The organism is Micromonospora sp. NPDC000207 (assembly GCF_040300925.1).
In the GTDB taxonomy this organism is placed as follows: Bacteria; Actinomycetota; Actinomycetes; order Mycobacteriales; family Micromonosporaceae; genus Micromonospora.
Genome location: NZ_JBEPEQ010000046.1, coordinates 1 through 43,083 on the forward strand (window position 1 = coordinate 1; position 43,083 = coordinate 43,083).

The window sequence follows — 43,083 nt, forward strand, 5'->3', positions numbered from 1 at the left end:
ACCCATCCACCTCAGTGCGCCTACCGCGACGACGAGGACGCCCGGGCGGGCGGCCGGGGACGTCCTCGGCCGGGTGAGCGCCGACGGGACGCAGCTGACCAGCGCCTGGCCGTCCTGGCTGTCCCCGCTGGGCTGGGGCACCCAGATCCGCCCCTACGGGGACGTCCGCTGGTGGGTGCTGCTGCTCCCGCTGGGGTTGCTGCTGGTGGCGGTCGCCCTCGCGTACCGGCTCACCGACCGGCGGGACCTCGGTGCCGGACTGTTCGCCGCCCGGCCCGGTCCGGCGTCGGCGTCGCCCCGGATGCTCAGCCCGTTCGGGCTGGCCTGGCGTCTGCAACGCGGCACGCTGGTCGGCTGGACGGTGGGGGTCGCCCTGCTGGCGGTCGCGATGGGTGTGGTCGGCGACGAGATCGACGCCATGGTGGCCGACAACGACGCCGCCGCCGAGCTGGTCACCCGCTTCGGCGGCGGTCCGGCCCTGGTCGACGCGTACCTGTCGGCGCTGCTGGGGATCTTCGCGCTGGTCGTCGGCGCGTACGTGGTGCAGGCGCTGCTGCGGGTCCGCACCGAGGAGACCGACGGCATCCTGGAGGCGGTCCTGGCCACCTCCGTCGACAGGCGTACCTGGCTCGGCGGGCACCTGCTCGCCACGGTGCTCGGCGTCACCGTGCTGATCCTGGTCGCCGGGGCCGGCACCGGATTCGGGTACGGCCTGGCCGTCGGTGACGTCGCGGGTCGGACCCTGGAGGTGACAGGTGCCGCACTGGTCCGGCTGCCCGCCCTGCTGGTCCTGGCCGGGGTGGTGCTGGCCCTGGTCGGGCTGGCCCCCCGCTGGTCGGTCCCGCTGTCCTGGTCGGCGCTGCTGGTGTTCCTGCTGATCGGGCAGCTCGGGGCGGTGCTGGACCTGCCGCAGCCGGTGCTCGACCTGTCCCCGTTCACCCACGTGCCGGCGGCCCCCGCCGTGGACGTGACGGCACCGCCCCTGGTGGCGCTGACAGCGCTCGCGGTGCTGCTGGTCGGGGCCGGTCTGGTCGGCTACCGCCGTCGGGACCTGCACACCTGAGTCAACGCGGGCGTACGGGCTGGTCGAGGATCGCGCTGAACCGCTCCTCGGCCAGGTCGAGCTGGTCGAAGATGTGCTGCTTCACCGGGGCGGAGAGCGGGGTGTCCGGCCGGGCCACCAGTTCCCGCAGGATCGGCACCAGCGGGCGGTACTTCGCCGCCCACCCGGCGACCCGGGGACCCACCGCGTGGATCACCCCGACCCCGTTGTCGGTGAAGTCGGACACCTTGATCACCCGGGCCCACGGTTCGTCGTCAAGGCTCGTCGCGACGTGCTCGCGGTACTGGCTGTCGCGGTCGCGGTCCGGGTCGTACAACGGGTTGGTCACCGCCGCGACCAGCCGGGCGACCCGGGCCCCGAACCGCCCGGCCAACACCTCGATGGCGGCGGCGCGGGCCTGGGCCTCGGCGGCGACCAGGGGATCCGCCGGAACCCCCGCGTCACCACCGGCCCCGACTGCGGTGGCACCGGCACCACCGGCCGGGTCGGTGCAGACCCGGTGGTCACCTGCCAACTCCGCCGGATGGTCCTCCACCGCGTCGTGCAGCAGCCCGGCGACGATCACGTCGACGTCCCGGACCTGGTAGTGGTGCATCAGCCGGATGCTCACCCGCAACAGGTGGTTCAGGTACGGCTCGCGGACCCGCCGGTCGTCGCGGTGCAGGTCGGCCGCGAGATCCAGCGCCTCGGTCAGCCGCCGACGGGCCGACGCGTCGAACGCCTCCACCTCCAACCCGAACCTCGCCCGGAGGCCGGGCTCACCGTGGATCTCGGTGATCGCGTGCATCGGCATGGAGGCCAGATACGGCGGGAAGTCCATGCGTCACTTATAGCGGATCTTCCCCCGGCCCGGGGGGACCCGTCGGCCAACCGACGTCGGCGGACTCACCGCTGCACCGGATAGTCGGAGACGGTCAGCGGCCCTGTCGACAGGGACCCGTCGGCCCGGGGCACCCCCAGTCGGCGGCTGTCGTGCAGGAACGACACCAGGTCCACGTCGGTCCGGGCGGTCAGGGTGCAGACGATCTGACCGAAGGCGAGCATCTCGTCGGTACGCCCGGTGCCGACCTGTCCGTTCGACACGTCCACCAGCGCCTCCCGACCGGTCACCCGTATCCCGGTGATCCGACTCACCCCGACCAGCGCGGTGGTCAGACCCGCCTCCCGGTCGGTGCTCGTCGGGCCGGCCTCCAGCAGCCGCAGCTGCTCGTCGGGAGTCGACGGGGCAGTCACCCGTCGGTCCACCCGGATCAGCGCGTCGTCGCGGACGAAGCAGAGCGCCACGGTGAGCTGACCGGAGGGCTCGACCGCCGGGGTGGTCACCACCGGATGCGGGCCCCCCGGCGGCTCGATGGCCCGGGGGCTGTCCTCGGCGGAGACCCCGCACCCGGCGACCGCGCAGAGGACGACCGCCACCAACCGGACTCGGCGCTGCGGGACGAACCGACCGCCTCGGCGGCGGCGAGGTGCCGGGCTCGGGCGGTCGACGCCGCCGGGGACGCTCACTGCGGGCTCGCCGGCAGGTGGATCTGGAACCGGGCCCCGCCGCCGGGCCGGTCGGTGACGTCGACCCGTCCGCCGTGGGCGGCGGCGTGCTGAGCGACGAGGGCCAGTCCCAGGCCGGTGCCGTCGCCTGCGCCCCGGACGTGGGCGGCCCGGCCCCGGACGAACCTGTCGAAGATCACCTCGCGGTCCTCCGCCCGGATGCCCGGCCCCTCGTCCTCGACTGTCAGCAGGTGCCCGTCCGGTTCGCTGCCGACCCGGACGGCACACGGCCCGCCGCCGTGCCGCAGGGCGTTCTCCACCAGGTTGGACAGCAGCTGGGTGACCCGCCGCCGGTCCACCTCCCAGACCCGCGCGGCACCCTCCTCGGCGACCACCACCTCCGGGGAGACCTGGTGGGTCCGGCACACCTGCCGGGCCAGGTCCACCATGTCCACCGGGGAGCGTTCCGCCGGCTGGTCACTGCGGGCCAGCTCGATCAGATCGTTTACCAGCGCCTGGAACCGGGCCACCTCGGCGTTGACCAGGTCCACAGCGACCGCCGTCCGCTGGTCGAGCCGGTCCCGGCGGCGGGCCAGGACACTCGCCGCCGCCTCCAGGGTCTGCAACGGCGAACGCAGCTCGTGACTGACGTCGGCGGCGAACCGCCGGTCCCGCTGCATCCGGGCGGAGAGCTGGTCGACCATGCCGTTGAAGCTGGTGGTGAGCCGGGCCAGGTCCGGCTCGTCGGTCGGGTCGAGCCGAGCCGTCAGGTTGCCGTCGGTGATCTCCTGGGCGGCGTCGGTGACGCGCCGCAGTGGTCGCAGCACGTACCCGGTGGCGTGCCGGCCCAGCGAGGCGGCGGCGACGGCGGTGCTCAGCGCCACCAGGGTCAGCACGATCGCCAGCACCCGCAGGGTGTTCTGCAACTCGACCAGGGAGTCCACCTCGTAGAAGGTGGTGCCGGGGGCGAGGGGGACCCCGACGACCAGGGCCGGCTGCCCGCCGGCCCTGACCCGCTGCACCACCGGCTGACCGGACTGGGCGAGCTGCTGCAACGCCGCCGGGATCGAGTCGGTGATCCCGGCGTCCAGGTTGCGGGCGTACCACTCGCCGTCGAGGTGCAGCATCGCCCGCCGGTTCCCCCCGGTGTCCAGGGACCGGAGGATCTCCAGGATGTCCGGCCGGTCGGCCGCGAGACCCGCCTGGACCACAGTCGCGTCCAGGTACGCCGCCCGCACCGCAGTCCGCTCCCGCTCGGCCAGCAGCGAACTCCGGGTCACCTGGTAGCTGACCAGGGCGATCGCCGTGGACAGGGCCAACGCCCCGGCGGTGAACCCGGCCGTCACCCGGGTACGCAGCCCGGCCCGGCGCATCGCCGCCCGACGGACCACGGCGCCCCGGCTCATCGCTGCAACTTGTAGCCGAGACCCCGGACGGTCAGCAGGTACCGGGGTCGGGCCGTGTCGTGCTCGATCTTCTGCCGCAGCCGCCCCACGTGGACGTCGACCAGCCGCTCGTCGCCGACAGTGTGGTCCCAGACCCGTTGCAGCAACTGCTGCCGGGACAGGATCCGTCCCGGATGCTGGGCCAGTTCGCAGAGCAGCCGGAACTCGGTACGGGTCAGGGCCACCGGCTCCCCGTGCAGCCGTACCTCCCCACCGTCGGGGACGATCTCCAACGCGCCGAAGACCAGGGTCGCCATGGTGACCTCCGGGTCGAGGGTCCGGCCCCGGCGGCGCAGCGCCCGCAGCCGGGCCGACAGCTCCTTGATCGCCACCGGTTTGACCAGGTAGTCGTCGGCTCCGGCCTCCAGCGCGGCGACGATGTCGTGGGTGTCGTCACGGGCGCTGACCACGACGATCGGCACCCCGTCGTGTCGGCGTAGCTGCCGGATGCACTCGAACCCGTCCACACCGGGCAGCATCAGGTCGACGAGCACGGTGTCCGCCGGGCGGCTGCGCTGTTCCACCAGCCCCTCCTCGGCGGTGGCGACCCCCCGTGCCTCGTACCCCTCGTCCTCCAGGGCGAGGACCAACGACAGGCGGATCCGGTCATCGTCCTCGATCACCAGCACTCCGGTCATGCAGGCCATCATCCAAGTTGCCGATGGCCAGGCCAAATCCACCCCCGTACCGTACGAATGGGGTGGTTGTCATGGAACCGTCACATTGTCGCGTGACCGTTGCCACATGCCTGCCGCAAGCTCGGCGCAGCCGACGAGGGAGTCCAACGTGGGAGGTGGCGATGAACGGCAGGGTGGAGACCAGCGCCCTCCGTCCGGCCCAGCCTCCCGCCACCGAGTTGGTCGAGGTGGCGCTCACCGAGCCACTGGACCGGGTCGCGGTCGCCGAACTCGGCGACGTGCTCGACCGGGTGCTCGCCCTCCGGCCGGCCCGACTGGTCATCGACCTGACCGACTGTGCCCACGTCGACGCGGCCGGGATCTCCCTGCTGCTCGACGCGCACCGGCGGATGTGGTCGCTGAGCGGTCGGCTGATCCTGCGTGGTCCGTCCCCACGGCTGCGCCGACTGTTCCACGTCGCCCGGGTGGACCAGGTCCTGCACGTCGTCGCGGCCCCGCCGAGGGCCGGGACGCGCGCCGTCGCGGACCCCGGGGCGGCGGGTTCCCCAGCGGAGCGCCAGGGTTGACAACGACCGGCGGTGCTGCGCGACACGTGTTCGTCGGGGGCGGTACCGACGTGGACCGCTCCCGCCCGGCATCGACAGTCCACCCCTGCCGGTGGACGCCAGGCATCACGGGAGGTGCCAGATGACCGTCGTCCCCGGCCTACGGCCGGGCACCGTGCAGCTCATCTGTGACGGCTGCGGTGACACCCGGACCGAGTTCACCAGTCAACTGCGGGAGCCCGACCTGGTCTGGCCGGTGATCGCCGAGCACGCGTGGAGCGGCTCGGCGTTCGCCATCGGGCCGCACCGGTGCCCGCGCTGCCCCACCGGGCCGCTCGACGTACCCTCCGGTCTCGCACCACCCGGGCCCGCCGAACCCGGCACCACCGCCCGGGACGCCTGGCACGCGACGGTCGACCGACTCCCCGACGCGGTGCTGGTCCGCCCCAGCGGCGACATCGACCTGGCGGTGGCCGAGCCGCTGCGTCGGGCGCTGGCCGAGGCGGTGACGCTCGGCGCGCCGATAGTGCTCGACCTGTCCCACGTCGAGCTGATCGACTCCACCGGTCTCGGCATCCTGGTCCGGGCGCACAACGACGCCCGCCAGCACGGCCTCACGCTCTGCCTGGTCGCACCGTCGCGTTTCGTGCTGACGGTCCTGCACACCATGCGGCTGGCCGGTGTCTTCCTCACCTTCGACGAGCGACACCAGGCGTTGACCTGCCTGGCCGCCGCCCGCGCGGACTGACCCACGCACCGACGGCGGGACCGCACCGTCCCGCATCGGTGCGGTGGCGACCGGCGCCGCGACGTACCGCCCCACCCGGGAACGCACCGTCCCGGGTGTCCCGGCGCGTCGCCCGGCCCCCGGTCCGCCGCCACCGGCGCACCGGGCCGACCCCTGCGGGTCGGCCCGGTGCGCCACGCACCCCCACCGGTCACGGCGACGGCGCGCCGGAGCGTGGTCGGTAAATCAGAACGGCAACCTGTCCGCCCCGGCCAGCGCCGGAACCGTCGACGCCACCAGCGGGGCGGGCAGGACCGGCCCGGCGCGCAGCGTCGGCGTCCAGCCGGCGTCCGGGTTCAGGTCCGGGTCGAAGCGATCGTTGTACGCCCCCACCAGGTCCACCGGCCGGGGCAGGGAACCGCTCTCCCGGACCCAGTTGCCCCGGGTGGTGACGGCGGTGCCGCCCCAGTCGTAGAGCAGGTCGGCGGCGGTGATCCCGGCGCCGAGGACGAAGTAGTTGTCCTGCGCGTACACCGCCGACTGGACCCCGACGCCGATCGCGTACTCGAAACCGTCACCGGAGAGCCGGTAGTGGTTGTTGTAGAGGTCGACCTGTCCGAACCGGACCCTGGGCAGCCGCTGGAACACCCCGTCGAAGACGTTGTGGTGCAACGTCACCTTCAACCTGCCGACGTCCGGGCCGACGGTGTTGGAGGAGCCGATCAGCATGACCTTGTCCCGGCCGACGAAGCGGTTGTACGAGGCGGTCACCAGGCTGGCGGTGTGGGTGATGTCGAGCGACCCGTCGTGCACCTGGTACGGCCGTCCGAAGTGGATCGGTTGACCGCTGTCCGGGTTGTCGCCGTCGGTGAAGGTGTTCCGGTCGATCCACACGTTCTCGCTACGGCGTACCGAGACCTGGTCGTACTGGGAGTTCCAGTTGCCTGCCTCGCCGTCGGTGGGGGACCAGGCGGGGAAGCAGTCCCGGGCGTCGTCGAAGGTGACGTTGCGGACGATGACGTTGTCAGCCGAGTCGATCATCAGGGTGAGCCCGGTGAGGGTCGCCCCCCGCAGGCCGACGATCGTGGTGTTCGGGCCGACGTTGATCTGGGTGTGTCGGGTCTGGTTGGTCACCGACCTGACCCGGGCCGCCTCCAGGGGGCCACTGGGTGCCACCCGCCCCCACACCGCCGGGTCGTACGCGGCCAGGTACCCGGCGAGGGTGTACCCCGGGTCGGCCAGGTCGGCGCAGTCGAGCAGGGTCCCGTCCGGGCCCTCGAACCCGTCGACCACCCCGTCGACGTAGATCAGCTTCGGGGTGTCGTCGGTGCGGTTGGTGGCGTTGTCACCCCCCAGGGCGGCGACGAGGTCGGCCCGGCTGCGGACCACGTGCACCTGATCGGCTGCGGCGGTCGAACCGCCGGTGGTGCCCGGTCCGGCGGCTGCCCAGCCGTCGGTGGCGGCGAGGGACTGACGGCCGACGAGCCGGGCGGCGAGGGGCAGACCCCGCTCTGCCGGGGCGGTGGCCCGCAGGTCAACGGTGGCCGCCTCCGGGGCGTCGTCGGCGGCCTGCGGTCGGGCGGCCGCGGCCGGTGCGGAACTGGACAGGAGAAGGACGGCGGCCACGGCCGCGCTGGTGATGGTTCGACGCATGGGCACTCTCCGAGCCGAGACGGACAAGGGGTGGTGGTCGGGGATCAACAGGGCGGGCGCTCCTCCTCTCCCTGGTCCAGGCGCACCACGTGCGGGGTGCCCGCCCACGGCACCGCCAGTTCCGACAGCAGCCGCCCGCCCTCGGCCGCCGCCCGCAACACCGCGTTGACCCCCCGGATGGTCACCACCCGTTCGGCGTCGGCCCCGGTGACGACCAGCCGTTCCCCGTCGACGAGGGTCGGCTCCGGGGCGGCGGTGACCACCTCCAGCACCGTGGTGAACGGCGCGGTACGCGCCAGCGGGGCGATCAGCGGGACCCGGGGGTCGGCGCGGTGGTCGAGCAGGTTCGCCAGCAGTCCCCGCCGACCCGGCACCGTGCGCGGGGCCGGGTCGCCGGGCAACAGCAACTGGTCGGTCGGGTACTCCAGGACCGCCCGCCCGGCGGTCCCGGTGACGATCACCTCACCCCGGACGAGGTCCTCCCCGGCCAACGTCACCGCCGCCACGATCGGCGGGCCGACGGTCGGCACCACCCGGAGGGTGGCGGTGTCGTCCACCTCGATCGGGCGGACCCGGTAGCGCTCCACCTCGATCCGGGCCGGGACGACCGGGCTCCCGGTGACCCCCTCGGTTACCGCCAGGCACTGCATCACCGCGTGGGCGAGGGGGTTGGCCAGGGCGCCGTCGAGCACCGGCCGCCCGTCGAGGGTGCGCCGTCCGGCCCACGGGGCCCTGGCGTAGTAGCCGTCGGAACGCTGCCAGCAGGCCACGGTGGCGACCCCGGTGACAGTACCCACCCGGCCGCCGACCACCGCCTCGGTCAGCTCGGCCAGGGCGGCCGACCCCAGCGCCTGGAACCCCACCTGACAGGCCCGGCCGGACCGCTGCACCGCCTCGGCCAGCACCCGGTGCTCGGCCAGCGAGAGCACCGGGGGCTTCTCCAACAGCAGGTCGGCGCCGGTGGCCAGCACGTCCAGGGCGATCGGCAGATGGGTGTGCGGCGGGGTGCAGACCACCACCACCTCCGGGCGTACCCGGTCCAGCATCTCCCGGTGGTCGGTGGTGGTCAGAGCGTCGTCGGGCACCGCCGCGTCCGGCTCGTCCTCGATCGGGTGCAGGTCCACCAGGCCCACCAACCGGACCCGGCCCTCGGCCTGCAATCCGGCCACGACCCGCCGGTGCCACCGGCCGTGCCCGTTCGCCCCGACCAGCGCCACCCGGACCGTCACGTCGTACCCGCCACGGTCGCTGCGACACCGTGCCGACCCAGGGCGGTCAGCCAGTCGGCGACGTCGGCCCGGAACTCGTCGTCGGCGGCCACCTCGGCCGGGAAGACCTCGTCCAGGGCGAACACCGCGTCCACGGTGGCCGTCGGGGTGCCCGCCCCGCCCAGGGCGGCCCGGATCCGGTCGGCGAGCGGGTCGTCCAGCGGCAGGGCCGTACCGTCGTCGGCCCGACCTGCGGCGAACCGCAGCCAGGCCGCCACGACCAGCGCCGTCAACCGCGCCGACCGGCCTGCGGCCCGCAGATCCACCACCGTGTGCAGTATCCGCTGCGGCAGCTTCTGCGAGCCGTCCATGGCGACCTGGAGCGTACGGTGCCGGATCGCCGGGTTGGCGAACCGGGAGAGCACCTCGTCGCCGTACCCGGCGACCGAGACCCCGTCCGGCGGGGTGAAGCTGACAGCGATCTCCTCGGCGACCAGCCGACGCAGCACCGTCGTCAGGTGCGGCATGGCCAGCGCGTCGGCGATGGTGGCGTAACCGGCCAGCGCACCGAGGTAGGCGATGGCCGAGTGCACCCCGTTGAGGGACCGCAGCTTCAACCGTTCCCACGCCCCGGCGTCGGTGGTGAGCACCGCCCCGGCCCGCTCCCAGGCCGGTCTCCCACCGGGGAAGTCGTCCTCGACCACCCACTGCCGGTACGGCTCGGCGCAGACCGCCGCCAGGTCCCCGACCCCGAGGGTCCGCTGCGCGGTGGCCAGGGTCTCCGGGGTGCTCGCCGGGACGATCCGGTCGACCATCGTGCCGGGGAAGGTGACACCCGTCGACACCCAGTCCAGGACGTCGTCGGGCATCCGTGCCTGCCGCAGCGCCTGCTCCACGAGGCCGCGCAACCGGGCCCCGTTGGCAGGCAGGTTGTCGCAGCTGACCAGGGCCACCGGACCGGCGTCGGCCTTCGCCCGGGCGGCCAGCCCGCGCAGGAGCAGCCCCGGGACGGTCCGGGGTGGCCGGTCGGTGGACAGATCGGCGGCGACCTCCGGGTCGGCCCGCAGCCTCCCGGTCACCGGGTCGAGTTGGTACGCCTTCTCCGTCACCGTCAGGGTGACCACCCGTACGGCCGGGTCGGCGAGCAGGCCGACCACCGCCTGCGGTTCACCGGCGGCGTGCCGTACCCCGGCCAGCGCCCCGACCACCCGGGTGGTGCTGCCCTCCCCGGAGAGGGTGGTCACACTGAACAGGCAGTCCTGCTCGGCGAGGGGGTCGATGACGCTGCGGCTGCGCGGGGCGACCCCGACGATGCCCCAGTCCCCACCGGCGACCCCGATCGCCTCCTCGGTGTAGACCGCCTGGTGGGCCCGGTGGAACGCGCCGAGCCCCAGGTGGACGATGCCGACCCCGACGGAGCCCGGACGGACCAGCGGTCGGCTCTCCGCCGGCACCCGGTGCAGCGTGTCCAGGCCGAGACGGGACACTGAGTCGCTCACCGCCATACCGGGCCGTCCGGGAACCGGTACTGGGCGATCGACTCCGGCTTCATCGTGGTGCTGTAACCGGGTCGGGTGGGCACCAGGTACCGCCCATCCCGGGTCCGGACCGGGTCGACGAAGTGCTCGTGGAGGTGGTCGACGTACTCGACCATCCGGCCGTCCAGGCTGGTGCCCACCCGCAGGTAGTCGAAGATCGCCAGGTGCTGGACGTACTCGCAGAGCCCGACGCCGCCGGAGTGCGGGCAGATCGGCACCCCGAACTTGGCCGCCATCACGATCTCCGACAGCACCTCGTTGACCCCGCCGACCCGGCAGGCGTCGATCTGCATCACCCCGATCGCCTCGGCCTGGAGCAGCTGCTTGAAGATGACCCGGTTGGCCGCCACCTCACCGGTGGCCACCCGGCACCGTCCCCCGGTCAGCTCGGTGACGGCGCGGGCGATGCGGGCGTGCCCGAGGATGTCGTCGGCGTGCGTCGGCTCCTCGATCCAGTACGGGTCCGCCTCGGCCAGGGCCGCCATGTTCGAGATCGCCTCGTCGACGTCCCACACCTGGTTGGCGTCCATCATCAGCAGGGCGTCCGGGCCGATCTCGTCCCGGATGATCCGGGCCCGGCGTACGTCGTCGTCGAGCGGGCCGCCGACCTTCATCTTCATCGCCCGCCACCCCTGGGCGTACGCCTCGCGGGTCAACGCCCGGACCTTGTCGTCGGGGTAGCCGAGCCACCCCACCGAGGTGGTGTACGACGGGAACCCGTCGCGTTCCAGCAGGGCCAGCCGGTCGGCCAGCCCGTCACGGCCCTTGTCCAGGATCGCGGCGGCCTCGTCGGGGGTGAGGGCGTCGGTGATGTGGTGGAAGTCGATGCTGGCGACCAGCTCCTCGGTGGGGGCCTCGGCGAGGAACCGCCACAGCGGCTTGTCGGCCAGCTTGGCCCGCAGGTCCCACACGGCGTTGACGATCGCGCCGGTGGCCATGTGGATGACCCCCTTCTCCGGGCCCAGCCAGCGCAGCTGCACGTCCGCGCTGAGCGACCGCCAGAACGCCACCGGCTCGGCGGCGATCTCCTCGACGGTGCGGCCCCGGACGTGGTGGGCCAGCGCCTCCACGGCGGCGCAGGTGATCTCGTTGCCCCGGCCGTTGGTGAAGGTGAACCCGGCCCCGGTCGGCCCGGCGTCGGTGGTCAGCTCCACGTAGGTCGCCGAGTAGTCGCCCTTGTTGACGGCGTCGGAGCCGTCGCCGGCCGCCGCGGTGGGGAACCGGACGTCGTGGACGTCGACGGAGGTGATGGTGACTGTCACAGGGGGGACTCTCCGATCTTGAAGACCTTCCGGGGCAGCCGGTACGCCAGGTCGACGATGGTCTCGGCCGCCTCGTCCTCGCCGAGGCGGTGCTCGGCGACGAGCCGGGCGAGGAACCCCGCGTCGACGCGGCGGGCCACGTCGTGGCGGACCGGGATGGAGCAGAACGCGCGGGTGTCGTCGACGAACCCGGCGGTGTTGTAGAACCCTGCGGTCTCGGTGACCGACTCCCGGAACCGGCGCAGCACCTCCGGGGAGTCCAGGAACCACCAGGGCGCCCCGAGGTAGAGCGCGGCGTACCCGCCGGCCAGGGGAGCCAGTTCCCGGGTGAAGGTGTACTCGTCGAGGGTGTAGACCACCACCCGGAGCCGGGAGTCGTTGCCGTAGGCGTCGAGCAGCGGGGTGAGCGCGTGCAGGTACTCGGTGGCCTGCGGGATGTCCCCGCCGACGTCCCGGCCGTGGCGGGCGTACAGCCACCGGTTGTGGTTGCGGACCGAGCCGGGGTGCAGCTGCATCACCAGCCCGTCGTCCAGCGACATCCGGGCGAACTCCACGAGCATGTGCGCCCGGAACGCCTCGGCGTCGGCGGCGTCGGCCTCGCCCCGGCGACCCCTGTCGTACAGCTGCGTCGCCTCGGCCTCGCTCAGGGCCAGCGTGCGGGCGGTCGGGTGGCCGTGGTCCGAGGAGGTGGCCCCGGCGGCTACGAACGCCTCCCGGCGTCGGCGCAGCGCCAGCAGGAACCCCTGGTAGGTGCCGGTGTCCTCGCCGGAGACCTCGGCGAGCCGGTCCACGTTGGCGGCCCACCCGTCGAACTCCATGTCGACAACGTTGTCCGGCCGGAAGGTGGTGATCACCCGTCCGCCCGGCCCGCCCCAGCCGTCGGCGGCGAGCTTGGCGTGTCGGCCCAGGTCGTCGAGGGGCGACTCGGTGGTGGCCAGTACCTCGATGCCGAACCGCTCGAACAGCGCCCGGGGTCGGAACTCCGGTTCGCCCAGGCGGGCGGCGAGGGCGTCGTACACCTCGTCGGCGGTGGCCGGGGAGAGCGGGGTGTGCACCCCGAAGACGTCCCGGAAGGTCTGCTCCAGCCACAGCCGGGAGGGGGTGCCCCGGAACAGGTGCCAGTGCTGGGCGAAGAGCCGCCAGATCGTCCGGCCGTCGGTCTCCGCCGGGCTGCCGTCGACTGTCGGCACGCCGAGGCGCGACGGTGGCACGCCCTGGCTGAGCAGCATCCGGGTGAGGTAGTGGTCGGGGACGATGAGCAGCTGCGCCGGGTCCGGGAACGGCCGGTCCTCGGCCAGCAGGGCCGGGTCGACGTGGCCGTGCGGGGAGATGATCGGCTGCTCGGCCGCGAGGGCGTGCAACCGCCGGGCCAGCGTACGGAGGCCGGGGTCGGCGGGGAGCAGCAGATCTGATCGGGGGTCGGGCACGGGTGGGGCTCCTTGACGTGAATCAGCGGAGGGTGAGCAGGTCGGCGACCCGGACGGCCTGACCGGTCTCGAAGGACCGGTTGGCGGCCAGGCCGGTGAGCAGGGCGAGGGCACCGTCGCGGGCGGTGGCGGCCCGGCCCAGCGGGTCGGTCTCCCCACCGAAGAGCACCGCCGTCATCCGGGCGTCGGCACCGCCGTGTCCCTCCCGGGTGTAGCCGGCGACCTCGATCGACCGGGGTGGTTCCCAGTACGGACGCAGGGTCAACGTCGCCGACCCGCCCTCGGCGGCGGCCTCGGTGCCGTGCAGGGCGGCGCCCTTGAGCGCCCCGGCGGCGGCCGGGCTGACGAACTCGCTCTCCACCACCTCCAGTTCCAGCCGGCCCCGGCTGCCGTTGACCATGACCCGGTAGCCCTCCCAGGGGGCGTACGCGGTCAGGTGGTAGGTCATCGTGGCACCGGTGGAGTACGTGGCCAGCACCGCCATGTCGTCCTCGATGGTCACCCCGGGGGCGAAGACGTTGCGGTCGCGGTGGTAGCCGTCCTCGCCCTCGGCGTCGAGGTAGAGCTCGCGCAGCCGGGGATGGTCGGCCATCCGCAGGGCGAACGGGTCGTCGGTGGCGGCGGGGGAGCCGTGGACCCGCTCGTAGTCGCGGGCGTAGCCGTGGCGTCGACCGTGTTCGCCGTAGAAGAACAGCCGGCCCGACGCGTACACCTGGACCGGGGTGGCCGCCAGCCACCAGTTGACCAGGTCGAAGTGGTGGCTGGCCTTGTGGACCATCAGCCCGCCGGAGTTGGCCTTGTCCCGGTGCCAGCGCCGGAAGTAGTCAGCGCCGTGCCGGATGTCGAGCAGCCACTCGAAGTGCACCGAGCCGACCTCGCCGACCGCGCCGTCGGCGATCAGCCGCCGGACCTGCTCGTGCAAAGGGTTGTACCGGTAGTTGAAGGCCACCGAGACCTTCCGGCCGGTCTCCGCCACCGCGTCCAGGATCCGCTGGCAGCGGGGGGCGTCGACGGTCATCGGCTTCTCGGTGACCACGTCGCACCCGGCGCGCAGGGCGGCGGTGATGTACTCGTCGTGGGTGACGTCGGTGGTGGTCACCAGCACCACGTCGACCCGTTCCCGCCGCAGCATGACGGCGAAGTCGGCGGCGGGGTACGTGGGCACGGCCGGATGGCCCAGCTCGCCGAGCCACCTGTTGTGTGCGTCCATCCTCGCCTGGTTGACGTCGGCGAACGCGACCAGCTCAGTGGTGGCGGCGTGCGTGCCGACCAGGGCTCGGACGAACATCTCGGCACGGGCACCGGTGCCGACCACCGCGTACCGCACCCGCCCCTGGTTGATCGTTGACATCCCGACGGCCTCCCAGTGGTCCTGCAAAGGTTTGCAGTGAAGTAATCATGTTCGATTGGTTGGCGTCAACGATGTGGCCGAATCCTGCAACCTTTGCCCGCTTTTAGCGGCTTAAGTGGTCATGGTGGGAGCGTCACCGAAATCTATCTGTAACCATCCACCGTTGACACTGGAGCAACCGTTTGCATTAATTGGCGGCACTTGAGTGACCGCAACCACACCGGACGGAAGGAGTCACCGTGCCAGTCACCATCCGCGACGTCGCACGCGCCTCCGGTGTCCACATCTCCACTGTGTCCCGGACCTTCTCCGCCCCGCACCTGGTCAACCCGGAGACCCGGGTCCGGGTGCTGGCCTGCGCGGAGGACCTGGGCTACCGCCCCAACCGGGCGGCCCGCGCCCTGATCACCGGGCGGACCCACAACATCGGGCTGATCATCGCCGACATCGCCAACCCGTTCTTCCCACCCTTGATCAAGGCGGCCGAGAGCCAGGCGCGCAGCCGGGACTACCACGTCTTCGTCGCCGACACCAACGAGGACCCGTCGGCCGAGGAGGAGTTGGTCCACGCCCTGGCCAAGCAGGTCGACGGCGTGCTGCTGTGCAGCCCCCGGATGAGCAACAGCCTCATCGAGCAACTCAGCCGAGAAGTGCCCCTGGTGGTGATAAACCGCCAGGTCGCCGGCCTGCCCTGCGTGATGATGGACGTGGGACAGGGTGCCCGGTCGGCAGTGGAGCACCTGGTCGGCCTCGGCCACCGGCGGATCGGCCTGCTCGGCGGGCCCCGGGGGTCCTGGACCAACCGGGAGATCCGCCGTACCGCCGGGGCGGCGGCCCGCTCCGGCGGCGCGGAGCTGACCCTGATCGGCCCCAACCCGCCCACCGTCGCCGGTGGCGGCGCCCAGGCCGAACACGTCCGGCGCAGCGGCGTCACCGCCGTACTCGCCTACAACGACCTGATGGCGATCGGACTCATCGAGGGGCTCGACGCCCTCGGGGTCCGGGTCCCGCAGGACGTCAGCGTCGTCGGTATCGACGACATCGCCCTCAGCCGGCTCACCCGGCCCAAGTTGACGACGGTGGCCACCCCGACGGGAGCCGCCGGCCGTTCGGCCGTCGACATGTTGCTGCAACAGGACCCCGAGGCCCCGCGACGGGGCAACGGACGGAGTACGGCAACCGGCGACCGACGTACCACCGCCCAGTTAATGCTCCAGACCGAACTGGTCATCCGCGACTCGACCGGGCCGGTACTGCGGTCCGGCCGCCCCCGAACCGGTGCCGCGACCGACGGCCCGGGCCCGCATGGCCCTGCGGACCCGGGCTACCCGGCCGCGACCCCCGGTGAGGTAGTCGCCTCCTCAGCCAAGGAGTGAGCGCTCATGCACCCCGCAACGTCCCCCACCTCCGGTGTCTCCGCCGAGCAGGCACACCGTACCCCCCTTCCCCGACGTCGACTCCTGCGCCGCTTCGTCGCCGCCGCGGTGGCCGTACCACTGCTGCTCGGCGGTGCGGTCGCCTGCGGCAGCGACGACGAGGCCGGCTCCGACGGCAAGGTCGAACTCTCCATCTTCTGGTGGGGTGGCGACGCCCGTAACCAGCTCACCCAGCAGGCCCTGGAGCTGTACACCAAGAAGAACCCGGACGTCACCTTCAAGACGACCTGGCAGGCCAACCAGGGCTACTTCGACAAGCTGGCCACCCTGACCGCCGGGGGCAACCCGCCGGACATCTTCCAGATCGACGACAACTTCCTCGCCGAGTACGCCTCCCGTAACACCACCCTCGACCTCAACGAGTACAAGGACGGCGGCAAGCTCGACGTCTCCAAGTTCCCGGAGAGCCTCTGGCAGTACGGCGTCGTCGACGGCAAGCTCGCCGGTCTCGCGGCCGGGGAGAACACCCAGGGTCTGGTCTACAACAGGACCCTGCTGACCGAGAACGGCCTGCCCGAGCCGACCACCGGGCAGAGCTGGGAGGAGCACGTCGCCTGGGCCGAGCAGGTCAGCAAGAAGACCAAGGTCCCCGGCACCATGGACCCCAGCGCCGACTACAAGGCGTTCTGGGTGTGGCTGCGTCAGCAGGGCAAGGACCTGTACTCCGGCAACGACCTCGGCTTCACCGCCGAGGACGTCACCAGGTGGTTCGAGCTGTGGAAGGGCGCCCGGGACCGGGGGGCCACCCCGACCGCCGACGTGATCCACGAGGGCAACGCCACCGACATCACCAAGCAGCTCGTGGTCACCGGTAAGGCCGGCACCTCCTGGGTCTGGGTCAACCAGATGCCGGAGCTGAAGAAGAACACCAACGACGAACTCGGGGTGGTCGCCTACCCCGGTGACCCGAGCGCCCAGTGGGCCCGGGCCTCCATGTACTGGTCGGTCTTCCGGGGCGGCAAGCACAAGGACGTGGCTGTGGACGTGCTGAACTTCCTGGTCAACGATCCGGAGGCGGTCAAGCTCCTGGGCACCGACCGGGGTCTGCCCTCCAACCTCGACCTGCGTCGGGCGGTCAGCGCGGAGATCGACGACCCGGCGATGAAGCAGTCCATCGAGGTGGAGACCAAGCTAGCCGAGACCTTCGGCGCCTCCCCGCAGGTGCCGATCAAGGGCCACAGCAAGGTACGCGCCGAACTGATCAAGGCCGCCGAGGAGGCCCAGTACGGCCGACTCACCCCGGCCCAGGCGGCCGAGCAGTTCTTCACCGCCTGCAAGTCCGCGATCGCCTGACCTGAGTTCGGAGAGGAGCCGGCTCGTGGCCCTGACCACGGCGCCCGGTCCGACCCGACGTGGCGACGGTTCCGTCCGGCCCCCCGCTGCGCGCGGGGCCGGACGGAACCGGCACGGCGAAGGTCTGGCCGGATACGTTTTCCTGTCGCCCTGGCTGCTCGGCCTGATGGCCGTCACGGCGATCCCCATGCTGCTGTCGCTGTACCTCAGCTTCACCAACTACGACATCCTGACCCCACTGTCCGAGGTCGAGTGGGTGGGGCTGGCCAACTACGAGCGGATGTTCACCAGCGATCCGGCGTACTGGCACGCGGTGCAGGTGACGCTGAGGTTCGCGTTGATCGCCGTACCGCTGAAGTTGGCCGCCGCCCTCGGCGTGGCGCTGCTGCTCAACCGGGCCTGGCGCGGGGTGGGGCTGTTCCGCAGCCTGTTCTACCTGCCCTCGCTGCTCGGTGGCAGCGTGGCGTTGGCCATCGTCTGGGTCAACATGTTCAACCGGGACGGGGCCTTCAACTCCTTCCTCGCCCTCTTCGGCATCGAGGGCAAGCCCTGGGTCAACGACCCGGACTGGGCGTTGGAGACCCTGATGGTCCTGGCCATCTGGCAGTTCGGTGCCCCCATGGTCATCTTCCTGGCCGGGCTGAAGCAGGTCCCCGTCGAGCTGTACGAGGCCGCGTCGGTCGACGGGGCCAGCAGGGTCAGCCAGTTCTGGCACGTGACCCTGCCGATGCTCTCCCCAGTGATCTTCTTCAACCTGGTGCTGGAGACGATCAACGGATTCCAGGGCTTCACCGCCGCCTTCGTCCTCAGCAACGGCACCGGCGGCCCGGTCGACTCCACCCTGATGTACACCCTCAACCTCTACATCTCCGGCTTCACCGACCTGGAGATGGGCTACGCCTCGGCGATGGCCTGGGTCTTCCTGCTCGCGATCGCGCTGATCACGGCGATCTTCTTCAGCACCGGACGGTTCTGGGTGCACTATTCGGACGGGGAGCGGTGATGGTGGCGACAACCCCCACGGCGGCCCGCAGTACGCGGCGCAGGCCGGGCAGCGGCCGACAGCTCCTGCGCCTGGCCATCCTCGTCGGCATCGTCGGGGTGGTGCTGTACCCGTTGATCTGGATGGTCGGCACCTCCTTCAAGTCGCAGGCGGAGATCGTCAACAACATCGGCCTGCTGCCGGAGGTCTTCACCCCCGGCAACTACACCAGCGGGTGGACGAACTTCGACTTCAGCTTCGGCCGGTTCTTCCTCAACAGCGCGATGGTCAGCCTGCTGACAGTCGTCGGCAACGCGGTCTCCTGCCTGCTGGCCGCGTACGCCTTCGCCCGGCTGAGGTTCCGGCTGCGCGGGATGTGGTTCACCCTGATGATCGGCACCCTGCTGCTGCCCGGACACGTGCTGATCATCCCGCAGTACATCCTGTTCCGCAGTCTGGGTCTGGTCGGCGGGGACTGGCCGTACCTGCCGTTGCTGATCCCGCAGTTCCTGGCCACCGAGGCGTTCTTCATCTTCCTGATGGTGCAGTTCATGCGGGGCATCCCGCGTGAACTCGACGAGGCCGCCAAGATCGACGGGGCCACCGCGTTCGGCATCTTCCGGCACGTCATCCTGCCGCTGAGCCGTCCGGCGCTGGTCACCACAGCGATCTTCTCGTTCATCTGGACCTGGAACGACTTCTTCCGTCAGCTGGTGTTCCTCTCCGAGTTGCAGGACTACACCGTGCCGGTGGCGTTGACCCTGTTCATCGACTCCACCAGCGCCAGCGCCGTCGGACCGATGTTCGCCATGTCGGTGCTGTCGCTACTGCCCGTCTTCCTGTTCTTCCTGGCCTTCCAACGGCTGCTCGTCGAGGGCATCAACACCAGCGGGCTCAAGGGGTGAGCGGGGTGGGCGCGACAGCGACAGGGGTCGACGGCCTGGACATCGAACCGGCAGTGGCGACCCGTGACTGGCGCGACGTCCTCCGGGACGCCACCGACCTCGCTCTGGTCGGGGCCGCTGTGGTGCTGGCCTCGCTGCCGGTGTTCACCGCCGGGGCGGCTGTCGGCACGGCCAGCGCCGCCGTCCACGACTGGGCCGAGACCGGCAGCTGGCCGTCCGCGCGGCGCACACTGGGCCGCTTCGGTCGGGCGGCGCTGCCCGGGGCGGCGGTCATCGCGCTCACCCTCCTGGTCGTCGGGATCCTCGTCGCCGACCTGCTGGCCCTGGCGGCCGGCCGGGTCCCCGGCGGGACCCCCGCCCTGCTGGTCACCGTCGCCGCGACGCTGGCCCTGGCCGGTCACGCCGCACTCGTCGTGGTCGAGGTGGGCCGCAGCGGGGGTGTCGGATGGCGCTCGGCGGCCCGCAGCGCCGCCCGGACCTGCCTGGCCCGGCCCGGCACCTGGGCGGCGTTGGCCGGGGTCGCCCTCCTCACCGGCCTGTTGACCCTGATGATCCACCCGGTGGCTGTCGTCCTGCTGGCCGGATACGCGATCGCCGCCCTGCACGCGGTGGCCCGCCGGACGGCGGGCCGGAAGGAGACCACGTGACCGAGGACCCCCGTCTGCTCGTCGACGACGTACCGGTGGCCACGTACGTCCTCGCCCCGGACCTGGACGCCCGGCACGGCCCCCGGCCGTACCTGCACCCGGTCCGGACCCTCGCCGGTACGCCGGTCACCGACGTGCTCCCCGCCGACCACGTCTGGCACCTCGGCGCCTCCCTGGCCGTGCAGGACGTCGACGGGACCAACCTCTGGGGCGGGCGGACCTACGTCAGGGACACCGGCTACACCTGGCGGGACGACCACGGCAGGATCGTCCACACCGACTGGATGGACCGGACCCCCGACCGGTTGGCACACCGACTCCGGTGGTGCGACAGGGACGGCGGGGTGCTGCTGACCGAGGAACGTCGGCTCGCCGCGACGCGGGTCGACGGGGACCCGGCGGCGTGGCGGCTGGAGCTCGACTACACCCTCACCGCCCCGGCCGCCCGGGACGTGCACCTGGGCAGCCCGGCGACGAACGGTCGCCCCGGCGGGGCCGGGTACGGCGGGTTCTTCTGGCGTGCCGCCCCGACCGGCGACGCGGTGACCTTCACCGCCGAGGCCGAGGGGGAGGAGACAGTCAACGGCAGCGACGCCCCCTGGTTGGCCTTCGGCGGCACCGGGCCGGGTGGTGGCGCGTACACACTGGTCTTCACCGGCCTGGGGGAGGGCGACAGGTGGTTCGTCCGGACCGCCATGTACCCGGGGGTCTGCGTGGCCTTCGCCTTCGACAGCCCGGCGACGGTGCCGGCGGAGACCCACCGGACCGGTCGACACCGGGTCACCGTCGTCGACGGACTGATCGACAGGGACCGGGCGGCGGCCCTGGCCGCCCGGGACCGGTGACCCGTGTCCCCGACCCCGCCGCCGTCCCGCCCGGCGCTCCGACACCTGCCGCCGTCCCGCCCGGGGGTTCCGACCCTGGTGACGCCGTGATCGGCGGACCCGGGGCCGGTGGCGGTCGTCCGGCCCTGCGGACCGGACCCGAGGTGGTGACCGTCGGGGAGACCATGGTGGTGCTCGCCCCCGACCCGGTGGGTCCCCTGGACGCGGCCGACCGGGTGTCGCTCGGCGTCGGGGGAGCCGAGTCCAACGTCGCGATGGGGTTGTCCCGGCTCGGGCACCGCGCCGCGTGGCTGAGCCGGGTCGGCGACGACCCGTTCGGTCGGATGGTCGTCGGACGGATCGCCGCCGCCGGAGTCGACGTCGACCTGGTCGCCGTCGACCCGACGGCCCCGACCGGCCTGTACGCCAAGGATCCCGGTCGCGACGCGACAGCTGTCCACTACTACCGTCGCGGCTCGGCTGCCACCCGGCTCGACCCGGCGGTGCTCGACGACCCCCGGCTGGCCGGGGTCCGGCTGGTGCACCTGTCCGGGATCACCGCGGCGCTCTCGTCGAGCTGTCTCGCCCTCGTCGAGCGGGCCGTCGACGACCGCCCGGTGCCCGGCGCGACGGTCAGCTTCGACGTCAACCACCGACCCCGGCTCTGGTCGGCCGGGCGGGCCGCCGAGGTGTTACGCCGCCTCGCCGACGCCGCCGACGTCGTCCTGGTCGGACTGGACGAGGCGCGGACCCTGTGGGGGGTGACCGACCCCGAGGCGGTCCGGGCCCTCCTGCCCGGCCCGACGACAGTCGTCGTCAAGGACGCTGCGGTGGGGGCCACCGCGCTGCCCCGCGCCGGGGCGGCGACCTTCGTCCCGGCGCTGCGGGTGCCGGTGGTGGAACCGGTCGGGGCCGGGGACGCCTTCGCCGCCGGTTACCTCGGTGGGGTGCTCCGTGGCCTGGAGCCCCGGGCGGCGTTGCGCCTGGGACACCTCTGCGCCGCCCGGACCCTGATGGTGGCCGGGGACACCGCGCCACCGCCGCCGTGGGACCGGTGCGCCGAACTCGTCGGCCTCGCCGATCCGCTCTGGTCGTCGCTGGACCCGGCCGCTGTCGGCCCGCCGCGCGCGGTCGGAGTGCGGGCACCGGGCTCGCCGGGCTGAGACCGGGGGTGGGTGATGGTCCGGGTCGGATCAGGGGGAGGGGTCGGATCAGGGGGAGGGGGCGGCACCCACGCTGTCCCGGAGCACGAGCGTGGCCGGGAGGACCTCCACCCTGGGCTGGGCGCAGGCCGGGCCGAGGGCCAGGGTCATCGCCCGGGCACCCAGGTCGACCAGGGGAAGCCGGACGGTGGTCAGCGCCGGGGTGACGTCGGCGGCGATCGGCATGTCGTCGAAGCCGGCCAGGGAGATCCGCTCGGGCACTGCCACCCCCCGCCGGCGCAGGACCGACAGCGCGCCGACGGCCATCGAGTCGTTCAACGCGACGATGGCCGTCAGGTCCGGTACCGCGTCGAGCAGCTGCTCGGCCGCCCGGGCCCCGCCGTCGCGGTCGAACCCCTCGTAGCGGATCCGGTCGTCGTGCAACGGGCAGCCGTGCTCGGCCAGGGCCCGACGCAGGCCGCCCAACCGGTCGGTGGTGGTGGTCAGGACCCGGGGACCGGCGATCACCCCTACCCGGCGGTGCCCCAACCGGACCAGCTCCTCGCCGAGCAGCCGGGCACCGGTCTCGTTGGCCGGCATCACCGCGTCACCGGCGTGGTCGTGTCGCCCGATGACCGCCACCCGCCCACCGGTCGCCTCGTACGCCGCGAGTTTCTCGTTGAGCCGTTCGGTGAAGGTGTCGTCGTGGTATCCGGAGCCCGCCAGGATCAGCGCGGCGACCTGCTGGGCGCGCAGGAGTTCGACGTACTCCAACTCCCGGTCCGGGTCCCGGTAGCTGTTGCAGATGATCAGCAGCCGTCCGCGTTCGGTGGCCACCCGTTGCAGGCCCCGGGTCACCTCGGCGAAGTACGGGTCGGAGACGTCGTGGACGATCACCCCGACGACGCTGCGGTGCGGCCGGGCCAGCAGCTGGGCGTGGGCGTTCGGCACGTACCGGAGGTCGGCGACGGCGCGCAGGACCCGTTCGCGCAGCTCCTCGGCGACCGGTTTGCTGCTGCCGTTGATGACCCGCGACGCGGTGGCGGGGGAGACCCCTGCGCGGCGGGCGACGTCGGCGAGCGTCGCCATGGTGACCCCCGAAACCTGATCCCGGTCGCGCCGCCCGCGACCGAGGAGCAGGTTACCGCAGAGCGGTCCGTCCGATCACACCCCGCGATCGGCCCGGTGCCGGGTGGCCCCTTGCCGGGCGGCGGGGCGGCATCTAGTCTCGCCAGGAAAGCGCTTACCTGAGGTGGTGGTCAGCCGCCGACCTCGACTGTCAGACGAAAGGGAAGACCATGACCCGAAGGCCGATCGGCATCATCGTCAACGGCGTCACCGGCCGGATGGGCTACCGCCAGCACCTCGTCCGTTCGCTGCTGGCCATCAGGGAGCAGGGCGGCGTGCCCCTGCCCGACGGCACCCGGATCTGGCCGGAGCCGATCCTGGTCGGCCGCAACGAGGCCAAGCTCCGGGAGATCGGCGAGCGACACGGCCTGACCGAGTGGACCACCGACCTCAGCGCCGCACTGGCCCGCGACGACGTGGAGATCTACTTCGACGCCCAGGTCACCCAACAGCGGGAGAAGGCGATCCGGCAGGCCATCGAGGCCGGCAAGCACGTCTACACCGAGAAGCCGCTTGCCGAGGAGACCGCGGCGGCGCTGGAACTGGCCCGGGTCGCCGACACCGCAGGCATCCGTACCGGCGTCGTCCAGGACAAGCTCTTCCTGCCCGGCCTGCGCAAGCTCAAGCGGCTCATCGACGGGGGCTTCTTCGGCCGGATCCTCTCCGTACGCGGCGAGTTCGGCTACTGGGTCTTCGAGGGCGACTGGCAGCCCGCCCAGCGTCCGTCGTGGAACTACCGGTCCGCCGACGGCGGCGGGATCGTGGTCGACATGTTCCCGCACTGGCACTACGTCCTCGAGGAGCTGTTCGGCCCGGTCGAGACGGTCAGCGCGCACATCGCCACGCACATCCCGGAACGGGTCGACGAGTTTGGGCACACCTACCCGGCCACCGCCGACGACGCCGCCTACGGCACCTTCGAACTCGCCGGGGGCGTCGTCGCCCAACTCAACTCCTCCTGGTGCGTCCGGGTCAACCGGGACGAACTCGTCGAGTTCCAGGTCGACGGCGTGGAGGGCAGCGCCGTCGCCGGGCTGCGCAACTGCCGGATCCAGCACCGGGCGGCCACCCCGAAGCCGGTCTGGAACCCCGACCTGCCGGCCACCGAGAACTTCCGGGCGCAGTGGAGCGAGGTGCCCGACAACGAGGAGTTCGACAACGGGTTCAAGGTCCAGTGGGAGGCCTTCCTGCGGCACGTGGTGGCCGACGAGCCCTTCCGCTGGGACTTCCTCGCCGGTGCCCGGGGTGTCCAACTCGCCGAGCTGGGCCTGCGCTCGGCCCGGGAGGGCCGCCGCATCGAGATCCCGGAGCTGCACCGATGAGCACCGAGGTCCGCCTCCCCGACGGCACCCGGTACCGGCTGCGCGGCGGCACCGGCTTCCCGCACCCCACCGCCCCGGCCACCTCCCGGACCGCGTACGCCGCCGCCCACGTGGTGGCCGATCCGACCGCCGAGAACGTGCCGGGCGTCCCGGCCGCCGTGGACTGGGACCGCACCCTGGCCTTCCGGCACCACCTCTGGTCCTACGGCCTGGGGGTCGCCGAGGCGATGGACACCGCCCAGCGCGGCATGGGGCTCGACTACCCGGCCGTACGGGAACTGGTGGCCCGCAGTGCCGCCGAGGCGCGTACCGTCGGCGGTCGGATCGTCGCCGGGGTGGCCACCGACCAGCTCCCGGTGGGGCCGGCGTCGCTCGCTGACATCTCCCGGGCCTACCACGAGCAGCTCGCCGACACCCTCACCGCCGGGGCCCGGCCGGTCCTGATGTGCAGCCGCCACCTCGCCGCGGCGGCCACCGGCCCCGACGACTACCTGCGGGTCTACGCCGACCTGCTGGCCGCCACCGACGAGCCCGTGGTGCTGCACTGGCTCGGAGACATGTTCGACCCGGCGCTGACCGGCTACTGGGGGTCGACCGACCTGGACCAGGCCACCGAGACGGTCCTGACGCTGGTCAAGGAGCACGCCGACGCGATCGACGGGATCAAGGTCTCCCTCCTCGACGCCGACCGGGAGGTCGCCCTGCGCCGCGCCCTCCCCGCCGGGGTGCGCCTCTACACCGGCGACGACTTCAACTACCCGGAGTTGATCCGCGGCGACGAGGTGGGCCACTCCGACGCCCTGCTCGGGGTCTTCGCCGCCATCGCCCCGGCCGCCTCGGCGGCCCTGGCCGCCCTCGACCGGGGTGACCTCGCCACCTACGACGAGGTCTTCGCCACGACCCTGCCGCTGGCCCGGCACCTGTTCGCCGCGCCGACCTGGTACTACAAGACCGGGATCGTCTTCCTCGCCTGGCTGGCCGGGCACCAGGACCACTTCGTGATGGTGGGTGGCCAGCAGTCCGGCCGTTCCCCGGCGCACCTGTCCCGGCTGCTCGTCCTGGCCGACGAGGCGGGCCTGCTGCCCGACGCCGAGCGGGCCGCCGCCCGGGCGCGGGCGTACCTCACCGTCGCCGGGGTGCCCCGGTGACCGGCGGTACGGCCCGCGCCGACCTGGCCCGGTTCTCGTTCAACCAGGCGACAGCGAAGCACTGGCCGCTGGCCGACGTGGTCGCCGGGTGTGTCGAGGCCGGGGTTCCCGGGATCGGGCTGTGGCGCGAACCGGTCCAGGAGTACGGCCTGGCGCAGGCGGCCAAGCTGGTCCGCGACGCCGGACTGACTGTGACCTCGCTGTGCCGGGGCGGGTTCTTCACCTCCCCCGGGTGGCGGGAGGAGAACCGGCGGGCCATCGAGGAGGCCGCCACCCTCGGCACCACCGAACTCGTCCTGGTCTCCGGCGGGCTGCCCGAGGGCAGTCGGGACATCGACGGGGCCCGCCGGATGGTCGCCGACGCCATCGCCGACCTCGCCCCGGAGGCCGCCGCCGCCGGGGTGCGGTTGGCCATCGAGCCCCTGCACCCGATGTTCTGCTCCGACCGGTGCGTCGTGGCGACCCTCGGCCAGGCCCTCGACGTCGCCGAGCGGTTCGACCCCGGCACTGTCGGGGTGGTCGTCGACACGTACCACGTGTGGTGGGACGACACCGTCCACCAGCAGATCGCCCGGGCCCGGGACCGGATCGCCGCCTTCCAGGTGGCCGACTGGATCACCCCGCTGCCGGAGGGGGTCCTGCTCGGGCGGGGGCTGCCCGGCGACGGCTGCGTGGACATGCGCCGGTTCCGTCAGTCCGTCGACGCCGCCGGCTACACCGGTCCGATCGAGGTCGAGGTCTTCAACGCCGAGGTCTGGGCCCGACCCGGTCGGGTGGTGCTGGACGCCGCCGTCGCGGGATACCTGCGGCACGTCGTCTGAAGGACCCGCGTGGACGACCCCGGGCCTGTCGTCGTCCACGCGTACGCGCCGGGTCGGCCGGTGTCGTCCGACCCGGCGTCCCGGCCTGTCCGGTCCGGCGCCGTCCCTGCCGTCGTCGTCACACTTGTCCGCCCTGGCCACCCCGGTCGATCGACCAGGGAGCACGATGGAGGGCCGGAACCCACAACGGTGTGGGGCGGACGAGGGAGACGGCGTGGCGATGCCCCGGTGGAGTTGGTTCCGGGAGGCCGCCGAGCGGGTGTGGCGGGGCTGGCCGCAGGTGCTGGAGAGCACCCTGGCCGCGACGGTGGCCTGGATCCTGGCGACGGTCCTGGTCGGCCACCCGCAGCCGTTCTTCGCCCCCGCCGCCGCCCTGATCGTCCTGGGTCAGGCCCGGGGGCAGCGGACCCGCCGGGCGGTGGAGGTGCTGATCGGGGTCGCCGCCGGAGTGCTCGTCGCCGACGTGGTGATCCAGGCGCTCGGCGCCCGCCACACCCTGACCATCTTCACCGTCATCCTGCTCACCATCGTCGGGGCGGTGGCCGTCGGGGCTACGGGTGTCTCGGTGGTGCAGGCCGCCGTCTCCGCCCTCTACCTGGTGGTGATCGACCCGCCGGGGGAGAACCTGATCCCGTTCCGCTTCGTCGACGCGCTGATCGGTGGGGCGGTGGCGCTCGTCGTCAGTCAGCTCGCCGCCGTACGGCACCCGCTCGACCCGCTGGTGGCCGAGTTCCGGCAGACCTTCGCCGACCTCTCCTCGGTCCTGCACGAGGCGGCCGACGCCCTCGACGACCACGATCCGGTCGCGGCGAAGGCAGCCCTGGAGCGCGCCCGGGGGATGGACTCGGCGGTGGAGCGGCTGCGGACCGGGGTCCTCGCCGCCGGTGAGGCGGTCGCCCTGCACCTGCGGCGGCGTCGGCACCGGGGCCGGCTGCGGGTCGTGGACGCCTCCATCGGGCAGATCGACTACGCCGTACGCAACGCCCGGGTCCTGGCCCGTGCCGGGGTGACCCTCACCCGGACGCCGGCCCCGGTCCCGGCGGACCTCGGCGCGGCCGTCCGGCTGCTCGCCGAGGCGGTCCACGAGGCCGGGGAGGCGATCGCTGCCGACCTGGAGGGTCGGGAGACCGTCGCCGACGAGTGCTGCGCCAGGGCGGAGACCGCCGCCCTGGAGGCGGTCCGGATCGCCGGGCGGCTCTTCCTCCCCGGCCATCCCCTGCCGCTGGCGATGATCATCGGTCAGGTCCGGTCCACCGCGATCGACCTGCTGCGCAGCGTGGGACCCGACGACGACGCGGCCCTCCTCGCCCGCATCGACGAGGCGCTCGGGCTGCCGGCGGTGTGACCTGCGCCGCCCGCCGTCCAGGGGACTCCCATCCGGCTCGCAGAAAGCTGACAGGTGGCTGTGCTGGACTGGGTGGTCAGGCGCAGGAGAGGAGTCGGCGATGGCGTGGTGGAATCGACGGTCCCGTTCCGACGGGACGATCCCGACCAAGCTCGACCGTGAGGGGACCCGGGAGGACCTGACCGCGCTGGAGGAGTTCGTGGCCAGTCGGCAGGGGGTGGAGTTCTACCTGGAGCCGGAGACGACCGCCACCGACACCACAGTCATGGCGATCGCCCACGACGGGGAGTGGATCCGTCGGCGGACCGGGAACCCCCGGGTGGCGGCGAAGCTCGCGCACCGGCACGCGGTGCCGCTGTACGAGGCGGCCCGGACCGGCTATCCGGACCGGATGCGGGCCTGGAACCGGGCCCACCCCGAACGCCGGATGCGCTGAGGCGGCCGGGCCCCGGCCCCGCCCGTCACGCCGTGGCGGCGGTGTGGCGGCGGTCGCCGGGGCGGACCCGGTCGGGCCGTCTCCCGTCACGCCGTGGCGGCGGTCGCCGGGGCGGACTCGGTCGGGCCGTCTCCCGTCGGGTCGGGGCGAGGCTGCCGGGGTGGGACCGGCCGGGCGGCCAGACCGCCGAGGGCGGCCCCGAAGACGGCGGTGAGGGTGACGATCCCGGTGGTCACCTCGGGGGTCCACCGGATCCCGTCGGCCACCGCCAGCCCGCTGAGGTGACCGGCCCAGACCAGGGCGGCGAAGACCGCACCGGCCAGGGGCAGCCGCAGGGCCGCCGCCGGGCCCCGGACCGCGTCGAGCCGGTGCAGGACGACGTCGGCGAGGCCCGCCCCGACGACCGCGCCCGCCGCGCCTGCCGTGGCGGCGGCCGGGAACTCGTGCATACCCAGGGCGAACAGGGCGACCCCGGCGACCACCGCCGCCCCGGCCCCGAGGGTGCACCGGCGTCGGTGCAACAGCAGGAACGGCACCACCAGCAGGATCGTGGTGACCAGGTAGGCGTCCACCCCGAGCAGCGCCGACACCGGACCGTTCGGTGCGTCGATCGGGCGGGTCGGCGCCGTGGTCAGGAACGCCGAGGAGTGGGTGAGCAGGATCGTCGGGTTCATCGCGGTGAGGACCATCGACCCGACCCCGGTCAGGGTCCGCAGTCCGGCCCCGCCCTGCGCCCACCACGACCGCAGCGGGCTGCTGACCATCAGCAGGGCCGCACAGACCAACATCAGGTGACTCGGGCTGAACGAGGCGTCCAGGCCGACCTCCACCCCCAGGGTCTCGTGCCAGACCATGTCGGCGAGCGCGGCGAGCCCGAACGCGACGACACCGATCGCGCCCACCCGATAGCCGACCGGCCACCCGTCGCGCCACCACCGGGGGGCGTGCGCCCGCCGACGGTAGGCCAGGAAGAAGGTCCACCCGGCGGTCGCGGCGAAACCGGCGTAGAGCAGGCCGTGCCACGGGGTGAAGAACCCCTCGATGGTCTCGATCACGTTGGTGTGCGCCCACCCGTCGGCGAGCGCGCCGGCCACCAGGCAGGCCGCCAGGACCACTGTGACCGCATCCTCCCGGCGGGTCGCCGCCGGCACCGGCCGGTCGAGGGTTGCCGGTGACCGCCGGGGTGTCGGCACCGTCGGGCCCGTTGCATTCGCCACCGGTCGTCCCCTTTCCACACCATCACGTCATGACTGTGGGTCATTGTGCGGTTTCCTGCCGTGACGGGGTGGGCGACGCGCGGGCGGACCTCTCGACGGCGGGGCGTACCGTACCCGGGACGGTCCGACGTGCAGGGGTCACGCCGGGGAGGGACGACCGGTGGATGGCAACAGGGCGGACCAGCGGGCACCGGCGTCGCCCGCACCCCGCGACGACGCGGGGTCGACGGCCCGGACGGCGGCACACGACATGTTCGACGCCGACCCGGCGTCACGAGGGCTGGGCATCGAGGTCGTCGAGGCCGCCGACGGGGTGGCGGTGGCCCGGATGCGGGTCACCCCGGCGATGGTCAACGGCCACGCCATCGCCCACGGCGGTTTCGTGTTCCTGCTCGCCGACACCGCGTTCGCGCTGGCCTGCAACAGTCGGGGGCCGGTCACCGTGGCGGCCGGGGCGGAGATCACCTTCGTCCGACCCGCGTACGCCGGAGACCTCCTGCTCGCCCGGGCGGTCGAGCGGACCCGGTACGGCCGCAGCGGCATCTACGACGTCACGGTGACCCGCGACGGTGAGGTGGTCGCCGAGTTCCGGGGGCGCAGCCGGGTCCTCGCCGACCGACCGGAGGACCTCCGGACCGCGACGGGCACCCCCGGGCACGCCGACCCGACGGCCTGAACCCGGCCACCGGGTGCGGTGTCGGTCCCGTCGGGGTCGGCTCAGGCAGCCCGGGGTGGCGTCGCCGTCGACCGGGCCCCCGACGACGACGGGGTGGGCGGGAACCGACGCAGGACACCCGCACCGGCCGGGACACCCACCACCGCACCGGCCGGTGCGCCCACTGTCGCCGCAGCGGTCGGGGCCACCTGTCGACGGGGGACGGTCGGCACCCCGGCGGGCACCACGAGCGGCGTCGACCAGGTGGCCGACGGGCCCGCCTCGTCGCACCCGGGCGCGGCCTCGCCCGCCGCCGCCCGTCCCGCGAACTCGGCGCGTACCGCCCGGGGCAGCCGGTCGAGCGCGACCCGGCGCAGCACCGGCTCGACGAAGGCGTACCCGCCCTGGGGCAGCCGACCCAGCAGACCCCGGTCGGCCAGCGCGGCCAGCACCGGTCCACTGTGCCCGGCGGGCCAGGCCAGCACCCGGTCCACCGCCGCCGCCGTGAACCTGACCCCGAGCGTCGCACCGGCCATCAGGACCCCCCGGTGTACGCCGTCGAGGACGTCGATGCGGGCGGTCAGCGTACGCCGTACCTCGTCGGGCACCGGCAGCTCCGCCGGGTCACCGGCCCCCCGCTCGACGGCCAGCCTGACGTACGCCGCGGCGTACCCGGGATTGCCGGCGACCAACGGCAGGAGCCGGTCGACGGGCTGGTCGGGCCGACCGGCGCGGACCAGCAGCCGACGCAGCAACCGTCCGGTGTCCACGGTGCCCAGCGAGGCCAACCCGATCTGCTCCGCCCGGCCGGGTGTCCCGGGCCGCAGGTCGTCGCGGGTGGGCTGGTGGGTGACCACCACCGCCAGCGCCAGCCCCCGGGCGGTGGCGGTGGTGACCAGCTGCCGCAGGAAGGCGAGGACCCGGGGATCGGCCCGGTCCACGTCGTCGACCGCCACCACCACCGGCTGACGGGCCGCCAGGCCCAGCAGGACCTGCTGCCAGGCGGCGACCCCGTCGGCGGCCTCGGCGGAGGTGTCCGGCGCGGCGAGCAGGTTCGCCGACGCCCGGACCGCCGACGGGAGCCGGCGGGCCGGCACCAGACCGGTGAGGACGGCGGTCAGGCGTTGCCTGACCTGGGCGGGCGACTCGGTGCCGACCAGCCCGGCGAACCGGCGGACCAGGTCGGCGACCGGGGCCAGCGCCGCCCCGGTGTGCGGCGGGCAGTGCGCCACGCACCAGGTGACCGGTGCCGCGCCGACGGTGGGCAGCGCCGCGACGAGTTCGTGCAGGAGTCGGCTCCGGCCGCTGCCGCTGCTGCCGACCAGCGACAGCCAGCGGGGAGCCCGGTCCCGCAGCGCCCGTCGGATCCGGTCGGTGGCGGTCGCGACCTCCCGACGTCTCCCCACCAGGGGACCCCGGTGCGTCGCCGGGGCCACGGTGACTGTGTCCTCGGCCCGCCAGATCTCCAGGGGGGTCGCCCTACCGGCCACAGTTACCGCAGGCAGGGCCGCCTGTCCGAGCAGCCCGTCGGTGGCCCGGTGGGTGGCGGCGCAGAGGACCACGGCACCCGGTGCCGCGTACGCCTGGAGCCGGGCGGCGGTGGTGATCACCGCGCCGCTGGCGGTGCCGTGTCGACCGTCCCGGCTTCCCGGTACGTCCACCATGACCTCTCCGGTGGCCACCCCGACCCGGAGCCGGACCGGGGTACCCACCCCCAGGGACTGCCCGTCGACGGTCCGTTGGATCTCCAGACCCGCCCGGACCGCCCGGTACGCGTCGAACCCGTCGGAGCGGCGGGCACCGAACAGCGCCATCACCGCATCACCGACGTACTTCTCGACAACGCCGTGGTATCTGTGCAGGACCCGGGCCACCGCGTCGAAGTAGGCCCGTTGCAGGGACCGGACGTCCTCCGGGTCCAGCCTGTCGACGAGCGCGGTCGAGCCGACGATGTCGGCGAAGAGGACCGAGACCGTCCGTCGTTCCTCGGGTATCGGCCACCCCGACACCATCGGCCGGGTCTCCGTGATGATCGTTGACATCGACATCACCACCACCTCTTCCCCGCGTGGTTCCACACGACGTCAGGAGATTCCCATCCCTCGACCGACGGGGGATCGGCAGAACGACGTATGTCGGCTCCGCGCAACCATCGGTCGTGAAGTCGACGCGAGAGGTACCACAAGGGGGACAAGGCCGTAGTGGGTCGACCCCGGGTGTGACTAGGCTGCGTGCCATGGCCCGCGATGTGGAGTCCGCACCGCTCGTCGGCCGCGCTGACCAGGTGAGCAAGCTGCGTTCGGCGCTCCTCGACGATGTCGCCCAGGGGCACACCGCCGCGGTGTTCGTCACCGGGGAGAGCGGGGTCGGCAAGACCCGGCTGCTGCGTGAGGTGGGCGCGGCCCTGCGTGACAGGGGCGCCGTGGTGCTCACCGGGGCATGCCTGGACATCGGGGACGCCTCCCCGCTGCACCCCCTGTTGCAGGCGCTGCGTCGGCTGGAGGCCGAGGCGGTGGCCCCCGCCCGGACCTCCTCCGCGGTCCGCAGCCTGCTGCGGATGTTCGCCGAGGAGCAGGGAGGCCCGGACGGCGCGGGTGCACTGCTGGAGCGCGTCTCCCAGGGGCTGCACCTGATCGCCGAGGGACGTCCGCTGCTGCTGGTCCTCGACGACCTCCAGTGGGTGGACCGGACCACCCGCCAGTTGTTGCTGTACCTGCTGGCGGGCCTGGGTGACCTGCAACTGTCGGTGCTGGCGGCGGTGCGGGCGGAGTCGTTGCAGGGGGCGCATCCGCTGCGCCGGGTGCTGACCGAGTTGCGCAGACTGCGGTCGGTACGGGTGGTCGACCTGGCCCCGTTGGACCGGGCGGCGACCGAGAAACTGGCCACGGCGGTGGTGGGACACCCGTTGGGCCCGGACGCGGCCGAGCAGGTGTGGCAGCGCAGCGGCGGCAACCCGTTCGTGGTGGAGGAACTCGCCCGGGACCTGCGCGACGGCCGGGACGGGTTGTCGGACACCCTGCGGGAGATCTTCCTGGCCCGGGTGGACGCCCTGCCGCAGGCGGCCCACCAGGTGGTGCACGCCGTGGCGGCCGGTGTGGAGCCGGTGGAGCACTGGCTGCTGGCGCGGGTCGTGCGGCTGCCGGAGGAGGAGCTGATCGAGGCGATCCGGGCGGCGGTGGCGCACCGGCTGCTCGACAGCTCCGACGACGGCTACCGGCTGCGGCACCGGCTGGTCGCCGAGGTCCTCGCCCACGAGTTGCTCCCGGCCGAACGCCAGGTCCTGCACCGACGTTACGCCGAGGCGGTGACCACCGCCCCGGCCGAGTTGCACCAGGCCCGGCTGGCGCACCACTGGCGGTTGGCGGGAGAGCCGACGCGGGCGTTGCCAGCGGCCGTGGCGGCGGCCCAGGAGGCCGAGCGGTTGCACGGGTACGCCGAGGCGCACCGGCACTGGTCGCTGGCGTTGCAGCTCTCCGACGGGGCCACCGAGCCGGCCCCCGGGATGGCTGTCGACCGGGTGACCCTGCTCGGTCACGCCGCCGAGTCGGCCCACCAGTGCGGTGAACACGCCCGGGCGTTGGCCCTGCTGGAGGAGTTGGCCGCCACCGGGGGCGGGACGCTGTCGTGTTCGCTGCGGATCCGGCGCGCCCGTTACCTCGCCTCCGCCGGTCGGTCCGCCCCGGCCGAGCAGGAGTACCGGCTGGTCCTGGAGGACCCGGCGTGTACGGCGCGGGAGCGGGCCACCGCCGCCGCGTACCTCGCCGAACTGCTGGTGCAGATGGGACGGTACGTCGACGCCGGACAACGGGCCCGGGAGGCGTTGACGCTCTGCACGGGAGTCGACGGCTCCACCTCGGAGGTGGTACGCGCCAGCGCGGCGCTGGGGTACAGCGACGCGTACCTGGAGGACCCGGACGCCGGGCTGGCGGTGATGCGGGAGGCGCTGGCGGTGGCCGAACGGTCCGGCCGACCCTCCGATGTGGGAACGGCGTACCTGCACCTGGCGGAGTTGCTGACCGGGCCGCTCAACGTCATCGAGGAGGGGGTGGTGGTGGCCCGCCGGGGCGCCGAACGGGTCGCCGAGCTGGGGCTGGGCCGCACCTACGAGACCCGGCTGCTGGCGATCGCCACGAACGGGCTGTTCCGGGTGGGGCAGTGGTCCGAGGCGGAGAAGGTGATCGCGGCGGCGCTGCGACACCGCCCCTCCGGGGCGGACGCGGTGGAGCTGCTGCTGGCCAGGTGCCGACTGTCGGTGGGGTACGGGGAGGTGGAGGCCGCCGACCGGGACCTCGACGCGGTGGCCACGGTGCTCGCCGGTGGGGGCGCCCGACACGTGTTGCCGATGTTGACGCTGCGCGCCGGGCTGGCGATGTGGCAGGGCCGACACGACGTGGCCCGGCAGGCGGTCCAACGCGGGCTCATCGAGAGCCGCTCCGACGACGTGGCGATCCTCGCCGCCCTGGTCTGGCACGGGTTGCGGGCCGAGGCGGAGGCGCAGGCCAGCCGGACCGTGGAGATGGACCCGACGGCGGTCCGTCGACTCCGGGAGGCGATGGAGCGGGTCGCGGTACGCAGCGAGAACGCCTCCAAGCTGGTCCGTCGGGTGGTCGGGGGGTTCCTGGCGTTGTGCGCGGCGGAGATCAGCCGGATCGAGGGTGCCAGCGACGCCGACCTGTGGGGCCGGGCGGCATCCGAGTGGGACCGGGACAACCACCCCTATCCGGCTGCCTACTGCCGACTGCGTCAGGCCGAGGCGCTGCTGAGCCGCCGGGTTCGTCCCGCCACCGCCCGCAAGCTGCTGCGGCAGGCGTACGCCGCGGCGCACGGGCTGGGCGCGGAGCCGATGACCTCGGAGATCACCACTATCGCCGGACGGGCCCGCATCGACCTGGAGGAGCGCACCGTCCCCGCCACCCGGGGGCGCACCGCCCCTGTGGTGTCCACAAGCGACGAGTTGGCGACCCTGACCGCCAGGGAGCGGGAGGTGCTCGCCGCCGTCGCCGAGGGGCTCACCAACAAGGAGATCGGTCAGCGGCTGTTCATCAGCGAGCGGACCATCGGGGTGCACGTGTCGCACATCTTCGACAAGCTCCAGGTGCGGACCCGGGTGCAGGCCAGCGCGATCTTCCTGCGCCAGCCGTCCTGACCGGCCGTTCGGTGCGGTGCTGATCGGCCGGTCGCTCCCGGGTCGATCGACGGGCGGTCAGACGCCTGCGGTACGTCGTTGCTTATACGTCATTCTACTGATCCACAGGTCGTCTCCCGCTGGCAGGCTGTGCCACGTCGACGACAGCGCGGGGGTGCCGCGGGGACCAGTGGAGGAGCTATGAGCGTACCGGTGTGGGGTCCCGTCCACGGGGACGTCGTCGACCTGCTGGCCGACCATCCGGCGGACGTCCCGGCGGTGGTCGACCACCTGACCAAGTTGCAGGACATGCTGGTACGGCTGCCTCCGCTGGCCGACAGCAACCCGCTGGCCGACTTCAACCGGCTGTACCTGGTGATCACCGAGTGCGTCCTGGACGGCCTCTACGACGGACGGTTCGCCGACCCGGTCTTCCTGTCCCGCCTCGACGTCGAGTTCGCCACCCGCTACTTCGACGCCCTGCGGCTGTGGACCGAGTCGAGCCCGAACACCCCGGCGGCCTGGCGGTGCCTGTTCGAGCGGATGTCGGGTCCGGATGCGCGTCCGCTGCCGTCGGCGGCGGCCGGGGTCAACGCCCACATCAACTTCGACCTGCCGTTCGCCCTGGTCACCACCTTCGACCACCTGGAGTCCGAGCCGGTCGACGCCAGCGAGCAGCACCGTGACTACCTGGAGATCAACGCGATCTTCGCCCAGAAGATCCCGTCGCTGCGGCGCGGCTACCTGGACCGGTGGCAGCTGATCATCGACATGCTCAACGGGGACTTCGACGACTGGTACCAGGGTGAACTGGTGGAGTACACCCGCGATGTGGCCTGGCGCAACGCCCAGAAGATCTGGCGGTGTCGGCACGACGAGCACGCTCGGGAGATCGAGCGGAAGCGGTTGGACGAGACCGCCGCCGCGTTCGGCCGGCTCCTGCTCTCGCCCCTCGGGGCGCTGCTGCAGTAGCCGGTACGGGGGGTTCCCGTGCTCCGCCGGTGGGGGGTGGTGGGGCACGGGGGCGACGAGACGTCCGCCGGGGGGCGGGCGTACGGGGGAGGTGGAACGGTCACCCGGGGGGATCGGGACGACCGTTCCAGGGGCCGGTGGGGCCCGGTCGATCGGGGGGATCGCCCGGCCTCACCGGCCCGCGGGGGTCGACCGTCGGCCCGCACCCCGGGGTACGGGCCGACGGTGCGACTCACCGAGACGGCTCGGGCAGTTCGCAGTCGACCTGCGGGTTGGCGCCGACGTAGTTGAGCGGCCCCGCCGCGATGGTCACCAGTATGGTGCCCACCTCGGCGCAGTTGGTCTCGTCGTTGCCGCTGAAGTAGCCCCGTTGCCCGGCGGCGACAGCGCCGATGACGAGCCAGATCACGAGGATGATTCCCAAAAGCGACGGGCCACGACGCATGGCTGCCTCCCGGTTGGCTGATTGTTGTCAGGTGGGGCGGGATGTACCCAGTCGCGGTCGACCGCTAACGGTGCCCGGGTCGCCACACCGGTGGCCGGGACGGATCAGCCACCGGAGGCGAGCGGTCAGGCGCTCCCGTCGGCCACCGGGAGGATCCGCTCCGCCTCGGGAGCCCCGGCGAGCACTGCGGCCTGCTGCGGCCAGGTGGCCAGCCCCGGTGCGGAACGGACCCCGGCGGTCCGGATGACCTCCCGGAGGGCGGCTTCGTCCAGGTCGGCGAGCTGCCGGTAGGTCCGGATGCCGGCGGCCTGCAACGTGGCGGCCAGTTTCGGTCCGACACCCTGGATCCGCCGGAAGTCGTCGACGGAACCGGTCTGCGCCGCACCCGCACCCGCGCCCGCTCCGGCCGCCGCACCGCCGACCGCCGCACCGGCCGCCGCCACGTCACCGGTCACCGCACCGGCAGGGGTCCCGCCGTCGGTGGCCACGTCGGTCGGAGCCCCGCCGTCGGTCACCTCGGTGGTCGCCGCGCCGTCGGTCGCAGCAGCGGCAGGAGCCGCGCCGTCGGTCGCCGCGTCGGTGGTCGCGGCGGTCAGGGGGGCGTCGGTCGCCGTGTCGGCCGGGGCCGGTGCGTCCTGCTCGGTCACGGTCTCCTCCGCCGTGGCGGAGCGGGGGTGGGGGACCGGAGTCGGCGAGTCGGTCGTCGTCTCGTCCACGTTCCCGGTGGTCACCGGGGCGTCGGCGACAGGTGCGTTCTCCTCGACGGGGGGCGCGAGGGCGGCGGGCACCGCGTCGGCGGCGGCCGGTACGACCTCGGGCCGGTCGGTCGTCGAGGGCTCGGTGGTCTCCCCGGCGGTGGTCTCCTCGGCGGTGGTCGATGAGGCGGCCGCGTCGACGACGGGCGCGACCGGGGTCGGGTCGGTCTCGGCGGCGACCGGCGTCGGGTCGACGTCGGTGGCCTTCGGGGTGTCGGTGACCAGGCCGGTGGTGGCCGCCGCGACGAGGATCGGGTCGTCCGAGGTCGAACCGGCGACGGCGGGCTCGGCCGACGTCCGCGCCGCGAACTCGTCGTCGCCGACGACGGTTCCGGCGGTGGTGGTCGCCGGTGCGTCGGCGGCGGTGACCGTTTCGGTGGCGGTGGTCGCCGGTGCGTCGTCGGTGGTGTCCGGTCCGGTGGCGGTGGTCGCCGGTGCGTCGTCGGTGGCGTGGGTCGGTGCCCGGTCGAGGACGGCCGCCGGGGGTTCGTCGTCGACGGTGGCCGGTGCGGGGTCGGCGGCGACCACGGCGGCGGGCGCCACGGCCGTCTGGGCACCGGAGGTGCCGAGGTCACTCGGGGCACCGGCCACCGGGGACGCCCCGCTCGGGTTCGGAGCCCGGCGGGAACGGAGTATCCATCCGCCGGCGAAACCCGCCGCCAGCGCCAAGATCAACAGAAGGAGATGCGAGAAAGTGAACGACACGGAGAAATCGCCCTCACCTAGGTCGAAGGGTCGCGAAGAAAGCTCGGGGCAGCTTCGCACACCGGCAGGGCAGGCAACAGCGCGGCTCACGGGGGCGAGGGTCAGTCGTTCTCGCCCCGGTAGGTGTAGAAGTCGTCGACGAACCTGCGGCGCAACCGGGGGATCCGACTGGTGACACCGAAGTAACCCCGGGCACCCAGCAGGGCCAGTCGACCCACCACCGGGCGGTACAGCGGATCGTCGCCGTTGGTGCCGTTGCGGGACAACGAGTCGGCGACCCGGGCGTAGCCGTACGGCAGCATCGCCGCCTCGTAGTCGGCAACCCCCGCCAGCAGCGTCTTGTCACCCGCCGCTACCTGCCGCAACTCCCCGACGAGCAGGGCGGCGTCCCGAAGCGCCGTGTTCGCCCCCACCCCCCTCCCGGGGGTCATCGTGTGGATGGCGTCGCCGAGGAGGGTGACGGTGCTGGCCTTCCACTGTGGGATCGGCTCCGAGGTGGCCACCCGGATCGGCATCGCACTCTGCGGGTCGCTGCCGGCGAGCAGGTCCCGCAGGTCCGGATGCCAGCCCCGGGTCAGTCGCAGGGCCAGGTCGATCAGGGCGGGTCCGCGCAGGTCCATCACGTCGGCGGGGAAGTGGCGGTCCGCGCTCCAGATGACGATGTTGACGTAGTCGCGGGTGGCGTCGTGGCGCAACCCCGGCCACCGGGCCAGCAGGGCGGCGTCGGCCGGGTCGAGGTCCGGTCTCAGTCGACCGTCGCGGTCCCACTTGAACTCCATCACGTGCAGCACCCCCATGATCCCGCCGCTGGCGAAGATCAGGGAGATGCCCTGCCGGACCCGTTCGGGTAGCAGCGACCGGACGTGGTCGGTCAGCGGGATCTTCACCGCGATGTTGACGGTGCCGGCGGGGCGGGTCACGGCGTGCGGCAGGTGTTGACGACGTACCGCCGAGTGGGTTCCGTCGGCGGCGACCAGCAGGTCGCCGACGGCGGTGGAGCCGTCGGCGAAGTGGGCGGTGACCGTCCCGTCGTCGCGCTGTTCGTAGTGGGTGAAGGTCCGCCCGAAGTGGACGACGTCCTCCATCCCGGTGAGCAGGACCTGGTGCAGGGTCATCCGGGCCACCGACCGTTCGGTCTCCACCGGGTCGGTGTCCGGGCGCAGCTCGAACGAGGCGGTCTCGCGCAGCCGCTCGCTGATGACGGTGAAGTACCGGGGGGAGCGGGCACAGGTGGCGAGGAAGACGTCGAACAGCTCCGGTGACAGGCATCGGCGCAGCGCCTTGTTCCCGGTCGGGCCGATCCCGATGCGGTAGCTGAGCAGACCGTCGCTGCGGTCGCGGTGCCGTTCGTAGACGGCGACGTCGATGCCGGCCCGGCGCAGCCCGTGCGCCAGGCACATGCCACCGGTGCCGGCACCGATGACCAGAACCCGCAGTCGTTGGGGTGACACGGCGGTTCCCCTCCTCGGCCGTCAGCCGGCGGCGCCGGTAGTGGTCACCGAGTCCGCGTCCCAGGTGTAGAAGCACCCGGCGATCGCGTCACGCGGGGACCGCCAGGTCGGCAGGTACGGCGAGGTGTGCGCCGAGAGCCGCTTGTTGACCTCACGGAACAGCGGGTGGTTGCGGGCCGCCGCCAACGCGTCCGGGTCGACGTCGGAGGTCTCCATCAGGTGCACGTACAGGTCGTGCAGGCAGTAGAGCGACCGGTGTCGGAGTCCGGTCATGGCGGGCAGTTCCGTCGCGTCGGACTCGCTGAAGATCTGGGCCACCCGACCCTCCGAACCCGGGATGATCCTGCTGACCACCAGTAGACGACTCATGGGATCCCTTCCGTCGGTGGTGTCGTCGGGCGGGCCGGCGGCACCTGGGACAGCTGTTCCCTCACCCTCCCCGACGTTCAGTCACCGGGTCGTCACTCCGGGCGTGGTCGTCGTGACGTCGGGTGCCGGTGCCGGTCCGGGTCTCCGGGGGGCGCCGTGCTCACCGGGGGCGGGGGACGCCCTGGCTCGCCGGGTCGGTGCGGGGTCGGCCGGCGCCCGCCGGGCTGGCCCGTCGGATCGGTGCCAGGGTGTCGTCGAGCAGGGCGGACATCGCGGCCGAGGGTTCCAGGCGCAGTTCCCGCAGCAGCAGGTCGCGGTAGACGTAGAAGGCGTGCACCGCCTCGTACGCGTTGCCCTCGGCCAGGTGGATGCGGACCACCAGGCGGTGCGGTGTCTCCCGTAACGGCTCGGCCGACATCGCCTCCAGGGCGGCGTCGAGGGCCTGCCCGTGCCGACCGGCGGCGAGGTGGTACGCGGCCACCTGCTCCAGCATGTGCAGACGCAGTTGGCGCAGCCGTTCGCGTTCCAGCAGCACCCAGTCGTCGTACCAGCCGGGGAGCAGGTCGTGGCGGCCGGCGGCCAGGGCGCCCTCGACGAGGTGGGCGTCGTCGCCGTCGCGGATCCGGGCGGCGGTCTGCACCAGGTCGTCGACGTCGACCCGGACGCTCGAATCGAGGCGTACGGTGTCGCCCACCGTGATCAGCGGGCAGCAGGGGTCCTGGCGCAGCCGCCACAGGGCGGTCCGCAGCGAGGAGAGCGCCCGTTCCTCGGCGGCCTCCGGCCACAGCAGACCGGCCAGGTTGCTCCGGGTGGCGTCCGGGCGAAGCCCGATCAGGGCGATGACCCGTTGCAGGCCCCGGGGGACGACCACCGGTGCCCCCCGCCGCAGCAGTCGGAACCCGCCGAGCAGGTGCAGCGCCACCGGGGCGCGCTCGACCCGGGCGGGCGGGCGTGGTTCAGAGGTCACGGACGGCACCCCCCTGGAGTGGAACCGCAGTCCCGACGTGTCACAAGCGGTCGACGGGTGACACCGCTGTCGAGGTTGCGCCGTTGGCGACGGGCGACCCGTGGCCGCCGGGTTGGACGTGCCGACACTAACAATCGCGGTTACGCTGAGTCAACGACTCGGTCTGCTTTGTGACCTTCGAGTTCACCTGCCGCACCCACTCTGATCAGCGAAAAAGTGTCAGTCCATCCGGCGGCCGCACAGCTGGGGCAGGGATTGTTCATAGCTTGCGTCAACGGAACGTCACCGCCGATTGTGGTTGGTGGGCCAACGGTGACGGCGGGGTGACGGCGTACGGCGCATCGTGGCGGCACCGATCCGACGTGGCCCGCCGGGCCACCCGCCGATGTGCCGTGGGGGTGCCAGCTCATGGACCGTACGCTGATCATCGCGAAGGTGGTTCCGGACGCCGAGGAACAGGTGGCGGAGATCTTCGCCGAGTCCGACGCGACCGAACTGCCCCGCCTGGCCGGGGTCCGGCACCGGTCCCTCTACCGGCTGCACGACATCTACGTCCACCTGCTGGAGACCGAGTCGGCGGGCGACGGTGCCGTGGAGGCGGTCCGGGACCACCCGGAGTTCACCCGGGTCAGCGCCCGACTGCGGCCGTTCATCTCGCCGTACCTGCCGACCTGGCAGGGACCCCGCGACGCCATGGCCCAGCGGTTCTACCACTGGGAGCGGCCGTGACCGCCACCGCGCCCGCCGAGGAGCAGCTCTGGTCCCGGTGCGCGGGCTGTGCCAGTCTGCTCTACCGCAAGCGCCTCCTGCGCAACCTCGACGTCTGTCCCGAGTGTGGGGCGCACGCCCGGCTCGGTGCGCCGGACCGGCTCCGGCAACTCGTCGACCCGGCCTCGTTCGTCGCCCTGGCCGACCGGCCGGCCGACGTCGACCCGATCGGGTTCGTCGACGTCCTGCCCTACCCGCACCGGCTCACCGCCGCCCGGGCCGGCACCGGTCTCACCGAGGCGGTGGTCTGCGGCACCGCCACCATCGCCGGACACCGGGTCGCCCTGGCCGTGATGGACTTCCGGTTCCTCGGCGGCAGCCTCGGGTGTGCGGTCGGCGAGCTGATCACCCGCAGCGCCGAGCGGGCGCTCGACGAGCGGATCCCGCTGGTGCTGGTGACCGCCTCCGGCGGGGCCCGGATGCAGGAGGGTGCCCTGTCGCTGATGCAGATGGCCACCGTCAGCCAGGCGGTGGCCGCCCTGCGCGAGGCGGGGATCCTCACCGTCAGCGTCCTCACCGACCCCACCTACGGCGGGGTGGCCGCCTCCTTCGCCACGAACACCGACCTGGTCCTCGCCGAGGCGGGTGCCCGGATGGGCTTCGCCGGTCCCCGGGTGATCCGACAGGTCACCGGGCGGGCCCTGCCCGAGGGGTTCCAGACCGCCGACTTCCTGCTCCGGCACGGTCAGGTCGACATGGTGGTGCCCCGGCGGGTGCTGCGCGGTCGGCTGGCCTCGGTGCTCGCCGCCGCGGCGGCCGGTCGGCCGCCGACCCTGCCGCCACCGGCCACCACCGCCCCCCGCCCCCAGACGCCGTCGGCCGGGACCCCGTCCGCCGTCCCGGAGTCCGGCGGCACCGCCGTCGCGGGCCCCGACGAGGACCCGTGGGCCACGGTCCGGGCCGCCCGCCACCTCGCCCGCCCCACCACGCTGGACTACCTGGACGCCGCCTTCGACGGCTTCGTCGAGCTGCACGGTGACCGGCTCGGCGCGGACTGCCCGGCGGTGGTCGGCGGGCTCGCCCGCCTCGACGGCCGGCACGTGGTGGTGGTCGGCCACCAGAAGGGACACACCACAGCCGAGCTGGTGGCCCGCAACTTCGGCATGGCCAGCCCGGCCGGTCACCGCAAGGCCCTGCGGCTGATGCGACTCGCCGCCCGGCTCGGCCTCCCGGTGGTCACCCTGGTCGACACTCCCGGCGCGGATCCGGGGGTACGAGCCGAGGAACACGGCCAGGCCGCCGCGATCGCGGAGAACATCCTGATGATGAGCTGCCTGCCCATCCCCGTCGTCGCGGTGGTGACCGGGGAGGGCGGCAGCGGCGGGGCGCTGGCGTTGGCGGTCGCCGACCGGGTGTTGATGCTGCGCAACGCTGTCTACTCGGTGATCAGCCCCGAGGGGTGCGCCGCGATCCTCTGGCCGGACCGGTCGGCGGCGGCGCAGGCCGCGCGGGCGTTGCGGCTGACCGCCCCGGACCTGTGTCGGCTCGGCATCGTCGACGAGGTGGTGCCGGAACCGCAGGGGGGCGCCCAGTCCGCCCCGGCGGTCGCTGCGGAGCTGCTCCGTCGTGCGGTCGCCGCGAACCTGACGCCGCTGCTGGACGTACCGCCGGCCACCCTGGTCCGTCGCCGACGGGAGCGGTTCCGCCGCTACGGGGCGGCCCGGGTCACGGGGGTGGGGGTCCGATGAGCGAGGTCACCGCCGAGGCGGTCCTGTCCGAGCTGAGTCGGCAGGCCCGACACCTGGTGTCCGAACTGGCCGGACCGGTGCGCCGGGTCCGACTGCGCAGCGGGGACACCGTCCTGGAGGTGGAGTGGCACGACCCGACAGCACCGGCTCCGGTGCCGGCTCCGGCCCCCCGCGCCGCACCCGACGACGCACCCG

At 73.1% G+C, this 43,083-nt stretch carries 38 protein-coding genes and 1 pseudogene; 21 read left to right on the forward strand and 18 right to left on the reverse strand.

Annotation, left to right across the window (positions count from 1 at the left end):
- A partial coding sequence (locus tag ABT336_RS13760) for an ABC transporter permease (protein WP_502891177.1) occupies positions 1–1,063 on the forward strand: 1,063 nt, incomplete at its 5' end.
- Between the two features lies 1 nt (position 1,064).
- Here the strand turns inward: ABT336_RS13760 and ABT336_RS13765 are convergent.
- The 4 genes from ABT336_RS13765 to ABT336_RS13780 form a co-directional block, all read right to left on the reverse strand.
- Positions 1,065–1,883 carry a phosphohydrolase gene (locus tag ABT336_RS13765; protein WP_350896905.1) on the reverse strand — a complete coding sequence of 273 codons (819 nt, stop codon included), beginning with the start codon at positions 1,881–1,883 and terminating at the stop codon, positions 1,065–1,067.
- 65 nt (positions 1,884–1,948) lie between these two features.
- The gene (locus tag ABT336_RS13770) at positions 1,949–2,482 is read right to left on the reverse strand and encodes a GerMN domain-containing protein (protein ID WP_350896940.1); all 534 of its coding nucleotides are present in this window, start codon (positions 2,480–2,482) and stop codon (positions 1,949–1,951) included.
- Between the two features lie 83 nt (positions 2,483–2,565).
- On the reverse strand, positions 2,566–3,921 hold the full coding sequence (locus ABT336_RS13775; protein WP_350896941.1) for a sensor histidine kinase: 1,356 nt from the start codon (positions 3,919–3,921) through the stop codon (positions 2,566–2,568).
- A 29-nt stretch (positions 3,922–3,950) separates the two neighbouring features.
- Positions 3,951–4,631: a response regulator transcription factor gene (locus ABT336_RS13780; RefSeq protein ID WP_350896906.1), complete on the reverse strand. Its 681-nt coding sequence runs from the start codon at positions 4,629–4,631 to the stop codon at positions 3,951–3,953.
- Between the two features lie 161 nt (positions 4,632–4,792).
- Here ABT336_RS13780 and ABT336_RS13785 point away from each other — a divergent pair, with 161 nt between their 5' ends.
- Entirely contained in the window at positions 4,793–5,197 is a 405-nt protein-coding gene (locus tag ABT336_RS13785) for an STAS domain-containing protein (protein ID WP_350896907.1), read from the forward strand.
- 121 nt (positions 5,198–5,318) lie between these two features.
- Positions 5,319–5,924: an STAS domain-containing protein gene (locus tag ABT336_RS13790; protein WP_350896908.1), complete on the forward strand. Its 606-nt coding sequence runs from the start codon at positions 5,319–5,321 to the stop codon at positions 5,922–5,924.
- Between the two features lie 225 nt (positions 5,925–6,149).
- Here the strand turns inward: ABT336_RS13790 and ABT336_RS13795 are convergent, their stop codons facing one another.
- Genes ABT336_RS13795 through ABT336_RS13820 form a run of 6 tightly spaced genes read right to left on the reverse strand, consistent with a single transcriptional unit; the run spans position 6,150 to position 14,342 of the window.
- A complete protein-coding gene (locus ABT336_RS13795) occupies positions 6,150–7,556 on the reverse strand; it encodes a pectate lyase family protein (protein ID WP_350896909.1) in 1,407 nt (468 codons plus the stop codon).
- A gap of 44 nt (positions 7,557–7,600) precedes the next feature.
- A complete protein-coding gene (locus ABT336_RS13800; RefSeq protein WP_350896910.1) occupies positions 7,601–8,785 on the reverse strand; it encodes a Gfo/Idh/MocA family protein in 1,185 nt (394 codons plus the stop codon).
- Positions 8,782–10,269, reverse strand: coding sequence for a mannitol dehydrogenase family protein (locus ABT336_RS13805; RefSeq protein ID WP_350896911.1), 1,488 nt, complete (start codon positions 10,267–10,269; stop codon positions 8,782–8,784). The genes ABT336_RS13800 and ABT336_RS13805 overlap by 4 nt, the downstream gene beginning before the upstream one ends.
- A complete protein-coding gene (locus ABT336_RS13810; protein ID WP_350896912.1) occupies positions 10,260–11,564 on the reverse strand; it encodes an enolase C-terminal domain-like protein in 1,305 nt (434 codons plus the stop codon). The genes ABT336_RS13805 and ABT336_RS13810 overlap by 10 nt, the downstream gene beginning before the upstream one ends.
- The gene (uxaC, locus tag ABT336_RS13815; RefSeq protein ID WP_350896913.1) at positions 11,561–12,991 is read right to left on the reverse strand and encodes a glucuronate isomerase; all 1,431 of its coding nucleotides are present in this window, start codon (positions 12,989–12,991) and stop codon (positions 11,561–11,563) included. The genes ABT336_RS13810 and uxaC overlap by 4 nt, the downstream gene beginning before the upstream one ends.
- Positions 12,992–13,013: 22 nt before the next feature.
- Positions 13,014–14,342 (reverse strand): Gfo/Idh/MocA family protein, encoded by a 1,329-nt coding sequence (locus ABT336_RS13820; protein WP_350896914.1) that lies wholly within the window; start codon positions 14,340–14,342, stop codon positions 13,014–13,016.
- Between the two features lie 239 nt (positions 14,343–14,581).
- On the opposite strand from ABT336_RS13820, the gene ABT336_RS13825 reads away from it, so the two are divergent.
- The 7 genes from ABT336_RS13825 (at position 14,582) to ABT336_RS13855 (ending at position 21,592) form a co-directional block, all read left to right on the forward strand.
- On the forward strand, positions 14,582–15,718 hold the full coding sequence (locus ABT336_RS13825) for a LacI family DNA-binding transcriptional regulator (RefSeq protein WP_350896915.1): 1,137 nt from the start codon (positions 14,582–14,584) through the stop codon (positions 15,716–15,718).
- Positions 15,719–15,724: 6 nt separating this feature from the next.
- Positions 15,725–17,071, forward strand: coding sequence for an ABC transporter substrate-binding protein (locus ABT336_RS13830; RefSeq protein ID WP_350896916.1), 1,347 nt, complete (start codon positions 15,725–15,727; stop codon positions 17,069–17,071).
- 25 nt (positions 17,072–17,096) lie between these two features.
- Positions 17,097–18,074, forward strand: coding sequence for a carbohydrate ABC transporter permease (locus ABT336_RS13835; RefSeq protein WP_350896917.1), 978 nt, complete (start codon positions 17,097–17,099; stop codon positions 18,072–18,074).
- Entirely contained in the window at positions 18,074–18,958 is an 885-nt protein-coding gene (locus tag ABT336_RS13840) for a carbohydrate ABC transporter permease (protein WP_350896918.1), read from the forward strand. Before ABT336_RS13835 ends, ABT336_RS13840 begins: the two co-directional genes overlap by 1 nt.
- A gap of 5 nt (positions 18,959–18,963) precedes the next feature.
- The gene (locus ABT336_RS13845; RefSeq protein ID WP_350896919.1) at positions 18,964–19,605 is read left to right on the forward strand and encodes a hypothetical protein; all 642 of its coding nucleotides are present in this window, start codon (positions 18,964–18,966) and stop codon (positions 19,603–19,605) included.
- Positions 19,602–20,450 carry a DUF6807 domain-containing protein gene (locus ABT336_RS13850; protein ID WP_350896920.1) on the forward strand — a complete coding sequence of 283 codons (849 nt, stop codon included), beginning with the start codon at positions 19,602–19,604 and terminating at the stop codon, positions 20,448–20,450. The genes ABT336_RS13845 and ABT336_RS13850 overlap by 4 nt, the downstream gene beginning before the upstream one ends.
- 86 nt (positions 20,451–20,536) lie before the next feature.
- The gene (locus ABT336_RS13855; protein ID WP_350896921.1) at positions 20,537–21,592 is read left to right on the forward strand and encodes a sugar kinase; all 1,056 of its coding nucleotides are present in this window, start codon (positions 20,537–20,539) and stop codon (positions 21,590–21,592) included.
- A 48-nt stretch (positions 21,593–21,640) separates the two neighbouring features.
- On the opposite strand, the gene ABT336_RS13860 is transcribed toward ABT336_RS13855, so the two are convergent.
- On the reverse strand, positions 21,641–22,660 hold the full coding sequence (locus ABT336_RS13860) for a LacI family DNA-binding transcriptional regulator (RefSeq protein ID WP_350896922.1): 1,020 nt from the start codon (positions 22,658–22,660) through the stop codon (positions 21,641–21,643).
- Between the two features lie 209 nt (positions 22,661–22,869).
- Between ABT336_RS13860 and ABT336_RS13865 the strand changes: the two genes are divergently transcribed.
- From ABT336_RS13865 to ABT336_RS13885, 5 genes are all read left to right on the forward strand, one after another.
- A complete protein-coding gene (locus tag ABT336_RS13865) occupies positions 22,870–24,021 on the forward strand; it encodes a Gfo/Idh/MocA family protein (protein ID WP_350896923.1) in 1,152 nt (383 codons plus the stop codon).
- Entirely contained in the window at positions 24,018–25,169 is a 1,152-nt protein-coding gene (locus ABT336_RS13870) for a dihydrodipicolinate synthase family protein (protein ID WP_350896924.1), read from the forward strand. The genes ABT336_RS13865 and ABT336_RS13870 overlap by 4 nt, the downstream gene beginning before the upstream one ends.
- Complete coding sequence (locus tag ABT336_RS13875) at positions 25,166–25,990, forward strand: sugar phosphate isomerase/epimerase family protein (RefSeq protein ID WP_350896925.1); 825 nt, start codon at positions 25,166–25,168, stop codon at positions 25,988–25,990. The genes ABT336_RS13870 and ABT336_RS13875 overlap by 4 nt, the downstream gene beginning before the upstream one ends.
- 220 nt (positions 25,991–26,210) lie before the next feature.
- Positions 26,211–27,335, forward strand: coding sequence for an FUSC family protein (locus ABT336_RS13880; protein WP_350896942.1), 1,125 nt, complete (start codon positions 26,211–26,213; stop codon positions 27,333–27,335).
- 100 nt (positions 27,336–27,435) lie between these two features.
- Complete coding sequence (locus tag ABT336_RS13885; RefSeq protein WP_350896926.1) at positions 27,436–27,771, forward strand: hypothetical protein; 336 nt, start codon at positions 27,436–27,438, stop codon at positions 27,769–27,771.
- Positions 27,772–27,857: 86 nt separating this feature from the next.
- On the opposite strand, the gene ABT336_RS13890 is transcribed toward ABT336_RS13885, so the two are convergent.
- Positions 27,858–28,988, reverse strand: coding sequence for a hypothetical protein (locus ABT336_RS13890; protein ID WP_350896927.1), 1,131 nt, complete (start codon positions 28,986–28,988; stop codon positions 27,858–27,860).
- Between the two features lie 250 nt (positions 28,989–29,238).
- Between ABT336_RS13890 and paaI the strand changes: the two genes are divergently transcribed.
- On the forward strand, positions 29,239–29,664 hold the full coding sequence (gene paaI / locus ABT336_RS13895; RefSeq protein ID WP_350896943.1) for a hydroxyphenylacetyl-CoA thioesterase PaaI: 426 nt from the start codon (positions 29,239–29,241) through the stop codon (positions 29,662–29,664).
- 41 nt (positions 29,665–29,705) lie between these two features.
- Here the strand turns inward: paaI and ABT336_RS13900 are convergent, their stop codons facing one another.
- The gene (locus ABT336_RS13900) at positions 29,706–31,685 is read right to left on the reverse strand and encodes an adenylate/guanylate cyclase domain-containing protein (RefSeq protein WP_350896928.1); all 1,980 of its coding nucleotides are present in this window, start codon (positions 31,683–31,685) and stop codon (positions 29,706–29,708) included.
- 194 nt (positions 31,686–31,879) lie between these two features.
- Between ABT336_RS13900 and ABT336_RS13905 the strand changes: the two genes are divergently transcribed.
- Positions 31,880–34,789 carry a helix-turn-helix transcriptional regulator gene (locus ABT336_RS13905; protein WP_350896929.1) on the forward strand — a complete coding sequence of 970 codons (2,910 nt, stop codon included), beginning with the start codon at positions 31,880–31,882 and terminating at the stop codon, positions 34,787–34,789.
- 180 nt (positions 34,790–34,969) lie between these two features.
- Positions 34,970–35,740, forward strand: coding sequence for a DUF5995 family protein (locus ABT336_RS13910; protein ID WP_350896931.1), 771 nt, complete (start codon positions 34,970–34,972; stop codon positions 35,738–35,740).
- Between the two features lie 232 nt (positions 35,741–35,972).
- Here the strand turns inward: ABT336_RS13910 and ABT336_RS13915 are convergent, their stop codons facing one another.
- The 5 genes from ABT336_RS13915 to ABT336_RS13935 all read right to left on the reverse strand — a co-directional run bounded on the left by ABT336_RS13915 (position 35,973) and on the right by ABT336_RS13935 (position 40,432).
- Positions 35,973–36,185, reverse strand: coding sequence for a hypothetical protein (locus ABT336_RS13915; RefSeq protein WP_350896933.1), 213 nt, complete (start codon positions 36,183–36,185; stop codon positions 35,973–35,975).
- 125 nt (positions 36,186–36,310) lie between these two features.
- On the reverse strand, positions 36,311–37,615 hold the full coding sequence (locus ABT336_RS13920; protein ID WP_350896934.1) for a helix-hairpin-helix domain-containing protein: 1,305 nt from the start codon (positions 37,613–37,615) through the stop codon (positions 36,311–36,313).
- Between the two features lie 131 nt (positions 37,616–37,746).
- Entirely contained in the window at positions 37,747–39,096 is a 1,350-nt protein-coding gene (locus ABT336_RS13925; protein WP_350896935.1) for an FAD-dependent oxidoreductase, read from the reverse strand.
- Positions 39,097–39,117: 21 nt separating this feature from the next.
- Positions 39,118–39,465 (reverse strand): TcmI family type II polyketide cyclase, encoded by a 348-nt coding sequence (locus ABT336_RS13930; RefSeq protein ID WP_350896936.1) that lies wholly within the window; start codon positions 39,463–39,465, stop codon positions 39,118–39,120.
- A gap of 160 nt (positions 39,466–39,625) precedes the next feature.
- Entirely contained in the window at positions 39,626–40,432 is an 807-nt protein-coding gene (locus ABT336_RS13935) for an AfsR/SARP family transcriptional regulator (protein WP_350896937.1), read from the reverse strand.
- Between the two features lie 408 nt (positions 40,433–40,840).
- On the opposite strand from ABT336_RS13935, the gene ABT336_RS13940 reads away from it, so the two are divergent.
- The 3 genes and pseudogenes from ABT336_RS13940 to ABT336_RS13950 form a co-directional block, all read left to right on the forward strand.
- On the forward strand, positions 40,841–41,161 hold the full coding sequence (locus tag ABT336_RS13940; protein WP_350896938.1) for a TcmI family type II polyketide cyclase: 321 nt from the start codon (positions 40,841–40,843) through the stop codon (positions 41,159–41,161).
- Positions 41,158–42,888 (forward strand): acetyl-CoA carboxylase carboxyltransferase subunit alpha, encoded by a 1,731-nt coding sequence (locus ABT336_RS13945; protein WP_350896939.1) that lies wholly within the window; start codon positions 41,158–41,160, stop codon positions 42,886–42,888. The genes ABT336_RS13940 and ABT336_RS13945 overlap by 4 nt, the downstream gene beginning before the upstream one ends.
- A pseudogene (locus ABT336_RS13950) lies at positions 42,885–43,083 on the forward strand (acetyl-CoA carboxylase biotin carboxyl carrier protein); the annotation flags it as partial. The gene ABT336_RS13945 and the pseudogene ABT336_RS13950, both read left to right, overlap by 4 nt.

Coding starts and splice junctions, on each gene's coding strand:
- ABT336_RS13765 (WP_350896905.1), bottom strand. CDS start 1,883: ATGGACTTCCCGCCGTATCTGGCCTCCATGCCGATGCACGCGATCACC.
- ABT336_RS13775 (WP_350896941.1), bottom strand. CDS start 3,921: ATGCGCCGGGCCGGGCTGCGTACCCGGGTGACGGCCGGGTTCACCGCC.
- ABT336_RS13780 (WP_350896906.1), bottom strand. CDS start 4,631: ATGACCGGAGTGCTGGTGATCGAGGACGATGACCGGATCCGCCTGTCG.
- ABT336_RS13785 (WP_350896907.1), top strand. CDS start 4,793: ATGAACGGCAGGGTGGAGACCAGCGCCCTCCGTCCGGCCCAGCCTCCC.
- ABT336_RS13790 (WP_350896908.1), top strand. CDS start 5,319: ATGACCGTCGTCCCCGGCCTACGGCCGGGCACCGTGCAGCTCATCTGT.
- ABT336_RS13795 (WP_350896909.1), bottom strand. CDS start 7,556: ATGCGTCGAACCATCACCAGCGCGGCCGTGGCCGCCGTCCTTCTCCTG.
- ABT336_RS13805 (WP_350896911.1), bottom strand. CDS start 10,269: ATGGCGGTGAGCGACTCAGTGTCCCGTCTCGGCCTGGACACGCTGCAC.
- ABT336_RS13820 (WP_350896914.1), bottom strand. CDS start 14,342: ATGTCAACGATCAACCAGGGGCGGGTGCGGTACGCGGTGGTCGGCACC.
- ABT336_RS13830 (WP_350896916.1), top strand. CDS start 15,725: ATGCACCCCGCAACGTCCCCCACCTCCGGTGTCTCCGCCGAGCAGGCA.
- ABT336_RS13840 (WP_350896918.1), top strand. CDS start 18,074: ATGGTGGCGACAACCCCCACGGCGGCCCGCAGTACGCGGCGCAGGCCG.
- ABT336_RS13860 (WP_350896922.1), bottom strand. CDS start 22,660: ATGGCGACGCTCGCCGACGTCGCCCGCCGCGCAGGGGTCTCCCCCGCC.
- ABT336_RS13865 (WP_350896923.1), top strand. CDS start 22,870: ATGACCCGAAGGCCGATCGGCATCATCGTCAACGGCGTCACCGGCCGG.
- ABT336_RS13870 (WP_350896924.1), top strand. CDS start 24,018: ATGAGCACCGAGGTCCGCCTCCCCGACGGCACCCGGTACCGGCTGCGC.
- ABT336_RS13880 (WP_350896942.1), top strand. CDS start 26,211: ATGCCCCGGTGGAGTTGGTTCCGGGAGGCCGCCGAGCGGGTGTGGCGG.
- ABT336_RS13885 (WP_350896926.1), top strand. CDS start 27,436: ATGGCGTGGTGGAATCGACGGTCCCGTTCCGACGGGACGATCCCGACC.
- paaI (WP_350896943.1), top strand. CDS start 29,239: ATGTTCGACGCCGACCCGGCGTCACGAGGGCTGGGCATCGAGGTCGTC.
- ABT336_RS13900 (WP_350896928.1), bottom strand. CDS start 31,685: ATGTCAACGATCATCACGGAGACCCGGCCGATGGTGTCGGGGTGGCCG.
- ABT336_RS13905 (WP_350896929.1), top strand. CDS start 31,880: ATGGCCCGCGATGTGGAGTCCGCACCGCTCGTCGGCCGCGCTGACCAG.
- ABT336_RS13910 (WP_350896931.1), top strand. CDS start 34,970: ATGAGCGTACCGGTGTGGGGTCCCGTCCACGGGGACGTCGTCGACCTG.
- ABT336_RS13915 (WP_350896933.1), bottom strand. CDS start 36,185: ATGCGTCGTGGCCCGTCGCTTTTGGGAATCATCCTCGTGATCTGGCTC.
- ABT336_RS13930 (WP_350896936.1), bottom strand. CDS start 39,465: ATGAGTCGTCTACTGGTGGTCAGCAGGATCATCCCGGGTTCGGAGGGT.
- ABT336_RS13940 (WP_350896938.1), top strand. CDS start 40,841: ATGGACCGTACGCTGATCATCGCGAAGGTGGTTCCGGACGCCGAGGAA.